Here is a 57,671-nt window from a genome sequence, read left to right on the forward strand (position 1 = left end):
CGAGCAGAAAGGAGTCGATCGGGCATTCTCCCAGATCGATGGGCTTGAGCCTGATTATTAAACATTCTATAATATCCCTTAAAGGGATATTTCATACTATTTTTTTACTTTTTTTGTAATTATTCCAGCTTATCCATAATCAACCTATTACAAGAATTAAGCACCTCAGCAGAAGGTATTTGCTCATGAGAGAGCACCATTCATTATAAATAAAGCCGAAAAGATAAAAGAAGTGTGCAAAGACCTAAAATAAAGCAGGCATAGCATGAACAGTGAACCCAACATAATCGAGATACGAGACCTTACCAAGATATATACCGATGGGCTTGGGGTCAAAGCACTTGACGGACTGAACATGACCGTTAAACGCGGAGAGTTCCTTTCAATAATCGGCCCTTCCGGGTCAGGAAAGAGCACTTTACTTCATATGATAGGCATACTGGATACCCCTACCAGCGGAACCATCCTGATAGACGGGGAAAATGTAACTACGATGTCTGACAAGGAACGTTCCAGTGCACGCAACGAGATGCTTGGCTTTATTTTCCAGTACCATCATCTGCTACCTGACTTTTCTGCACTTGAAAATGTCATGATGCCCCTTTTGATAGCAGGTAAAAGTAAGCGTGAAGCTGAAAAGATAGCAATCGATATTCTGAAAGAGGTCGGCCTTGAGGAAAGGATGGATCACCGGCCCAACCAACTCTCAGGAGGCCAGAACCAGAGGGTTGCGGTAGCTCGTGCACTGGCAAATGATCCAAAGATAGTAATAGGTGATGAGCCTACGGGCAATCTGGACAGCCATTCCAGTGATAAGATATATGAGCTTCTAAGAAAGCTTAACAAAGAACATAATCAGACCTTCATTCTTGTGACCCACGACGAGAACATGGCCGCAAAGACTGACCGTATCGTGCGGATAGTAGATGGAAAAATAGTCAATGAATGAACTAATGGTGAAAATATGCAATATAGTAAAGGAAATATAGGACGTGTCTTTACCGTAAGGATAGACACTGGAGAAGACCTGCTAAAGGAACTCGAAGGACTTGCTGAAAAAGAAAGTATCGGATCTGCATTTTTCATCCTGCTGGGTGCTGTGGCTAAAGGAAACCTTGTCATCGGTCCAAAAGAGAATGCAATTCCGCCTGAGCCTATGTGGGTTAATTACTCCGACCCGAATGAAGTAATAGGGGTTGGAAATATCTTTTCAGAGGAAGGAAGACCAAAGATACATCTTCACACTGCTGCCGGTCGTGGCGATAGTGTGAATGTTGGATGCATGCGTGGAGAAAGTGAAGCTTTCATGGTACTGGAAGTATTTATATTGGAAATCTCCGGCATAGATGCTAATCGCGTTTTTGATACTACAAAAGGATTTGCCCCAATTACATTTGGAGCAACAAAATAAGAAAAGATAAACCCCTGAGATTTTATATTAAGTGGTCATTTTCAGAAGATTCTGAATGACCAACATCTTTTCTTTATTCATTTTCAGTATATTTTCCTCATATACCTTGATTATATCTGCAAAATCCACTTTCAGAGAATAATATTTTGCAGGCCTACCCCTGCACTTTGTTCTTTTATCATCTCTTTCATCGATCCATCCACGTTCGTAAAGAACCCGCATGGCAACGCTTACCTCCGGTTGCCTCAGCCCGGTAGCCCTCTCGATTTCCTGTGAGCTCAATTCTTCTACATTGAAAAGACAGGCGATCGAAAGTGCTTCGATCCTCGGAACATCAATGCTTTGTAAAAGTGATGATACCTCATACCCTTCATCATCCATTAAAATAATATTCTCACTCCCTACTTACAATAATAATACTACAACAATATAAATTTATGCTGTGAGAATCTTGAGCATACAAGGAAATTATAATATTAAACCCCTGAAACAACAAATGCGGTAACGATATATACTGTAATGTACGATTGGTCAATAGAACGTTCTAATGGTGGAAAACATGAGCTATATTGGCGAAGAAGCAAAGTATACAATTGAAAAAGTACATGCCAGAGAAATCCTGGATTCCAGAGGAAATCCTACTGTTGAAGTCGATATCTACACTGGCCGCGGATTTGGAAGGGCAAGTGTGCCTTCAGGGGCATCGACCGGAAGTAATGAAGCACTCGAACTAAGGGATAAAGATGCTGACCGTTACAACGGGAAAGGCGTACTTGAAGCAGTTGAAAATGTGAACGCAACCTTTGCAAAGGAACTGCTTGGAATGGACGTTCGCAATCAGCGTGAGATCGACGAGCTGATGATCGCACTGGATGGAACCGACAACAAAATGACCTTCGGTGCCAATGCCATACTGGGCGTTTCCATGGCAGTTGCAAAAGCAGCAGCTGATTCACTTAACATGCCACTTTACCGCTACCTTGGCGGAACCAACGCATTCGCAATGCCTGTACCGACCATGAACGTGCTCAACGGTGGAAAGCACGCCGGCAATGAGCTCTCAATTCAGGAATTCATGATACAGCCAAAGGGAGCAGACACTTATTCCAATGCTTTGAGAATGGGAACCGAGACCTACCACGCACTTGGCAAGGTACTTGAAGATAAATACGGAGCATCCGCAACCAACGTCGGGTATGAGGGCGGATATGCACCACCGATCTCAATGACATCCGATGCACTGGATGCCCTTGTGTCTGCCATTGATGAGGCAGGATATACCGAATCCGAGATCACAATCGGTCTTGATGCTGCTGCATCAGAGTTCTTTGAAGATGGCAAATATTCCATCGATGGGAATATGCTCACACCTGCTGAACTTGTTGATTATTACCTTGAGCTTGTCGACACCTATCCGATCCTTTCCATTGAGGACCCGTTCCATGAAGAGTCATTCGAGGACTTTGCAACACTTACCAGTGAGGCATGGGACACAATCATCGTAGGCGATGACCTGTTCGTGACAAACGTGGAACGTCTTGCAAAGGGTGTTGAAATGGATGCTGCTAACGCACTCCTGCTCAAGATCAACCAGATAGGTACGATCTCCGAGTCATTTGATGCCGCAAACCTTGCACTGCGCAATGGATACAGCGTTGTGGTAAGCCATCGTTCCGCTGAGACCGAAGATCCAATGATCGCAGATATTTCCGTTGCAATCGGTGCTGACCTTATCAAGACAGGAGCACCTGCAAGAAGTGAGCGCACTGCAAAGTACAACCAGTTACTCAGAATAGAAGAAGATCTCGGAGATTCTGCACGTTACGTGCAGCTCTGATCTTTTTTATTTTACTTTTTTAAATTTTATTTTAAGCTTTAATTCAAATCCAAACTTATTTTAAACCTATTTTAAAGTTATTTTTAGCCCAATTTTCTAAATTTAAAAATCAAAGAGGGAACTCTGTGTTTTCTGATCCACCTGTTGAGCAGATGCTTCGGTTCCCCTACAGGTCCTTCTTACAGTTTCAACCTTTTCTTCAGGAGAGGTGTCAAAATCAAAGAGCCCTTTTTGTTTTGAATCATGATTCAGAGTAGCCATATCAACCCCAAAGACACCAAGAATGCGCTCTACAGGAGGTAGCATCTGCTTCTGTATGTAATAATCCACATCCAAGGTTATATTGTGCTCACGCACATATTCAGGATCCTCTGCCCGGTCTACGAAAAGACCTTTCCCTGCAGTGATAACAAATGGTATCCTCTCACCAATAGGCGGGCGAATGCCTGTACGCCTCTCTATGTTCTCCACCACGGTAAGATGAGGTTGTTTGTTCTTGTAGCTTGAAGGAGACTTGGAGAAACTCTTTGTAAGCACAAGGTCCTCAACAATATCAGCATCCTTTTGCACATCCAGATTGCGCACCCTGTCGACAAGTTCCCTTACATGGCTCACAGAACCGTCAATGTCACCTTCTTTTAGCACAAGTTCCAGCACCCTGTTAAGCATCTTGGATGTTAGCTCACACCAGTCCCTGCGCACAGTTTCAAGTCCCTTTACTTTTATCGAATCTTTCCAGCCATCATTGGTTGGCTCAAATATCCACTGTGCATATCTTTTCTTGGCTATCAGAAGAACACGCTTTGCAGCTGCCTCAAATTCGAGTTCCATGGGATCTGGCAATGATGCTGTGACAATGCTTGCAACCTTTCTACCCACCAATGCAGAATCTTCAAGAGAGAACTCGCCTTCTGAGAACTCTTCGTCACAATCGTTCTTACAATGAACAAAAACACTGTCCGTATCACCGTAAGCTACAGAGAGTTTTACAACCTTATCAGTCTCCCTGAGATCACCGGCCTCATCTGTCAGATAAGCCATATTATCCCTGAGAATTATCCTGCCAATCCTGTTGCAGACAATGTCCTCGGTCCTTGCAATGTTGCCTCTGCCTATACTCGTCACAGAATTAGCCATCTGGAGACTGTAAAGCCTTGCACGGGCATAACCTGAATAACCATAGAAACTGTTGAGAAGTATCTTCAGAGCAAGCTGTGTTGCATCAAGAACACGATATTCACCTTCATCGCTCGCCTTTTTCATTAATTGCTTTGTTTTGGTCCTCTGGTCAAGTAAATATTCCAGAACCGAGGGTACAATACCTTTGAATATTTCGGGCTTAACGAACTCTCCCTTTGAGGGGGACCTGATAATATCTTCATCAGCATATGTTCCCGGCTTCACAACGGTCGTATAGCAGAGGTTGTGAGCCATCATAATTGTAGGATAAAGGGATTTGTAGTCCATGACGATGACATTCTCATGCAGCCCTTTCTCCGGCTCAAGGACAGCGCCTCCTTTAAGGCTCTCATTCTGCTTACGCCTGAAAGCTGAAGTTTCATCATCCGGTTTTGTGGACATTACCCTACCCTGTTTACCAAACTCGGTCATCAGGATATGTTCCACCATATTGGTCTGTCCGCCACTGACAGTATCCTGAAGCAGAATACCACTGACCCTTGATAAAGCAATATATTTGTCCAGAAGCTTGAGCTCAAGCAAAAGCTCAAGGGCAAGCTCGGAGTCACGTCTGGAATAATCTATGAACTTCAGGAGTTTCTCACCGGAATCGTTCCAGTGCTCTTCCATATCAGCTGGTGCAACGTCCAGTTTTTCCCTGTCAAGCAGTTCCTTTGAAACATTACGCAGAGTATACCTTTTCAGGCTGAACTGTTGCCTGATAAGAGGAAGCGCATCCACGACCACCCTTCCGGGTATCGATACCATTGTGCGGCTTATGATCTTGCGATAGCTTAACTGCCTTGAATCCCTTCCGACAACCGGTTTTATACCGGCACCAGATTCGTTCAGGGTGTTCACCCTGTCAACGATATAAGGGACATCAAAATCATTGATGTTATAGCCAGTGATAACGTCAGGATCGTATTCCGTAATGATCTCAAAGAACCGGTTAAGAAGGTCAGCTTCTTCCGAGAACATCTCGACATCATCGTCAACACCCTCTACATCTTTCTTGACCAGTATAATGGTACTGTGGCCCTTGTAAGCCGGCTCAAAGGCAAAACTTACCATAATGATGGGAGAAACATCCGGCGTAGGCATACCACCGTCATGAGGCAGGCATTCAATATCAAAGGCCATATACTTCAATGGTGCGTTGGCGATCCTGTCAACTTCGGTCAACTCTGAAGACCTCATGACATGGTCGCAGAGCAGATCACCTTTTCCGGATACATCGGCACCATCTCCTGCGGACACCCATCCCATGCCTTTGAAGCCCTTGTCTATAAGGAACCTGTTCCTGAACAGGATATCCGTTTCATAGATCTCCCTCACACCCAGCATCCCTGCTACTTCATCCCTTATCTCAGGAACATTGCGCGGATCGAATGTGGTGACCTTTAGCATGGGTTGTTTTGTTTCCTGGTAGCCTATAGGCTCGAATCTCTCGACCACTTCAATATCCTTTACGACATCGAACCTGTCCTTTATTGTCTGACCCAGCTTCTGGAGATCCCCTGATGCACTAAGATAAAAGTAAGGCTCAAATCCCGGAACAAGACAGCAGACGCTCTTCCCATCGTCAGACCTGCCAAAAAGACGTACTACAGGTCGGTCATCTTCACGGAAATAATCTGCATCCAGGATCTGGAAATTCATGGAACTACTTAATGTGAAGGCATAATATATGCTTTGTTGTCAAGAACAGAACAAAAAACAATACTGACAGCAAAAACAAATAAAACAAGATCAATGAAAGGCAAAGTGCCCGGAGCGTGACTCGAACACGCGACCTCCAGATTTCTCAGGAGATTTGGACGCTCGGTTAAAAGTCCCTATGAGTCTGGCGCCCCAACCAACTAGGCTATCCGGGCATTGCAGCACCTAAATGGACATAGTGGTATTAAAGTGTATCGATTGATTGCGTTATCTCTTAAACTTTTTAAAAAATGACCGGATCAGAATCCGGTCGCTTTGGCAAGATCTAATACGGTCATGCTGTCATTGGTGTTACCTTTGACAAGGAACACGAAGTTCTCATTGGTCCATACGTAGTGATAGCGTGGGACCTGTTTGCCGTTTAGTGTAATGTGCTTTGTGATAAGTGTTGCATCATGTCCATTGAACGATTCTTCTACAAATCCCTCAATTACAAGATCCGGGAAACCAGCCTTGTAGGTAGTTGTAAACTGTTCTGCAGCATCATTACTTTCAAGCTCAATAGCTGTAATGAAATAGTCCACAAAATCAAGCTGATATATACCTTCAGAAGCCTGAACGATACCAGATACATCCGCATAGTCTGCTTTTATATCTTCGACTTCAAGGGAACGAGCACCAAGGTATTCGAAACCTTCAGGAATATTTTCCAGCACTACCCCATCAACACTAAGGTTAACAGTTGTTACGGGATCTTCCGGCTCAGCCGGTTCTGTACATCCTGACATTGCAACAAGCAACAGTGCAATGAGAGAAATCATCAATACCTTCATTTTCATCTTAAAGACCTCATTTTTGTAAATTTGAATGAGATACAATAAGCTTATAGGTATTTTAAATTATCGAAAAGTCTGACAAAAAAAAGAAAAGATAGAAGGGTTTGCACCCTTCTTAGATTTTAGTTATTTAGTTTCTTCTGACGAAGTATGCTACTGCAAGGAGACCTGCAATTGCGAAGACTGCTTCAAAGCCAGGTACTGGCTCTTCGTCGCCCTCATCTTCAACAGGTTCTTCAACAACAGGCTCTGTTACATTCTCGTCAACAACAGGCTCTGTTACATTCTCGTCAACAACAGGCTCTTCGACTACAGGCTCTTCGACTTCATCTTCAGGCTCTTCTACTACTGGAGCTTCACCATCGACGGTTGCTTCGGTGTAGATGTACCAAAGGGTTGTACCTTCGTTTGCCCTGATACCAAGGGTGTCAGTGATTGCAAGAGTGTCATCATCTGGCATGTCAAGCTCATTGTCATCATTGACCATTTCAATCATATCAGTTACACTCATTACAACAAGTTCTCCGAACTCATCGTCTACTTCAACGATTACTGGGTCATCAGAGATCTGGAAGATACCTTCGATAACACAGAGGCTGTCAACCTGACCCTGGAAGACTTCATCTACCTTGACAAGAATGACATTTACGTCTTCTTTGTCGCCAAGGTCCATCTGGAAGTACCAGGTCTTGTCACTGTCGTCAGTGTCATCAGATACTACAGTACTGATAATCTTATCTTCGACAAAATCGCCGTCCTTGGTGATCTCAAGCCAGACCTTGTTACCATCAACATCGATCTGCTTTGGTGTGAGTGCATAGCCCTCAGCAAGCTCAAGGGACTCGCCGGTTCTCATGGTGTAGCTCTCGTCATCATCCATAAGGATCTTAGAGAGTGTGTCTACGCTTGCGTCACTTTCTTCATCTTCTTTGACTACAACATACTCCTCAGCAAGGAAGCCGATCTTGGTGTAGTTGAAGGATGCCTCAGCATCATCTTCTTTCACAAATGCGAACTCAGTGGTCTGATCTCCCTGTGGTTCTGCCCTGTAAACGATAGCGCCATCAGCGATGGTTTCGTTCTCATCGCCAGTTACATTGAGGAACAATTTCTCAGAGGATACATCAGCATCAATATCATACCAGAAACCAGCAAAGCTTGAAGCATCCCACATCATGTTCACATTATCATTAAGGGAACTGCGAATCTCATAGGTTCCAGGCTCTGTGTACTCAGTGTAGAGATACCAGAGAGTTGGACCTTCCTCGTTTCCTCTGATACCAAGGGTGTCAGTGATTGCAAGAGTGTCGTCCTCTGGCATGTCAAGTTCGTTGTCCGCATCGTTATACATTTCAATCATATCAGTTACGGAAGTAACTTCAAGTTCTCCGAACTCGTCGTCAGTTTCGACAATTACTGGGTCATCAGAAATCTGGAAGATACCCTCGATAACAGCGAGGCTGTCGACCTGACCCTGGAAGACTTCATCGACCTTGATAAGAATGACATTTACGTCTTCCTTGTCGCCAAGATCCATCTGGAAGTACCAGGTCTTGTCATTGTCTGCAGATTCGGATGTGCTGATGATCTTGTCTTCGACAAAGTCGCCGTCCTTGGTAAGCTCGAGCCAGACCTTGTTACCATCAACATCGATCTGCTTTGGTGTGAGTGCATAGCCCTCAGCAAGCTCAAGGGACTCGCCGGTTCTCATGGTGTAGCTCTCGTCATCATCCATAAGGATCTTGGAGAGTGTGTCTACGCTTGCGTCACTTTCTTCATCTTCTTTGACTACAACATACTCCTCAGCAAGGAAGCCGATCTTGGTGTACATGAAGTCTTCAGAAGCATTATCTTCGGTCACAAATGCGAACTCAGTTGTCTGTTCTGGTATTGGCTCTGCGTAATAGTAGATACCTTCACCAGGAATCTCATTGTCAGACACAGTGAGAATAAAGTGTTCAGAGAAGTCACCGGTATCCAGATCGATCCAGAAACCAGCGAAGTTGGTAGCATTCCATTCGAAGTTATCAGCGCCGGTCACTTCACCGCGCACTTCGACAGAATCTGCTGCGCTTGCTACTGATACAAAGCTCAGTACCATAAGAGCAGCTAATGCGATTGCTGTAAATCTTTTCATTATTTTCCTCCATTATTTTAAATATATTAAAGAGTGAGAATCAAGATAAACGTATTAACGTGTATCAGTCCTCCAGACAAAGCACGAAGTTTCGTTCATTGCCGAAGGAGACATAATCACCCTCTTAATCCCGTCATATTGGATTACAACTGTCTAATAAGTTAATTGCCTATTAAATCTTTTGTGGTCTCATTTAAGACATTTATCGCAATGCAAAGGTAAATATCGATGCAAATAACGGTAAATGTCGATGATTATCCAGGGGATTTAATATAAAATGCTCAAAAATCACCTACTATAATTCGTAGATTGTCGATATTGTGAACATCATCTTTCTCGTTATTATGACAATGCTGTAATATGCAGCTATCCTCAATAAATTTATATGTACAGCGTGTTAATTATTATTATAATAACAGTGAAACCTGTTGTGTCATATAATTACTATAATAATTCAAATGTGCCCCATAGTTGGCAGATAATGGTCTCAAACTAAGTGCACACTAATATAATGAGGAGTGAAAATATAATGTTCGAAGGGTCAGCCTCTGAAGAGATATCAATGGAAGATGAAATGAACAGGGTCAAGACCGGCATTCCCGGATTTGATGAACTTTGTGGAGGAGGAATTATCCGCGATCGTACATACCTTATATCAGGTACATCAGGTGCGGGAAAAACAAACTTTTCCGTCCAGTACATATATAATGGTATTACAAAATACGGTGAGAACGGTATTATCGTCGCAACAGAAGAGAGACCGGAACAGATCAGGGAAAACGTACTCAAATTCGGATGGGACCTTCAGGCACTGGAAGATGAAGGTAAACTTATCATCATCGATGCATGTTCCACCAAGATCGGCATTCCATCACAAGAAAAATATGTCGATGTCAGGCCCTTTGACACTCGCTCGATGATGGACCAGATAATTGCCGCTCAGGAAGAGATCAATGCAAAAAGAGCTCTTATAGACTCTACAACTTCCATCAGTTTCTACCTGCACGATCCGGGAAAGATTCGTGTGGAACTTCTCAAGCTCAGTACGACCCTGGAAGTTATAGGACTTACCTCACTGATGACATGTGAGATAGTAAATGAAAAGGAGCCTTCGAGGTTTGGTGTAGAGACCTTCGTAACAGATGGTACCTTCGTGCTTCATTACGACATGCGTGAAACGGTCCGCACTCGCACTATTGAGGTCTTCAAGATGCGTGGTTCAGACCATAGCAAAAAGCTACATCCATATGACATTACTTCAGAAGGTTTTGTTATACACCCACACGAAGAAGTATATGCCCCATCCTCATTCTGATAAATATCAGGGCATTATAGTAATATAAAAGAAATACACGGGCATCTTGAAAGATAGTCTTAAAGATGCCTGTAAAATACCTACGGAAAGATCAGAGATCAGGATAGGTCTCTTCGTTACCACAGTCTATACACTTGTAGATCACAAGCTGGCGACCAAAATTATCGTGTCTTTTGATAGTAGGATATCTCCAGCGATTCATCCTTCCTTGACATACGGAACATCTGTAGTTCATTTTACTTCACCAATTAAAATTCTAAATGCCTTTTATAAGCACGTTTTACATTGATCAGCGATATATATTAGGTTTACTCTAATTCATATTCCACTACTTGCCAGTATTTTCTTTATTGCTTCAGCAATAAAGAGTGTTGCAAACGCTGCGGAGATAGGAACGACCCATTCAGCCGGACCAAGAGCTACGAGCTCAAATAGATTCCCAAGAAATGGAACATACATTACTGTCAATGTCAACAGGAATGTGCTGGCTACACCTAAAAGCATCAACTTGTTAGTGAAAAGACCAACACTAAAGGCTGATCTTGTCAGTGACCTGAACACGAATGGGATGAAAAGTATCATACTGACGATGGTCGCAAAGGTCATGGTACGTGCTCTTTCGATGTTATCCGCCGGATCGGAGAACAGGAATACAAGGAAGCATACCAGACCCATGACCAAAGCAATACTGACCACCAGCAACAGGTTTCTTTTCTTGAGTATCCTCTCACCTGGTTTGCGGGGTTTTTCGTACATCACTTCATCCCTTACCGGATCAAGACCGAGTGCAATTGCAGGCATGATCTCATCGAACATATTGATGAACAATATCTGCAACGCCAGAAGTGGGATCAGGTCAAATCCCAGAAGCGTTATTCCCAGTAAAATGAGAATTACCTCGGTAAAGTTCCTTGATACCAGATAGGTTGTGAACTTCTCAATGTTCTCATAAATACCACGACCGCGTTTTACAGCTTCCACTATTGTCTCGAAATTATCATCCTGCAAGACCATCAGGCTGGATTCTTTTGCAACATCAGTACCTTTAATTCCCATGGAGATACCGATATCAGCTTTCTTCAGTGCCGGTGCATCGTTGACACCATCCCCGGTCATTGCAACGACATGACCCCGGTTCTGCAGTGCCTCCACGATCCTGAGCTTTTGTTCAGGCATGACCCTTGCATAGACACTAACACCTTCAACCACAGAATCGAATTCCTCATCATTGAGGGACAGGAGTTCACTTCCTGTTATAGCACCATCATCTATAATGTGCCTTAGCTTACCGTTCATCTGATCCACAGTACCATCATAATCAGCAGACAGCCCGATCTTCTTCCCGATAGCCTTTGCAGTTTCCTCATTGTCCCCGGTTATCATCACGACCCTGATACCTGCCTGATTGCAAAGGACTATCGCATCCTTCGCCTCTTTCCGTTCAGGATCGATCATGGCCACAAGCCCAAGGAATATCAACTTGTTCTCGGAGTCCTCTACAGGCAAGCCTTCAGGAAGGTTCCTGTATGATATTCCAAGCACACGATATGCAGAACGTGCAAGCTCGGTGTTCTTATCTAATATCCTGACCAGATCATCATCGTTCAGGTCATGGATACCATCATCCCTTTCAATGGATATACATTTTTCAAGAACAAATTCTGGTGCACCTTTACAGAAAGCCATCCTTCCTTCATCGGTCTTATGGATGGTAGTCATGAGCTTCCTCTCGGAAGTGAACATGATCTCATGCAGTTTTTCATACTCAGAATCCAGGTCATCTTTCCAGATATCGGCTTTCGAAGCCGCAACGATCAATGAGATTTCAGTAGGGTCACCTACCACATCCCACCTGCCCTGCCGCTGGACCATGGAGGAATTGTTGCATAATGCTGCTGCCTTTAACAGCATACCAAGAGTGGGGTTCTTCTCAACCTCCACATCCCCATCATCCTTTGACAGGGAACCCTCCGGGTCGTATCCCACACCGGTAAGATCAAAGAACTCACCACCAGCGAATATCTTCTGGACGGTCATCTCGTTCTTTGTCAGAGTTCCGGTCTTATCAGTACATATCACCGTTGTGGACCCAAGGGTCTCAACACCAAGCATCTTCCTGATTATTGCATTATGTTTTGCCATTCGATGCATGCCATATGCCAGTGTGATGGTCATGGTCAGAGGCAGACCTTCGGGAACCGCTGCCACTGCCAGTGCAAGAGCTATTATCAGCATCTCTTCGGTGGGTGCACCAGTAAAGTAACCAAACATAAAAGTGAGACCTGATGCAACAAGGGCAATAATAGCAAGACTTTTGGCAAGGTCAGCTATCTTTTCCTGAAGAGGTGTACGGGCCTCGTTCTCCTGTATCATGCCTGCGATCATTCCAAGCCTGCTCTGCATACCCACAGCAGTGACAACAGCCCTGCATTTTCCACGGACTATCTGTGTGCCTGAAAAGAGAAGGTCACCGGGTCCTTTTTCTACAGACATGCTCTCCCCGGTAATGGCGGATTCATCCATCTTCAAACCCTGAACCTCAAACACAAAACCATCAGCTGCGATCTTGTCACCGGTTTCAAGGACCATTATGTCCCCCACAACAACATTCCTTGTGGGAATCTCGATCACAACCCCACCCCTTACAACATGGGTTACCGGCTGGACCATTTTCTTAAGAGCTTCCATGGCTTTCTCGGCCTTGAACTCCTGAACAAAGCCAAGAACTACAACAAAAGCAATTATGATTACAATTACCCAGAAGTTCACAACCTCATCTATTGTTAATGAGATAATGGCTGCTGCCAGAAGTACCCAGACAATGAAATTCGCGAACTGCCTCATCAAAACCTTAAGAGGAGTTACTTTTGTTTTTTCTTCCAGTTCATTAAAACCATATTCAAGCAGCCTGTTTGCTGCTTCTTCTTCTGAAAGGCCCTCTCTTGAAGTGTTCAGGTCTGCAAGAACAAAATCAATATCAGCATTTTCATAATCCATCAGTAAACCCACTCAGAATAAAATATGTTACAATAGTATTTCTTAATTTGCCACCAGAATTATCAGAAAGATCTGGACTTTTAACTTCGAAATTTCTTTAAGTGAAACTAAATAACTTAACATGCCATCTTTTTTTGCCATTAATGAAATTGATTGATCATTCTTGGTACGGTCAGTCCTGTTGTCTACATGGGAACAGACAAAGACACAAGAAAATACCAGAATATAGAAAAGAACCCTTCAGTTGCATTCACCGGGGATGGTGTCAACGATGTGTTCAACATAACAGGCGTACAAATGGAAGGAAAGGCATCCTTTGTCACTGACGAAGATGAAATACAAACCTATTTCCAATTAGTTATGGAAAATACCCATTTGCAAAAGATATGCCAAAGAACCCTGATAACAGGATAATAAAGGTCGAACCAACAAAAGCTTTCTTCCTTGACTACAGTGTAGAGTTCGAATTCAGGTACGAAGTCGATTACTGACTTCGCCCTTTTGCATTTTTAATATCTGCTATCTCTTTTTACCTTTGGATATTTTAAGTTAGCACCCTCTTTCCTTGCGTTCCGTAATATCCTGGATAACACCCTGATAGTCGGTCACAACTCCTTCATCGTTGCGCTGGACAAAGGTCTGCTCTTCCACCCATCGCTCTTCTCCCGACTTTGTTCTTATCCGATATTCCTTAACAAAGACCTTTCCACCTTCACTGCAGATGTCCGAAAGTTCCATCTGCACCGCAGGCAGGTCCTCAGGATTGATTATGTTACCATAAAGAAGCTCACCGGATAGGAAATCATCAACAGTATATCCGAACTGGGTTATGTTATCTGAAACAAATTCAACAGGCCAGAGCTCTTTTTCATCATCCGAACCTGCCTTCCAGAGGAAAGCGACCACAGGACTGTGGTTAACGATCGTCTCGAGTGCTTGCTTCCTGTCCAGCAGTTCAGCCTGCTTTTCCAGTGCAACTTTGAGTGCGATCTCACTTTCTTTCTGTTTTGTGATATCCTGAACAATTCCCTGGAAGTGAGTTGGATTTCCAGTTTTGTCCCTCATAATGAAGGTCTTCTCATCTACCCACAATAACTTCCCATCTTTTGTTACCACACGATATTCCTGGGTATAGTTATCGCTGCCATCCTCACACTTCTCCGCAAGTGTGTCCTTTACCATCTCATAATCATCCGGATGGACAAGGTCACCATAAACAATACGACCAAGCACGAAATCCTCAGCTGAATAACCAAGCTTTGAAACGTTCTCAGAAGCATAATCAGCAGGCCAGAATTCCTCAGCCCTCCACAGGAACACCATGGTAGAGCTATTGTTAATGATGTCTTCCAGAGACCTTTGTCTCCTCAGTACTTCCTCAAAGGCCAGGTCATTGTACTTCTGTTCTGTTATATCAAAAATAGTACCCTGGTAATTGGTCACGTTACCAGCCTCATCACGCTGGATATATGTCCTCTCATCGACCCAGCGCACATCCCCGGATTTCAAAATGATCCTGTATTCCTGGTCAAAGAAATCTGCACCCTGCCTGCAACGCTGTTTCAGAGCTTCTTCCACCATCTTCAGGTCATCAGGATGAACTATATCGCCATAAAGAAGACGACCGGAAACGAAGTCCTCTACTGTGTAACCAAGAAGACTTACGTTGCCTGAAACATATTCCACAGGCCATTTTTCCTCGGGAGCGTCGTTCGCCGTCCATAGAAAAGCAATGACCGGACTGTTATCTATTATTTTTTCAAGTGTTTCTTTTCTGTCAAGCACCTTACCCAATGCACTTTTAGAACCACTGATTTCATTTTTGCCTGATATATTAGATTCCATGTACTATCCCCATTAAGTTAACACTTTATAATTTATTATTAGTTTAGTGAGTTTAAGTATTGATCGATTTTGTTCTCTCCTTAGACTTAATCGCCATTTTCAAAAGTACAGGTGATACGAAAATAGATACTGCAACCATCAGGACAATGGCTGAAAAGATATCATCGCCTATGATACCCAGTTCCTTTCCGATAGATATCAAAACCAGCTCCACTCCCGCCCTTGGCATTACACCTACCCCGAATATCAGGCTGTCATAATTGTCAAATCCGATAAGTCGGCCCCCTGCAAACCCACCAACCAGCTTGCCGGCAAGAGCCAGAAAGACCACAGCTACAGAGAACAGACCAACCGTTTGTAAAGTGGCAATATTTACGGACAGTCCTATGAAGGCGAAAAAGATCGGTACAAAAATACCGTATGCAATCCCTGTAACCTTACTTTGCACATGCTCGATCTTCGCATGGGAGATATCAGATATCATTACCCCGCCAATGAAGGCACCTATCACAGCATGAAGACCAAAGACCTCCGCAAGATAGGCAGAAAAGAGAGCCACCATTATCACAAATGCAAAGATGGACTCCTTAATGTGCATTTTATGTACGTAGGCAAAAAGCACAGGGAAGACCTTTCCCCTAAAAATGAGCATTATTACCAAAAAAGCAACTATCTTTGACATTATGAACAATATTTGCACAACAGAGGGGAACTGGTCATATGTTGCCATGGTAACCACAATGGAGAGGAGAAATATGCCGATGATATCATCGAAGATAGATGAGGTCAGCATCATGGAACCGGGCTCGCTCGACAGGTAATCTATATCGATCAATGTCCTGACAACTACTCCGATGCTGGTAGGACTGAACGCCACTCCCATAAAGACACTCACCAGAGTACTGAACTGGAAGTACATACCCATCAGGAAGCCTGCAAAAAAGGCTACAAAGACCTGGCATACACTTGCTATTAATGCTTTTTTGGATGATGCTGTCAGGTCGCGAAGATGAACTTCCTTATATCCTGCCGTGAACAAAAGGAAAATTGCTCCCATTTCAGCAAGGAATGTGATTATCTCTGATTCCTGATGTATCAGAAATATCCCAAGCACCACACCGGAAAGCAATTCACCAAGGATGGAAGGAAAGCCAACTCTTTCGAACAGTTCACCAAAGACCTTTGCCAGAAGAAGGATCATCAGTATAGAGAAGAGGACTTCCATTACTCATACCCTCTTAACTTGTATACCTCTTTAAGGATATCGGGTTTGCATATGATACCTACAAGCTTCCCATCTTCAACAACACAGACACGGTCCATCTTGTGTTTGAGCATCATGTCAGCTGCCTCACAAAGAGGCTCATCTGAAGACATCGATACCGGATGAGGGATCATTATGTCCTTTGCTGTCCCACCCTGGGCTACCACTGCAGCATGATGTGTGTGATCCAGTCTTGGAGTTCTCTCCACAAGAAGGATACGAAGCATTACATCCTGATTGATTATGCCCACAAGTTCATAATTGTCATTCACCACAGGATATGTATGAAAATGATGTTTGCTAAAAATTTCCAGGATCTCATCTAACGGATAATCCTCATGGATCGTTACAACATCTTTTGTCATAACCCGTTCTATCAACTTCTCGTTACAACTTTCAGAAAAGGATCGGCCACATTGTACACAATCTTCATTTCCAGCATCTTTCACAGCTTTCCTCCCCTTGAAGCTATAATGCGTGGGAAATACCCATGTAAATTATTCATTTCATCCTACAAATATTAGTTGTATCATTAATTATATCCAGAAAGCTACAGCTAGAACCAAGCCAAAATGAAAAAAATAGAAAGTAAAAAAGAATGAAATAGAGAAAAGAAGGGACCTTAAAGGTCCAGTTCATCCCTTTCGGCATTTGCAAGAGACATTTGAATTGCTATTCCGCTGTTCTCGGCATATTCATCGATACGTTTCACAGCATGCTGTATCATTCCGCCTGAGGTCAGTATTAGAGATCTCTTACCACAAAGTGCCATCAGTATGGACTTATCAATTACACCGGAAGTTATCTGAAGATCAATAAGGTTATTTTCAGCAAGCGTCTTGCTCTTTTTACCCATTGCACCGATGCTGTCAATATCTTCTTCAGCGACAACTTTACGGAAAGATTCCTCGTCATACAGATCAGTATTATAGATGACAATCCCTCCGGATTTGATACCATGCCTTGTCATTTCTGCAATAGCATGTCCTTCGGGGTGGATATGCAGGACCTTTGCATTGACCGCTTCATAAGGACTGTAGAGAGCATATTCTCCGTGCATGACACCGAGATTGATGATATCGCCTTCCTTTACATCAGGTGATACTTCTATCCACATCAACTCAGGAGGCTTGAAGGAATTTACCAGTTCAGGAACACTTGTAGGGAACCTGTTACGAATTGCAAGGTTCCTTCTTTCAAGTTCACCATATATTTCCAGTGTGCGAGGCTGTCTCAGATATGCTTTCCTCAGAAGGTCAGCATCTCTAAAAACATCTTCAGGCAACCCTTCTCCTATTATGTTCCCCTCTGTCATGAAATAAACATAATCTGCCCAGCTATAGGCAAGTTCCACATCATGAGTTGAAATTATCATGGTGGTACCATTGTGATTAAGTTCATTCAGAAGATCGAGGATCTCATCTGCACCAACAGGATCGAGATTCGCTAACGGTTCGTCAAGGATCATAACCTCGGGGTCCATCGAGCAAACACCTGCAATTGCAACCCTTTTTTTCTGTCCTCCGCTCAAATGGTGAGGGGGTTTGTCCTTGAATTCGGTTATACCGATATATTCGAGGGTATGATTGACCTTCTCTTCAACTTCCTCTTTTGAATAACCAAGATTAGTGGGACCAAAACCTACATCCTGATAGACCGTAGGAGCAAATATCTGGTCATCCGAGTTCTGGAAGACGATACCCACACTTTTTCGCACCTCACGCAAGGACTTTGCATCATATTCCATGGGTTTGCCATGGAAATATACCGCGCCTTCTTTAGGTTTGAGAGTACCGTTCAACAGCATGAAAAGTGTTGATTTACCGGAACCGTTCTTTCCGACAAAGGCAATTTTTTTACCTTTTTTTATTTTTATATCAACGCCTTTCACAGCCTGGGTCCCATCATGGTAGGAATATTTCAAGCCTTTTGTTTCCAATATCATTATTTTTTCCTCAGAGACCTTTAGAATATAGAAATATCATTGGTCAGATACCATATCAGCAGAATTGCAGAAAAGTAGGTACCTGTGAGTAACAATTCAGTTGCCCTGACGGGTCTTTTTTCCTCAAAGAAGAGTATTCTCCCATCATAACAACGTGCACTCATAGAAATGAAGATCTTTTCTCCCTGTTCCCATGATCTTATGAAAAGAGTTGTTGCAAGCATGGCAAGTGAATTAAGACCGGTTCTCCAGTCCTTATAGCCAAGCCTTACGGACTGTGCATACCTGATACCCCATGCAACCTCAAGAAAAACAAAGATGTAACGATACATCATCATGGATAGCTCAATTAAAGAATCAGGCAACTTTGTAGCCTTTAGAACTGAGAACAATTCTACCATAGGCGTTGTAAGTGCAAGGAAAAACAGGCATGACATACCGCTAAGTGTCCTTGAAAATACCAGCAATGCCATATCAAGTCCACCTGTGTTTATACCAAATCTGTAACTAAAAACATTGAATCCAAAAAGTTCAGTTCCGGAACCAAAGAAAAATGCTATGATGATAACACTTAAGATAACAAACACAGCTGGAGCAGACAGGATCTTCAGATAAAACCTTACAGGTATCTTACCAAAATGAACCGTTGCAAAACTCATGCATAAAGCTACAGTAAAAGGAAGGATAAAGGACTGCGAAGAGACTCCCATTAAAAGTCCAAAAGTAATGATAGCGAGTTTAAGCCAGTTGTTTCGATACCTTAACGGACTTACCAGGGCATAGTCATCAAGAATGTTCGTCATATTGTGTTCACGCCGTTAATTTCGTTTTTATTACTTTGATTCAGTATCATTAGGAACAACAACATAAAAAAGAGTGATCCTTAATAAGGATCACTATAGGGATTGACGATCAAATAGACAATCTTATTCAGACTGTCCTTTGCCTTTGTAATATCCAAAGAAGTAACCCAGAACCAATGCTCCGATAGCAGCCTGAAGTGCAAAGAGTAAGCTCTCGGTTTCTCCTCCAGGAGGTTCGAACTTTACAGAGTTGACCCATGAATCACCTGTCCACTCTTCGTATTCACCGTCTGTTATCTCAGCGATGACATCTTCTGCCTGACCGTCAGCACCACCAAACTCTGAGTCCGGATTTGCTGCCATTCCATAGAAGAATGATGCTACGAACAAAATGGCTATTACTGCAAATATTGCTTCACCTTTCATTGGTTAGCCCCCTTTATCTTATTAAGGACTGATTCTGAAATAACATTGAGTTCTACAAGTGCATCGCTCTTTACTTGTATCACATACTTGAAGATAAGAGCTGTCAGTGCACCTTCCATGATAGCCAGAGGAACCTGGGTTGTTGCGAATACCAGCAGGAACGCTTTCAGTGATGTTGCAAATCCACCAACCTCCGCCGGGAAAGCTAAAGCAAGCTCAACAGATGTTACAACATAAGTGATCCAGTCTGCGAATGTGGCAGCGAGGAAAACGACCACATAGAAGTTGATGTTAGCTTTCATTCCTGCTTTATAGATGACATATGCTGCAACCGGGCCAATGATGCCCATTGATGCAACATTTGCACCAAGTGTTGTAAGCCCACCGTGTGCAAGGAAGATTGACTGGTAAAGCAGTACTATTGTACTCAGGACCGCTGCAATTGCAGGACCAAAAAGGATAGCTGCCATTCCTGTTCCTGTTGGATGTGAAGAACTACCCGTAACAGATGGCATTTTCAAAGATGAAAGTACAAAGACGAATGCTCCCGCTACTGCCAGTAAAGGCAATAGTTCGCGCTTTTCAGCTACAAGTTTGTTCAACCTGTAGATACCAAAGAAAATTACTGGTATAGAGAACACAAACCACAGTTGCCACCATGGTGATGGTAAAAATCCCTCAAATATATGCATTTTATTACTCCATTCCTGATTTATAATAAATTATATCCCTAAATGAATTATACATTTAAATCAATATTACTTGATTTAGCTACACCTACAATGAAAACTTTGTATAAATAGGTTAAGGTTAATTGTGTTACCTTCACAGATAATATTATTTAAAGGATTTTGCCATTGTTATCAAAAATAGAAAGAATTAGAAGATAAAACAATTGAAATTAATCAATTATTTCCTTACAACTACAACACAATGAAGAACTGATTCTGCCTGTGGTGGTTCATCCACTGTTCCGCCTGCAATACGCTCCTCAGGATAACCGAAGTTCTCGCAGACATAGAGTTTTGCATCAACACCCATTTCTTTCAGCACCTCAGCAACCTCTGCAACACCAAAAGTATCAGCAGGAAGCATGAAAATATCCTTCCCCAGTTCGATCTCCTGGATAAATGCCTTCTTTGCAGGTGCAGGGTCACGTCCATGTGCCGTTATTGCAGTTATGTTCGAGAGGCTGACACCCAATCGGGAACATGCGACCTGAATGGAAGAGATACCCGGGATGATCCGATCCCCTTCAGTGGCAAACTTGCCAAGCCCGGAGAACATAGGGTCGCCCGTGGAAAGCACTACTGCATCATCAGGCAGCTCGTGCAAGGCCTTGTAATTCTTGATTATCTTTGCCTCACACTCAATGTAAGGTTCAGCGATCTCAAGGGAGCGCTTCGAACCATAGACCACCGATGCGTTGCGTATAGCTTCGATGGCTTCCAATGTCAGCATGTTCGGTCCGACGCCGACCCCTGCGATTATCATTTTTTCTCACCGCTGTCCATAAGGACGGTGCCATCTCTGTCCACTACAACAATTCGAGCGCCTTTGCCTTTCTCAACCGTCTTGGCAAACGCACGTTTGATGTGTTCACCTTCAGGTTCCACCTCGATCATTTCAGAGACAGTTGCAAAGCCGCTGTCCTTGAGCATATCGGGATCTCCCCATTTAAGGACCAGGCCAGGCAGGCCACAAATAGCTACCTCACCGGTGGTAGAATCCAAGAATTCGGAGATGCGACTTCCTGCAAGAACCACCGTATAGTCAGGGAACAGCATTGTAGAATAACGAATACCTATTCGACCGGTAGTAAGAACGACCTTTGAAGCTTCACGTACAAGATCACTCTTCATTTCACCAAGGTGATCGTTCCAAGGTTCAACAAAACCTGTGGTCCCGAGAATTGATATACCACCCTCGACACCTATACGACTGTTCAGGGTCTGCTTTGCGATCTCAGCACCTCTTGGAAGGGATAGTTCCACATCAACGCCTTTGATACCGATCTCTTCCACAGCCTCTGCAACTGCATCCTTTATCTGCTGCATTGGTTTCGGGTTGATAGCAGGATAGCCTTTTTTGGACTGCAGGCCGCCTCTTGTGACGATACCTATGCCCTCACCAGCAGTGATATTGATCTTATCGGATTCAACTGCCCTTGCCTCGAACTCAAGGCCACGGGTGATGTCGGACTCATGGTCGTTTTTCAGTTTAACAGCAACAGCATAGCCATCTTTTGCCTTTACATCCATGACTGCACGAAGTCCTACAGGTGTGGGAACTGAGACCTTGTCCACATCCTTCCTGAGTGACAGGACAGCTGCTTTGACCGCAACGGTAGCAGTGGTTCCTGTGGTATAACCCCTCTGGAGCACTGAACCATCACTAAGCACCACCAGCATCCCGCTCTTTATACCCTCTTCAAGCTCAGCGCGGGGCATTGTTGATTTATTGATCCACTCTTCCGGGATCTTTGATTTGTTAACAGGATCGATAATTGACATTGTCAGTTATTCAATATCTTATAGTTATAAAAGTTACCGACAACCCAGCAAACTTATCCTGTCCTTTTGAACAGTTTATCAAGTTCTACCCGGCTAAAAGATATCATGGTCGGTCGACCATGCGGACAGGTGTATGGATTCTCTGCCATATCCAGCTGCTTCAGAAGGCTCTCCATTTGCCCCATGCTGCAACCGGCCCCCGCTTTTATCGCTGCACGGCATGCCATGGTCTTGCAGAGGTTATCGAACATCCCGGTATCATTTTTTACCCTGCCTGTGGAAAGCAGGTCTATTATAATATCATGGATCAGCTCAGCGCTCTCCATCTTTCCAAGAAGTGCCGGAACAGTAGTGACCACGTAGCTGTTAGGACCAAATTCGGATATTGCAAAGCCCATTTCCTCAAGATAGGGTATGTACTCCTCAAGCAGCACCTTTTCCTTGGATGTGAGGTCAAGCGTAACAGGTGTTATAAGCTCCTGCCAGCCGGAACTGCTGATATCACAGATCTGCTCATACATTACCCGCTCATGCGCAGCATGCTGGTCAACTATGACAAGACCATCCTCCAGCTCCACTATAATATATAGCTCATTGACCTGACCTACTATTCTTGCCTTATCAAGGCCTGTAGGTGCTCTTTCAGGTTTCTTTGGGGTCTTTGACAACACCCTTTCAGAATGTTTCAGGCGCTTTTCCGTATCCCTGGCAGTGAAATGATAGGTTTCTTCCTCTTCCTTTATCAACGGTGAGATCTTTTTCTCAGGAATAGGAACCTCCAGTTCAACCTTCTCTTGAGGAACTTGAACTTCAGCTTTAGATGTATCTACCAGTTTTTCTTCCGGTATCTCTCTGGCATTTTCCACAAAAACGGCTTGTACCGGCTTTTTCTCCGGCAGGCTTATCTCAGGCACCAACTGCTCGACCTTCAATGCATTTTCCACAGCAAGAGTGACTGCATCGCAGACCTCGCGCTCATGGCTCATCCTCACATACCTTTTTGCAGGATGAACATTGACATCCACCTCACTGAGGTCCAGTTCAAGATCAAGGACAGCTGCAGGGAAACGACCCTTTGGTATAAGATTGTAATAACCAAGCCTCACCGCATTGCTGATACTCTTTGAGGATATGCCTCTGCCGTTTATGAAAAAGTATTGCAGGTCTGTCCCGCTGCGGCTAAGCTCAGGTTTTGAGATGTAACCGGATATTTTCACTATATCCGACTTGAATTCAACAGGAATCAGCTTCTTTGCGGATTCACTTCCAAGCAGGTAGACGATGCTGTCGAAAATGTCACCCGATGTAGGGGAGCGTACCAGCACCTTGCCATCACTTATAAGAGTAAACGAGATCTCAGGATGACCAAAAGCATGTCTTGTAACAACATCAGTGATGTGTGCAAGCTCGGTACGCATGCTTTTCAGGTACTTCTTTCTGGCCGGTGTATTATAGAACAATGACTCTACCGCAATCGTGGTGCCAGGTGCAGCACCAACTTCCAACACGTTCTCTATTGACCCGCCGCTGACCACCACCTTTGTTCCGGAAATGCTGTCTTTTTCACGAGTTGTCAGGTACACTTTTGCAACCGCTGCAATGGAAGAGAGAGCCTCACCCCTGAAACCCAGGGTGAGCACTTTTTCGAGATCGTCGATGTGTAGTATCTTGCTGGTGGCATGCTTCGTGAACGCAAGGGTAGAGTCCTCCCGGGACATGCCTTTCCCATTGTCGGTAACCGTGATGAGTTCCGTTCCAGCCCCCTTCACTTCCACTCGAATTTCGGTAGCACCAGAGTCAATGGAATTATCCAGAAGCTCTTTCACCACAGATGCTGGACGCTCCACGACCTCACCTGCAGCTATCTTGTTAATGGTAGCATCATCCAGCACATGGATCCTGCTGCTTGATTTTGAGCCCTCTTCTGTCATTTTATTCCTCCGCGTTCTTTCCCGCTCGCTTCTGAAGTTCACAGAGCTTGTTCAAAGCATCCATAGGTGTCATGTTGTTGACGTCAAGTCTTTCAAGTTCCTCGACCACAGGATCCTTTTCAACAGGTGATGAACCCTCCGGATCGAAGAGCATGAGCTGAGTGTATTGTGCCGACCTTCTTTTTTTGCCACCCTTTGAACTGCTCTCCTTGCTGATGGAACTTTCATCCTCAATATCCTGCAGTATTTCCCTTGCCCTCTGGGTCACCTTGTGCGGTACACCCGCAAGCCGGGCAACATGTATTCCGTAACTTTTATCCGTGGCCCCGGGAACGATCTTGCGCAAAAATACGAGGTCATCGCCATCTTCTTTCACTGCAATATGATAGTTCTTCACCCTTTTCAGGTCGGATGAGATATTGGTAAGCTGGTGGTAATGTGTGGCAAAAAGTGAGCGTACACCGACTCGTCCTTTGTTATGAATATACTCGACCACAGCTTTTGCAATGCTGTAACCGTCGTAGGTGCTGGTACCCCTGCCGATCTCATCGAGCAGTACAAGGCTTTTCGGGGTTGCGTTGTTCAGGATATTGGCAAGCTCCACCATCTCCACCATGAAAGTACTCTGCCCGCTTGCAAGGTCATCAAAGGCCCCGACCCTTGTGAACACCCTGTCCACGATACCAATGGATGCATGGGAAGCAGGCACAAATGAACCTGCCTGTGCCATTATTACTATTAGTGAGACCTGACGCATGAAAGTGGATTTCCCTGCCATGTTGGGTCCTGTTATCAGAAGGAACTGGTTCTCCACGCAATCCATTTCCGCATCATTGGGAACGAATCCACCGGGCACCGACCTCTCCACCACCGGGTGCCTGCCCTCGCGTATCAGTAACTTGCAATCAGAACTGATGTTGGGCCTGACGAAATTATTGTTCACCGAGACCTCTGCAAGGCTTGTAACACAATCAAGCTGCCCTATCAGGCCTGCAATGGTCTGCAACTGTGATGAATAGGAGGCAACGTTGGAAGTGATATCTGAGAATATCTCGTACTCCAGCGCCGTGATCTTCTCATCTGCAGAAAGGATAACATTCTCCCACTCCTTGAGTTCCGGGGTGTAGAACCTTTCCGCATTCGTCATGGTCTGCTTGCGTATGTAATCGTCAGGGACCTGTGAGATGTTCGCCTTTGTGACCTCGATGTAGTATCCGAATACCTTGTTATAACCAACTTTGAGCGATTTGATACCGGTTTTGTCACGCTCTTTCTGCTGGAATGAGGCTATCCATGACTTACCGCCTTTGGACATCTCCTTGAGCTCGTCCAGGACCTCGTCGTAGCCTGCTTTTATCATGCCGCCTTCCCTGACACTTACCGGTGGCTCCTCCACTATGGAACTGTCTATCAGCTCCACGAGGCTGTCAAGCTGATCAAATCCCAGAAGGCCACCCCTGATGCTTTGAAGCATCTCGCAGAGGTCATCTTCCCCAAGGCTTTCCACTAGCAAAGGCACTGACTCAAGGGACCGTTTTAGTGCAATAAGGTCACGTGCATTGGAGTTGCCATACATGATCCTTCCAATAAGGCGCTCAATATCCTTTACAAAAGAAAGATGGGACCTGACATCGAACCGGATCATGGTACCGTTTGCCAGCGCCTCCACAGCATCGAGACGATAATTGATGGCATCCACATTGATAAGCGGTTTTAACAGCCATTTCTGGAGCAACCTACCTCCCATTGGTGTTTTGGTATCATCCAGCACTTTCAGTATGGAAGTATCGCTTCCTTCCCCGCGCACGTTCTTTACGATCTCAAGGTTTCTCAGGGTGATGGAGTCCAGTACCATGAACTCAGAATCTGAATAAGTCTTCAGCTCACTAACATGCCCGAGTTCCCTCATCTGAGTTATCAATGCATACTCAAGGGCAGCCCCTGCAGATGATATTGCGTATGGCAGACCATCACATCCCATACCCTCAAGAGTTGAGACCTTGAAGTGCTCCTTGAGCCTCTTTTCAGCGGTCGCAATATCAAATGCCTCTTCCTCGAACTCATGCACCACGATCTTGAGCTCGCTGAGCCTGTCAGCGATATGTCTGTCAGAATACATTTCAGGAGGCAGGATGCATTCCGATGGCCGCATCCTTGCAGCCTCGCTGGCTATCCTGTCATACGGAGGTGCATCAGCGAACTGGGTTGTCAGAAACTCTCCTGTGGATACATCAAGGAATGAGACCCCATAGTTCCCGTCCCCGCCTGAGACGGACATGAGATAATTGTTGGACGAATCTGTGAACATTGAACTATCAATGGCAGTGCCCGGTGTTACGACCCTGACGACCCCGCGTTTGACAACACCCTTTGCCTTCTTCGGGTCCTCAAGCTGCTCACAGATGGCTACCTTGTAGCCTTTTTTTATCAGACGCGGGAGGTAGTTGTCAATGGCATGATAGGGGATACCTGCAAGGGGCATCTTCTCGCCATCCCTGTCCTTACCCCGCGTGGTCAGCGTTATTTCAAGTTCCTGCGCAATCGTCTTTGCATCCTCCCCGAAGGACTCATAGAAATCCCCCATCCTGAAGAAGATCAGTGCATCGCTATGTTGCTGCTTGGCATCATAGTACTGTTTCATTGCAGGTGTTAATTTATTCATTCTTGCTCCACGCTGAATTGGTCTGGTGAATTTATCAGTTTGTTGGTATTTTTGTTTTTGCATTGCAGATGTATCTCTCCGGGCAAGAGTAAAGTGAGAAGATAAAAGAGAGATCATCGACAGCTTCCTTGAAAAATATATTAGGAACAGATCAAATGTTGATGTTCATACCTTCTAACTTTGAGATTTACTTATCGAATTGTTCTTCTATGTCCTTTGTAGTACCCTTGTGTACGCCTTTGGCAAAACCGGAAGGAAGTTTCCTACTGATAGCGAAATCAAAACATTTATCTACAATTATGCACTCTTGGCAAGTGCGGTTATTCATAAAACACACAAATCCGCACAAAACCAAAACTATACACAGAGCATCACTGATGCTTTCAAGAAGGTGAATAAAAATGGCAGATGATCCAAAGGAACTATTATTTGGCTTTACAGAAGGACTTGGAGCTTTCGCAGCAGAGAACGAGGTACAGGCATCCCAGGCCGGTGCATTCATGAACCTGCTTGGAAGTGTTTATGAAGAATCCATAATCGACTTCAAGACAAAGGAGCTCATCAGTATCGGTATCGCTCTCTACCACCGCTGCCCTTATTGTATTGCACTCCACTCCTTCAATTCCCTCGAAGCAGGAGCTACAAAAGAGGAGATCCTTCAGGCCAGCATGGTCGCAGTTGCATTTGGTGGCGGACCATCCATAGCCTACTCTGTAACCCTGCTGAAGAACTGTATCGAGACATTCCAGGGCGATTCATTCACAGAAGAGGACAGGATGGAGATCCTCAGAAGGCTTGGAAGGGCCTGAACAGACCATATTCCTCTCCCTCTTTCTTTTTTTGATCTCTATCTTCATCGCCTTTCTGACAAAAGGCTCAATACCTGATCACTGTTTTCACTGTTCTTCTTTCAATAAACTCAAAAAAGTGAGATGAAATACAATCATCCCATCACTCCGAGAACGCCAGATATCCCGGAAGTGCAAGGTTTGCTATAGGTACTATCATCAGGACACCTAGCCATTTCGACCTGCCAAGGTTGCCTGCAATTTCACCCCAGATGTACATCAATACAAGAATATTGACATATGGGATCAGCATACCAATAAAATACCACAGGGACTTTCTTGCAATCCTGCACATGAGTACAACGTTAAGGATGGGTATCCATGCCATCCAGCCATTCTCCGTGCTGGTTTTTACTGCGATCCTTTGCAGCGAATAGGAATAGTATACATATAGTCCGAGAGCCACCACAATAAAAATTAACATCAAACTTTCATCAAACATTTATTATCAGTCCATTACTTATTTTGTAAATATCTCAAATATGCTCACAAGAACATCCAGGATCGATCTCAAAAATCAGCAGTCTCAGTACTAATTCCCTTCATTCGATCTCCTCGGGTCCTTATGTGTCATAGATGGCATTCATAATATCGACATACTTGTCTATTTTTCGACATTTTGAATACATGCTTACTGTATATAAATTTTGGCTCCAAAATATAATGCCTTCAATGTGTCCTCAATAAAAGAAGTAGCAATTGTAATGTTCAAAAAAAAAGAAAAGGAAAAAGAAAACAGCAGGAAATCAGCAAAGCCTGCTGCTTTGAAAGAAAATGAGGAAAGGATCATGTCACATTGATGTCCATTCCCTTTGCCTCTGCCTTCACATCCGGATTGTAGTACGAGTAAGCACTGCTCTCCTGCACCATTGCCTTGACAGGGAACATGGCTCTCATCTGCAGTGAGAAGTTCATCTCCTCCCCGACCATCATCTCATCGATATAGAGGACGACCTTGCGGCCTGCGATCTCATAGCGCGTGATGGTGCCATCTTCCTTGAGCTCCTCAAGGCTTGCAGAAACCGGTGTGAAACCTGTTGGCACCGCAATATCCACTATCATCATGCCACTTGACTCGACAACACCCCGGATTCCCGGCATTCCGTTGTACTTCAGACGGACATCGACGTTCACGATGTCATCCACAGCTACATCGGTGGAATCGTATTTCACATCCAGCTCGATCTCCTCATGCTCGATGACTTCCGGAAGGATCACATTGAACTTCCTCACAAGCTGGTAGTTGAGCTCACCGCTTCCCTCGAGGGTCATGTTGACGCTTTCGGTACCTTCCGGAACCTCGATGATGTTAACCACATCGTAGTTCTCGGATGTGACCCTGAGGCTCTTGAGTTCCTCACCATCTCCTGTGACCGTAATGGTAGCATTCACATCCCTTCCTGCGACTGCTGCAGCTGTCATCAGTGCCCTGAATGCCATGACGGTATCCTGGGTGCTTGAGAAGCCACCATTGGAATTACGCTGGGCTGCGATCCATTTAAGGGATGAGCTTGCTGCAGGGTCATTTACCTCTATCAGGGCAAGTGTTGCATAGGCTGTGGTCTCAACGTTCTTGCTTGAGACAGGATAGATGCCATAGCCACCATACTCGTAGGGTTCCGGAACCACGTCATCATAGCCCCAGTACATGCCGTTCTCATCTTCTTTTGCCATTGCAAGCAGCTTAGCCCTTGCCTCGTCTGCTCTCTCGCTCTCAAGCTTTTCAAGTGCAAGAGTTCCGACCGCAAGAGTGTACGGGTCGTCCTGAGCATCGAGATTATCCTCAAGGTATCCCAGAGCACCGTTCATGACCTCCGGAGTGGAATACCCGTACTCATCAAGTGCGAGAGTGATGTATGCCGTCAGAGCATAGGTACCGCTGACACCGCCCATCATGTCCTGATGGATGACAAAACCCACGGACTCCCATGAGCCGTCCACCTTCTGGTGTGAGCCGATCCAATCTGCTGCATCCCTCAGGACGTTCTCGTCTATGGTCGTGATATCCCTGGCACCGCTGAACTGTGAGAGCACAAATGCTGACAACCACAGACTGCCTTCAGGATCGCTTTCCCCGAATGCGGAGAAAGATCCATCGGAACGCTGGAAGGTCAGTTCCCTCTGGTAACCGGTAATTATGTATGTCTGTGCCTTGGCCTCTATCTCCGGGTTCTGCTGTCCTGTGGCCTTAAGATATCTCAGCACTTCCACATCGGTTGAGAACAGCATCATGTTCTGCTCACCACAGCCGTATGGCATGCCCAGAAGGTCGTCGACACCACTGATGGTCTGTGCCACAATGCTTGGTGTAAAGCTTACCAGCACCTTTTCGGAATCCGGCACGATGTCCTCAGGCAACGTGGTATCCAGTTCAACGGAACCCTCCTTGAGGATGCCATTGTCCACGATCTCTCTGGTGACACCTTCTGCCTCAACGATCACTGTCTTCCTGACAGCATCGGCCTTCTCTGTTGTCTGTCCGGTCAGTTCGACCTCCTGAACACCTACCTCAGTAGGCCTGATGGTAAAGCTTGCATGGGTCACACTGTTGGCGTCCACAGTGACCTTAACAACATCCTCTCCCACCAGATCGAACCAGTCCGCACCGGAAAGTGTCAGCTGGACTTCCTGAGGTTTGTCAAGATAGTTGTAGACCTGCACCTGCACAGGGAACTCTTCCCCGCGAATTACGGCGTAAGGAAGGTCAGGATCAATAAAGAAATCTTGGAATACTGTCAGGCCTGCTTCGGAAATTCCAATGCCTTCCGGACTGGAGGACACTGCATGCAGCCTCCAGGTGGTGATGGAATCCGGTGCGTTCAGGTCAAGGGATGCCAGTCCGTTCTCATCCGTCATGATATCAGGCATCCAGATCCATGTTTCAGGGAAGAACTGGCGTACCCTTTCCGGCTCTGCAAGTGGAGTTCCTGCACCTGAATCAGTTGGTTCCATAGGTGCTGCTGCAGGAGCTTCCATCATAACTTCTTCCTCGACCATCTCCATGTCGTCCATTGCGAACATGCGGTCGACAAAACCACCCTCAGCAACTTCTGCCTGACCTTTAGGAACATCAAGACCACCGGAAGCCAGAACTATCAGGCCTGCATCATCGATTACATCGCTTGCAGTCTCCTGATACCAGTAATACCTCGGGTGTGCCTCGACCTGCGGTTCCATGAACCTGATCTCAAGCTCATCGAAGACCTGCTTCAGGTTGAGCCTGCCCTCGCTCAGTGCATAGACCGATTCATCGACTATGGAAAGGCCGATCATTGACCGAGTGCCTGCATCCAGTTCCACTGACACATTCTCACCGGGTTCCACAATTTCCTTATCGAATCCTGAGGACAGGTCCACCTGGGTGCTGAACTGCACATCGAATGGCAGGCTGTCGGCTGAAACCTCATTGTTCGGATTGATCATGTATGCGACAACCTTTGCAGTGGGACTCATCTGCGGCGTTACCGGAATGCTAATCTGTGCCTCATCGCTGGTAGCTGAATAGACAGTCCTGCCGTTTGCGAACACATCATAGAACACCGTTCCCTTGTTGGTGGAATATACCTTGAAGACGATGCTTTCTCCAACCTCAGGCGTGCCTTCGCTTACCTGGCTCAAATGCAGGAAGCTTGCACTGGGGGAGTAGACGGAATTCAGATGATCGGATACCTTGACCTCTTCAGAGACAGCAGAGATCTCCATCTCAAGGGCATCTTCAGGTACTTCAAGTGTGACAAGAGCAACACCGTTCTCAGTACTGACGATCTGCTTCTGCTCGTCCCAGTCATAGTTATCGTCAAGGAAGCTCACAACAAGACTTACGTCCTTCTCCAGCGGTTCCCCTCCGGGATCCTTTGTGACTATTAGGACCTGAAGCGGCATTCCTGGCTTGATGGAATCAGACTCAGGTATCATCTGGAGAACAAGCTCGTTCTGTGCGATGGTCAGCAGTTCGGTGGTCTCCTCACTGTGCCCTCCGGTGTCTGTTACGGTGACGTTGAGCATTACACTGCCCTGTCCGCCGGCACCAAAGGTACCTGCAACATACTCCGTGGGTGGAAGCTCGAACTCGACCGAACCTTCCTCAAGTGAGCCGCTAAAAGTTGCATATTCCTCCCAGACACCCACATATCTCATAGCCTTTATCTCAACGTCACCTTCGACGTCCTTTCCAAAGAAATACTGTGCAGAGACCGTTCCTGTAATAGGATCATCTACAAGGAACCAGCTCTTCTCGGTGGAAGCTTCCAGATCGAACTTCGGGAGCACATATTTCTCCACCCTGATGTCAACCTCTGACATTGATGTGCCGGATGTTGCCTTTATTTTCCAGGTACCAAGGTTAAGCTCGGAGGCCAATGGGAGATCAAAATATGCAACACCGTATTCGTTGGTGGTGAGATCATCCTTGAAAATCTTCACGCCTTTGGCATCCGATATCTCCACGGTGGTGTTCTGGACAACAGGAACAAGGTTGTTGTTCAGGGAAAGAAGACGCACATGGATGGTCTGCCCGGGCTTGTAGATCGGCTTATCTGTCTCTATGAAGATCGGATTGTTCTGAACGACCTGTATGGTCGTTTCGAAGCTGGATTCAGCACCCACCGGAGTTGCAGTAAGTGTGTAACTGCCCTCCTCTACCTCCGGGACATCGAACTTAGCAACCGAGTTGCCAGAATCTGATGTAGCAGCCTTTACAAGTGGAATTACCTCACCTGAAGCACTCGTAAGGGTGTACTCAAAACACCTGCTTACAGGAGCAGCATCAAGGAAAGCCGACATGGTCACAGAACTTTCCCCGCCTGAGAAAAATGCCTTCGGGACAAGTATAAGGTACTCATCCTCTGAGGAATAAGTACCTCCTTCTTCACAGGACAAAGCCTCGTTGGCTGGTGGATAATCCACATCCTCATCCTGGCCTATACAGCCTGCTATCAACATAAACGACAGCAGGAACAATACAATGAATGACTTTTGTACAATACCGATGGACCTCATTTTAGCACTCCCATAAATTAGATCATTATTATCTAAAGAGAAAATTGGAGCCTATACGGTATATACTTAGCTTAAACTTCGAAACTGTTCGAAGTTATAAATTCAAAGCTCAAATAGATCTAATGCAGGATCCAGGTCTGGAAGGACAAGAAAAAGAAAAGAAAGAAATTGAAATAAAAAAGAAAGCTCAGTCCATAAGATGAAGACCAGCCTGCTTTGCATTTTCCAGAAGTTCAGTGTCTTTCATGACGTCGCGGGGAAGATCAAATCCTGCAACGACCAGCCCGTCCTTGATCTCCATTCCGAAGTAGGTCTTCAGGACATCGGCGAACTCATCGGAAACGCTCTCATAGGATGACTTATCCGAATCACCCTGGGACCTCACGATCATAGCCTTCTTTCCTTTTGGTATCCTCGGGTTCAGGTCAGCGTCCACAAGTGCATAACAGCGGTCGAGGAAAAGCCTCATCTGGCCTGAAAATTGCAGGAAATAGATCGGGGCACCGAATACAAAACCGTCTGCTTCCTCTATCTTGGTGTAGACCCCTGTCATCTCATCCTTGAGCTTGCATTCAGGCATCACATTACAGAAACCGCATCCCTGACATCCCTTGAAGTTCAGATCATTGATGTAGATCGTTTCCGTCTCAGCACCGTTCTCTGCAACTCCTTCAAGCACTTTCTGCACTACCGTGTCCGTGGTCCCGTTCTTACGGGGACTTCCTACAATACCCAATACTTTCATGATTCCACATCCTTAGATAACAATACATATGTAGATTTTTTATGCTTAAAGTTATCTAAAGATATTCAGCGTCTATTTTACAAAACGTAAAAGTGAGAATAAATGACCGACGAAAAGGACAGGGACCAAAAACAGAAAGAGAAGCAGGAGCAAAAGCAAGAGCAAGAACTGCCTGACGATGAAGATCTCGATGAGCTTATGGTAAAGACAGCACGGTCACAGATCCGGTCGGACTACAGGCGCAGCCTCGGATGCGAGAATTCCCGAAGATGCATGGACATGAAAAAAAGCAAAAAAGATGAATGAACCTGCTCATTCTCTTCAAAAAAAGACAAAAACCGGTTTTTCAGACAACCAGCCTTTTCTTCATCATATTAACCGATACCACAAAACCAATTGCACAGACGACCACTATCCACAGGAGATGAATCAGCAGGAACAATCCCGGTGTTCCAAAGGTCAGTGCCCTTATTATAATTACAACATGGGTCAGTGGCAATATTGCAAGTGCAATGTACTGAATGAGCTCAGGCAGTACGTTAAGTGGGAAGAACGTTCCGCTGAAAAGAAACATCGGTGTAATGAAAAGCAGCACCGGATAGTTGATTGACATTATGTTCGGGGTGACCGCTGCAATGCACATTCCGATGCATGCGAAGAGCAAACCCGCAAGGAAAGCGAACGGTATCACCAGCAGTGAATGGGGAAAACTGATAAGCCCGAACAATGCAATCACAGGAAGCATCAATGTTGCACTTATCGTACTTCGGGTAGCACCCCACAACAGTTCCCCGATTATGACGTCCTCGATGCTCAAAGGTGTTGCAATGATGGAATCGAAGGTCTTCTGGTAATACATTCTCACATAGGACCCGTAGCTGCATTCGAAGAACGCACCATACATCACAGAAACAGAGATCAGAGCCGGAGCAATGAACTTCGCATAGGGCACACCGTCTATCTCCTCGATGAACAGTCCAAGCCCGAAACCCATTGCAAACAGGTAGAGCAGAGGCTCAATGAACGGCGGCAAAAAATTGAGCTTGACGTTCTTCATGAAAACGTCCTTGTTCCGTCGCCAGACCTTAATGGCCCCCGGCGTCAACTCCGGGATCTTGAAATACATCCCTATGTTCATTCGATCTCACTCCCTCAGTTTCCTGCCCGTAAGCTTCAGGAACACATCCTCAAGCGTCGATGCCCTTGCAGTGACACTGGTAAGCTCACACTCCGATAACAGATGATCTGTCACTTCCTGCGGGTTATCCGTATATATCTGCACTTCCTCCCCGAGGATCTCATAGTTAGCCTGATGATTATCAAGACATGAGATCACACCGGGAACAGCCTCAGTTTCCACTATGGCAGGACCTATGTTCTCACTGATCATTTCCTCAGGACTGCCTTCAACCAGTATCTTACCATTATCCATGATCACGAGCCGGTCACACAACTGGGAAGCCTCCTCAAGGTAATGCGTGGTAAGCACAATGGTCACCCCTTCCTTCTTGAGCCCCTTGAGCTTATCCCACATTAAATGCCTGGACTGCGGGTCCAGCCCCACCGTAGGCTCATCCAGTATCAGCATTCTGGGTCTGTTTATCAATGCCCGTGCAAGCACCAGCCGCCTCTTCATACCACCCGACAGGGATTCGGTCATGGTATCGCGCTTCTCCTCCAGATGCACGAACTCAAGAAGCTCTTCCACTCTCCTTCTGGCCTCAGCTTCAGGAATATCAAAATATCGTGAAAAAACAAGGAGGTTCTCATAGACAGTAAAATCAGGGTCCAGATTATTCTCCTGAGGAACAACACCCATATTGAATTTGATCTCACGCTGCTTCCTGTTAACATCCATTCCGAAGACCTCCAGCTTACCCGAGGTCATGGGAGAGATGCACTGTATCATCCGCATGGTAGTGGTCTTACCCGCACCATTGGGTCCCAGGAAACCGAAGACCTCCCCCTCTTCCACGGAAAAAGCCACCGAGTCAACGGCCAGAAATTCCCCGAATACCTTCTTCAGATCCTCAGCTACGATAACAGCAGTAATGATACATCACCAATCCTTATTCTTAATAAATAATTGTGATGAGACTTGATATAGATTTCTCATTTTTCTTATTATGTCTATAAAAATGAAGGATTTAATGGCTCTGTAGAAATCCTCAGCCAAACAAAACATGCAATGTTCTCTTAAAAGACATTTTCCTGTTTGAAATGTACCTTACCTTTCTCCAAAAAAATTCGAATCAGATGCAGATGCATATCATCGCTACCCACATTTTCATAATACAAGAACATGTTATCATCGTTGGAATGATTGCTAGAGGACAAACTGCCACACATAAAATGGGTAAAGGAATGCCCTTGATATAGATCATTAGTTCGCATAATTTCCAGTTCGTGGGTATGACCGCAAAAAACGTATTCAATTTTATGTTTTTGTACAAAATCGATCAGTGCTGCGGAATTTTTCAGGGGGCACTCGTCAGTACCCAAAATAGAATAATGTGTGATCAACAAAGGCAGGTCATATTCAATCTGTTCAATTTCTTTTGAAACAGCATTCAGGATCTCTTTTTCAACATACCCATCATCACTGTATAGTTCATTGGTATCGATACTGATAATCAATACTGTTTTTCCATTTATCGAAATGGACTTGATGAAATTTATATCGGTAAAATAATCCTCAACTTTGGTAATTTCCCGGTCTAAAAAAATGTTTTTCTTGCGTGTTTTTATCGTTTCAGAGATAGAGATGATCTCAGAATTGTCAATATATTTCCGGAAGAATTCATGAGATCGCATATTTCGTTTGTCATGATTACCCCAGGTGGAGATGACATTTTTACACTTAATGGCTTTTAGAAAGCGACCCGCTTCATCGAACTCATCTTCCAGGCCATCTGTCGTATTGTCTCCGGTATTGATGACGATATCGGCATCAAATGAATTGATTTTCTCCAGCATGATCTGATCGTCTCCATCCCAATGGCGAGGACCGAAATGCAGATCAGAGATATGTAAAATATTCATGTAGTCCTCCTTGTTATAATTGCTTTAAATATAGAATAATAAAAAGACAATCTATTCCTTTATGTTAATCATGTTCGCATAGAGTAAAACATGATTGCTTAATCAGCAATCAGATAAATATAATAATTGAGCCGATTTCAAAACTCCATTTTCATTCTATTCCGGCACAACATGAAACATGCAGTATCTAATAGGTCTTTAAACACTACATTGAGGATCTCTACAGAGCCGATTTAATCTCAATATAGAAAATCAATAGAAATGTAAAACGAAAAAGGACGCGGACTGCCGAGTCGGAATTTGGATTTGATGGGGCCGCTGAGATTTGAACTCAAGTCGCAAGACCCCCAGCCTTGCAGGATGGACCAGGCTACCCTACGGCCCCACGGGGTCGAACTATAATAAGACTTTTCAGTATATCATTCTTTCTGAAAAAAAAGGTAAAAAAGAGGGTGAAAGTAAAGCTTTAAGCTTTCTCCCACTGCTCATATGCATCCACAATCTCCTGTCCTTCAAGGAAGACAAGATCATGCAGGCGTGCATATTCCATTGCATCTTCTCTGGAGAGGGCCTTGCCGCTAGCATCGTCAAGCATCTCGCAGACCACCATTGCAGGTGTGACTCCTGCCATCTTTGCGATCGCAATGGAGAGTTCGGTCTGTCCCCTGCGCTCATGTACCAGTCTGTCGGCTGCACGCAGAAGTGCAACGTGGCCAGGTGTACGGAACTCAGAGCCGAAATCGACATTTTCGCCATCGAGGACCTTCTCGGTTATATTTGAGAGCTCGTTTATTGTCAGTGCCCTGTCATTGTCAGGGATTCCTGTTCGTGTTCTCCTGTGGTTCACCCAGATGGAAAATGAAGAGCGGCTGTCGTAGGCAAGATCTCCGCCCCTTTCAACGGTAGTGCCAAGGGCAGGGTAGTTCTCTATCTCATCACGCAGGATATCGGAAATGAAAGGGAGACCAAGCTTTTCAGAAGATTCGCCATCCAGAGCTACACAGATCAGTCCGCCGCCGTCCCTGCGCATCCAGCGCACGTCATCAGGAGTAACAGCTCCTGCAGCGATCACAAAATCGGTCTCTCCTTCACGACTGTCGGAATCGAAGATGAAGAACATCTCGCCGTTTTGCGCGGCCTTCAATGCTTTATTGATGTTATCAGTGTAATTTTCATTGGAACTCATAGGATCACTCACATGCACTTCGGTCTTCTATTGTAATCTTTACTTCATCCCCGTCCTTGAGATTAAGTGTCTCCCTGAGATGCACAGGGGATATGATCTCCAGCAGGTCATGGGGATAATGTGAACGTTCAGGTGTCACCACTGCACCGGGGATGCCTTCAACCTCCACAAAATAGCAATTGCAGCTTCCAAAAGTACGCTGACCGTTCGTAAAACCGGAAATTTGTATCATATCCTTCCGGCCGGTGTTCTTCTGTACGTCTGCACTATGATCGGTAAGTCTCACATTCAGGGTGCCCGGATAAGGTACGAAATCCAGCTTTTCCTCGAACTGGGAGCGGTAACCTTCCTGAGCAATATAGTACTGGCCTTCGCCAAGCCCTGTTATCACATTTCCGTACAGCTCCACCTTCTTTTCATCTCCACAGAAGATGTGCCTGTAATCACTGTATTCCCTCTCAAGCCATGTACGACCTTCATCGGTTATGGAGATCATCTGGCCTTCAGGGATGATACTGCGTTTGATCAGGCCTTCCTCCTCAAGCTGTTTTAACGTTCTTGCAGCTGTCTTGGAACTGGTGGAAGTGTATTTAGTAAACTCACTGGAAGAGATCTTGACAGATCTCTTGAGTGCGCCCAGAAGGGCAAGATGTTTCAGAGAATTTATGCGATGCATTTTCAGGACCTTTGTTGGCTCAAATATGAGATGCATCTCAAATATGAGATGAAAGGAAATAAATGTTTTGTTTAATTGTAGCTGTAATTCAGAATGCTTTATAATACAATAAAGATATATTTGGTTTCAGATTCCGAATGCTATACGCATAGCGGAATACAAAGTAATCGCCTTGTTCCTGAGGAGAAGGATAATGGTATACAGATTGTGCAAAGAGGGGGAGAACAGACCGGATTCCAATGGCTGGCGTTTGAAGCTCTACAAACTGATCTTTGAATCCTATTCACCTTATGGAAAATATTTTGATGTTGCCTTGATCGCAGCGATCGTTCTGAGTGTTATCGTGGTAATGCTCGACAGTGTCCATTCGATCAGCAGTGTTCACCATGAGAAGCTCTACATGGCAGAACTGATATTCACCGCCCTTTTTACCATTGAGTATTTCCTGAGGATCATTAGTGTCAAAAGCAAAGTACGTTATGCAACCAGTTTTTTTGGGATCATCGATCTTCTTGCTATAATTCCAACTTATTTTAGCATGCTTCTGCCAGGAAGCCAGTATCTGCTAATAATAAGAGTATTGCGATTGCTAAGGATATTCAGGGTGCTAAAACTTGTCCAGTACCTCTCAGAGGCCGAAATACTGGTACAGGCCCTTAAAGACAGCAGTAAAAAAATAACTGTTTTCACATTTACTGTCATGAACCTTGTAATAATATTAGGTTCCATTATGTATGTCATTGAAGGAGAACAAAACGGATTTACAAGCATCCCACGAAGCATCTTCTGGGCTGTAACAACACTGACAACTGTGGGATATGGGGATCTGGTACCTGTTACTCCACTTGGGCAAGCAATGGCATCCGTTGTAATGTTACTTGGTTATTCGATCATCGCAGTTCCCACAGGCATCATTACCCATTCTATCATTAACAGGAGCATGGATGCCATGCCTGTAGAGATAGCAGAAGAGATGAAGGATGTTGCAGTGAACATAGTTTGTCACAACTGTGGCTTGCAGGGTCACGATACTGATGCTTATTACTGTAAATACTGCGGAGCCAAACTTTGAAAAATACCTTAAGATAAAGGATAGTGTTAATATGGAGATCCTACTCACCACAATTATCGATACCGCCATGGTAATAGGTCTGACAGCAGCTTTCCTTTTCGCTGACATGATGATACGCCACAATCTGAAAATGGACCTGTCAGGTATTGGTTCAGATCTTGCGATAGGAGCTTTTTCAGTTCAGATATCAGTAATAGCAGCATTGCTGACAGCTGAGGTTACGCCAGAGATCGCCACCGACGGTATGCTTTTAGCTCTCTTTGGATCCCTGTGGGCAACTACCCTCTGGCAAAGTTCGAAAAGAAAAAAGGTCAATTACACTTTTTCATTCATAACAGGCACCACCATATTTTCTATTTCTGTGGCCCATCTGCTGGAGCTTCATGACCCGTCATTATTGGGACTTGTAGTTGCAGTTGCTGTGATCCTGAGTTACATCGGATCCTCCATAACAAAGAGTCTCTATAAAGAATCCATCGTGAAAGAGTTTGATGATATTCTGGGGAAAGTTACCTCTTACGACCTGATAGAGATCTCAGCAAAACAAACAGCAAGAGATGTAGATGATCCATTGTCTCCGGTTGTTGATAGCATCCGATGCGCTATCAGGAACAATGATGAAGATAAGTTTAGAACAGGATTGCAAAAGATCACCACCGTTACAAAGAATCTCATGACAGGTGTAAAGGAAACCACGGAAATTACCAGACACGTGAATTCACATTTGCTTGAAATGGGACTCATTGCATTAGAAAAGGACAGCGAGGCAACAAAAGATATTGTCAATTCCATAGGTACTATCGGAGCTTCAGCCTCAAAACACGGAAGTCAGGCAGGTGCTATCGAATCCCTGGTAGCAATGCTATCTCTTTTCGGAGCGGCAAAAAGAAAACACAAACAAGGTATACAACACCAGTTTGCAGAATCTGCAGGAGACATCGTGAGGACAGCTGCAAAAATGAAACATGAAAGTGCAGTGGAAAAAGGTCTGCTAATGTTCAGGGAGATAGGGGACAACGCTGTGTTTTCAGGGGACACATCCACAATGACAGCAGTAAATGAAGAAATGCTGGAAATTGCAAGGATAGCAGCAAGCAAAGAATATACGACCTATCCCAGATCGATCGTAATCACAATGCGCGATATCGGTACTAAGGTCCTGAGACTGGAAAGCAACGAAAGACAGGATGCTTTCAAAAAACTGATGGACTCCTTCAGGAAAATGGGTAAAATCATGTCTCACAGGGATGTACTGGAAGTGGTCTGGGCAATGCGTGATCTTGGAATTGCAGCCTCACGCGAGCATCTTGGAGATGAAACTTCGAGGACCATAACAGAACTCGAAGAGGTTGGAACTACAGCTCTTAAGGACGAATCGTATGAAAAGGCTGATGAAATGGTCCAGCAGGTCATTATTTCACTTCAGGAGATATGCATATCTTCAATGCGTTCAGAACTCACAGTACCTGTCGGCGCAGTTGGAACTGCCTTTTCAAAAATGGAAAAATACGATGAAGCTGCAAGCATGATACAGGATTCTGTAATGGATATTGCAGAATACAAAACAGGCGATGATAAGTTTTATCAGATCTTTTTAGAGAAATATGGCGGGGAAGTTTACTAAATCCTGCCTTACTTTTTTTAAGGCCAATGGAATGTCTGGACGTCGAAGAGTATAATTTTGTACAAATATTCTACGATCAACTACAATTAGTAATCACTTTTTCAAATTCATCCGGTTTATCGGGATAAAATACAAAACTTCGATCCTTTGTATTCACTTTGAGTAAAGTGGAATGTTTGAGCCTTCTCTCCAGATTAAAAAATAGTGCGATGAATAAAGAAATTAACATCGATTGTGAGTGGATTAAGCGAATTAATGCATCCAGTGGAGCATGCTGTATCTGATACATTTGGATATCAGAAAATACACCATAGAAAAGATAGACCGACATAACTACCATAATCAGGTACCATATATATCGAAGCGTAAAATTATAGTTACGTTTGATCAAGGTTTCTGTTATGTCTTTCTTATTCAGGATTGTGGAACCAAAAAAGGGACGGTGAATTTTTACCATATCGTTTGTCAACTCCACAGTAGTGCGATCCCATAGAATTAAGGCCACAACTCCCAGATACCATGTAACATAGGCTAAGATCTCAAAACCATCGATGAAGATACCCAGAACAAAAAAGAAAAATGCTATCATTAGAAGACTTATCATCTTCACAAGACTGTGATCTCTGGCTATATCCACGCGAATTATATTCCCCAAACCAGGTTGCATATCCATTTTGAATCTCCGCATTTTATTAACAATGCCTCTTTGTTCTTCAAAGCTGCTTTATTATTATACAAAAAATACCAGAACTTCATATAATTATTTTAGCTTATTCTATTAAAATCAAGAAACTATATAAATTTTAGGATGGAGAACAAAACTAGAGATTTATGATTTTTTTATTTTGCCTTAAATACGCTATTCTCAGCCATGGAAACTATATGTATAGTTTGAAAAATAAAATAATATAATATCATGAAAACCCTGAATGATCTTTCACTTATAGCCCCATGCGGGATGAACTGTGGCATCTGCACGGCTTACCTGAGAGATAAAAATAAGTGCCCCGGCTGTAGAAAATTAGATGTCACTAGCTCCAAATGCAAACAGATCAAGCACTGTCCTACTTTTAAAAATAGCAGGGCACAATTCTGTTTTGAGTGTGAAAAGTTCCCCTGCAGCAGATTGAAACAGTTAGATGAGAGGTATCGAACCAAATACAATATGAGCATGATCGAAAATCTCGAATATATCAAAAGATTTGGTTTAGAAGAATTTGTGGCAAATGAAAAGAAAAGATGGACCTGTCCTGAATGTGGAGGCACCATTTGTGTACACAAAAGATACTGCCATAGTTGTGGTAAAAAGAGAGACACTTGATATGTAAAAAAGTCCTGTCATTGCAGCCAATCAGAATTCTTTTTCACCAGTTAATGTGTGGTGTTTATCAATGTCCGAGTTGAATATATTATCGAAATCGATGAAAGAGGATTCATTGACTATATCCAAAGTAGGTGCTTCCCTGCTTGTTTTAGCAGGAGGCATCGCAGCTGTCTACGTAGTAGTAGTCATTCTTTCCAATTTCGCCGGAATTTTTCCTGAATGGTACGATTACCAGCCCTGGTACCCACATTACCCAGGAGGTCTTGAAGGAAGATCCATGAATATAGCCCTGTTACTCTGGGCGTCCTTTTCCATAATCACGTTGGTGGGTGGATTGAAGGCGTTTTTCAGCAGGGACCCCGTATTCCCGACAATCGGAACCATAATTGCCATATTTTTGATTATTTTTGCAATAATAGTAGCAGGATCCATTACAGCAGTTCTTTGGGGATTTCTCTCATTTATTTTAGCCTTGTTTGGTGCAATTCTTGTGGGATTGGGAAGCAGGGAATTCGACACGTATCTCTCTTTCAAAATAGAATACTTGTTGCGTGGATCCCTCATCTCCATAGGTATTGCAGCTTTCTTTTTACTGTTTTATGCAGTATTGGGATTTACGGCTGCTCCCGAAGGATATCTCGCCCCGCTATCAAGGCGCCTGGCTTCCGGGTTTATGGCACTCCTGGCTTTTGGGCTCTGCCTAACAGCCGTACACTTCATCCGGAAAAGGACCCACTTAAAGCTGGTGATTTCGACCCTATTATTAGTTATACCCCTAAGTTTCATGACCGTCTTCCTGGTCTTGCTGGGGGAATGGCTGACCACGCTTTTTCTTCTGGTCTGGTTGCCTGTCATCACATCCGCAATTCTGATCGCTACATGTAAGAAAAAGTTCACCAATCATGGCTCTTAAGAATTTGGATTGATGAAGAAAAGATGGAATTTACGGATTCGGTCTGGGCGTATAAAATGAGACCATCAAATTAGAATGGAGGAAATTATGACCTGATCTGACGGGCTCATGTTGTCTATCGCTATGGACATAACATATATGTATTGTAATAGTCTTCTAATCCATACTAAATAATCAATTATATAGGTGTTTTTAATGGAACTTAACGGAGTAGAGATCGAAGATACATTTGCAGAGGCCTTTCCAATCAAAATGGCCCGTGTACTGATCACAGCCGCAACAATGCGCTGGGCAACAGTTGCAGCTCAGGAAGCAACCGGGTTTGGAACATCCGTCATTGGATGCCCTGCTGAAGCCGGCATCGAGATGTTCGTAGACGGTAGTGAGACACCAGACGGCAGACCAGGTGTTTATATCCAGATCTACACCTTCGGATACAAGTCACTTGAAGGTCAGCTCCTTGAGCGCATTGGCCAGTGTGTCCTCACAGCACCAACAACCGCAGTGTTCAACGGTTTCCCTGATGCAGAGAAACAGTTCGACACCGGAAACAAGCTCAGGTACTTCGCAGACGGAACAGAGTCCCAGACAGAGGTCGGCGACCGCAAGATGCACGTAATCCCAATGATGGAGGGTGACTTCCTTGTAGAAGATTCCATTGGTGGAATAGAAGCTATTGCAGGTGGAAACTTCTTCATCTTCGCAGACTCACAGATGAACGCTCTTACCGCAGCAGAGAATGCAGTTGATTCTATCCAGGCTGTCGAGGGTGTAGTCACACCATTCCCAGGCGGAATAGTTGCAAGCGGTTCCAAGGCAGGAGCAAACAAGTACAAGTTCCTCAAGGCAACAGCTAATGAGAAGTTCTGCCCAAGCATCAAGGACAAGGTAGAAGGTTCAGAGATCCCTGCAGATGTCAACTGTGTCTATGAGATCGTCATCAACGGTGTGGATGCAGACGCAATCAACGAGGCAATGGCAGCAGGTATCGAAGCAGCTGTAACAGTTCCAGGTGTCAAGAAGATCACCGCAGGTAACTACGGCGGAAACCTCGGACCACACAAGTTCAACCTCCACGACCTCTTATAAGGTCGTCCTTTTTTCTCTTTTCTTTTTTGGTTTCTATTAAGTTTTTTAAGATTTTTTTTACTAAACCATTACATTTAAGTCTTAGAATTTCAGAGGTGAAACCATGCAGGAATACCTACGTTCTACTGAAATAATCGACTGGGACCATCCGAAAGTCGAAAAGCTGGCAAAGGAACTTGCTTTCGGGCTGGATGATGTCGTCGAAATAACAAGGAACTGTTTTGAGTGGGTAAGGGATGAGATATATCACAGTCATGACCACTGCATGAACCCCATCACACTGAAAGCTTCGGAAGTGCTGGAAGCAGGTACTGGTTACTGTTATGCAAAAAGCCATCTTCTTGCAGCTTTACTAAGAGCAAGTTCCATTCCAACCGGGCTTTGCTACCAGCGTCTGAGCAGGGATGAAAATGGTGAACCTTTTTGTCTTCACGGATTAAATGCTGTCTACCTGCCTGAGACAGGCTGGTATCGCATCGATGCAAGAGGTAATAAGAAAAGTATTGATGCACAGTTCAACCCTCCGGAAGAGATTCTTGCATATGAAATAAAGGTTACAGGCGAAGCTGACCTCCCGGAGATATGGGCTGATCCGTTGCCTGTCATCGTTGATGTGCTGACAAAATACGATAATTATGAAGATGTCTGGGAAAATCTTCCTGACATCCCATTGATACAAAAAACATCATTCAAAAAATAATGAGCAATAGGTCACTTCAAAGACCTATCGCCGTAAGACCTGCACTGATCAAGTCTATTGGATTATGTCCTGTTACCTGGACCATAACATAAACACCAAGGAACGTACCTATGGTACTTCCAATATTGGCAAATGCAGCTACCATGATCACACGGAAGAAATTGTTTTGCTGAAGCTCTTTGAAACTTTCAAGCTTGACAACTTCCTTAAGGTCTTCAGTAGTAGGTTTCCTCTGTTTAGCTTCCATAAGTCCTGCGAACCATCCTGCAGCCATCATCGGGTTCAGGGATGTGAGCCATGCCACAAGAAAAGCAGTGATGATCGAATACGGATGTCCTTTTGCAAGGGCAGCTCCGATGGAACTTAAGATACCGTTTATGATGAACCACCAGCCAAAGGCCAGAAGCAAGAGCTCAATTGGTGTACCTGACATGATCAGCAACGCAAAGGTTGCAATTGCCAAAGCTACGATTCCAATTCCGAGAACCTTCATGAAACTGAAGCGCTTCTGGGGAAGCTCGGTAAGTGATGACATTGGAGGTATGGATTTTGGGTCCTTGAGATATTTCTCGACCCCTGTCTTATGTCCGGCACCAAGAACTGTAACTATCTTCTTGTTGCCGCCTTTGGCGATCTTGACGAGATTGCCTGCAATGTAAGCATCTCTCTCATCTATCAGAACAGCAGCAGCATTCGGAGATGCAGAACGCAGCTCATCTGTGAGCATGGTAACCATGTCCTGATTGGTGATGTTATCAATATCAATGTTTTTTGATGAACCGATCCCTAAAGCAGAAGCAACAAGGGTCACAACAATATTCAGTTTTTCAAAGAAACCCATCTTGCTCCAGAAACGCTGGAGGGTCAGCTGGATATCACGATCAACAAGCGCTATTTTTGCTCCGCTGGCTTCTGCGGCATCGATAGCAGTGATCATCTCAGCACCCGGCTGGACACCCATTTCATCTCCGATCTTTTTCTGCACATAGGCAAGCAACAGATGTACAAGGAAATAGTAGATCTTCCCACCGCTTAGAATATCCTTGATGGGTATCTCTGAGTCCTTGACTTCACCTTTCAGTGAATCATATCTGCTTTTACAAAGCTCTACAGCCACTATATCAGGTTTCTCGCGTTCAATAGTGTCTTTTACCTCATTGACACTCTTCTCCGAAACATGTGCGGTTCCCACGATGATGATCTGGGAAGGCTGGGGAGCAGCCTGAAGACCATCCGGTTGCTTTACCATGGGAGCAAGAGAAGGCGTCTGTGAAAAAGTTGCATCGCCATGGCCTGAATAGGTCGAACCCGATACCGTATCGTAATTATAATTAGAAGCAGCTTTCTGAGAATCCGTGATGATCTGATCATCTGATTTCTCTTCTGCTGTTTTGTAGGTCATACTGTCCATTTTCTACATCACTCGTTCAATAACATCATTGTATGCATCAGGTCGGTCCTGGAAAGAATACCAGACACAGAACCATTTTCATCGACCACCAATACCCTGCCGATGTTGTTAGAGACCATCAGCTTAAAAGCATCTGCGGCAGTCGCCTCTTTTGGTATCGTTACAATATCTTTTGTCATAACATCGGACACCAATACACTGTAACGGTCCAGAGGCATTACCTTGCGTACATCTGTAAATGTAATGATACCTTTTAAAGTGTTGTGTTCTATCACAGGATATCCCATGTGCTTTTTTTCGAACATGAACTGGGTCAGCTCATCGATCGTCAATGACGGCTCTACCGAAACAATGTCCTTTGTCATAACTTCACTGACAGGTACTTTCTCAAGGGTCACTGTAACAGCTGTGGAACGGTCCTCACCTGATGCTCCCATGTAAACAAAGACAGCAATGAGAATAAGCCAGGGATTCCAGGGATTTGATAAAAGACCCAGCATTCCCAGCAGGAATGCAAACATCTTACCGACACCTGCTGCTGCATGAGTTGCCTGTATGTAGGGCATCTTCCTTGCAAACCATGCACGAAGTATGCGTCCACCGTCCATAGGAAAAGCAGGGAGCAGGTTGAACATACCAAGGACAATGTTGATGGAACCTAACATCTGTACCAGCCTGAATATGACCGAATCCGCAAACGAAGCAACAGCACCGGCTGCCGCAAAATTGAGCAGTAGCAACGAACCTCCGATAATAAAACTGACCAAAGGTCCTGCAAAAGCCATCTTTGCCTCCTGGCCCGGGTCCCTCGGAATCTCTTCCATGGAAGAAACACCACCTATCAGGAACAAAGTTATATCTGTGATCTTAACACCGTACTTCTTCGCAAGGTAAGAATGTCCCAGTTCATGAAGCAGAACACAACCAAAGAGAAGTATAGTTGTCAAAAAAGATAAAGCGTATCCCAATGCTGCCGGCACTACATCATTGAAGCCATAGGGTGCCGGATTCATGGCAAAAATAATTGCAAAGAATGGAAGAACTAAAAGAAATGTTATGTGTATCTTAATAGGGATACCGATAATTGTTCCAATTTTGAAAGAATTTGCCATAGATATAAATTTTAGCTTTATTGTATTTAGCATTATCTGGTAAACACTTTTAGTGGTTTCATTTAAGCTAATCTAGTCACAATTTAGCATGATTTTAAAAAATAATACTTTCACCCCGCTTGGCTTAAGAGTATATATACTCACGTCATAGGTAGTATTAGTCACGGATTCGATGGACACACGCCTTTACAAGTTTCAAGGCTAGGTGCCATCGAACCATCCCCTCAATCCGTGCATTTTTAAAACTTAGATCGAAGTTAGAACAAAAATCAATAGAATGAACTGAAAAACTGATCAAAAATAAAAAGATCTGTTCATCAGATCAGTTTTTCAAGATCATTCAGGAAAAGTTCGATCGCACTATTATTAATATGAGGCATGATCACCAGACGCAGAGCTCGGGGGTTTCGTGTTATTGAAACATGCCAGCCGAATTCATCAAGTAATCTCTTTCTTATATTATCAGCATCTGGAACCTGTAGAGCTACAACATTCATGACAGGATCAATGACAGGTTCGATTCCAAGTGCTTTACCACCTTCAACAATTTTCTCTGTTTGTTCCATGCATTGATCTATCACCTTCCTGTAACCTTCTCTTCCAAGATGCTTCATAACAGCATATGTTGAAGCTACTGCTGCACCACTTCTGGTACCTGTGAGAGAATATTGTTTATTGATGCTCAAATAAGGAGTGTGTATCTCAAGATCATTCAAATATTCAGTTTCACGGAACAGCAATCCGCCTGAAGGAATGGTGCTCAATCCCATCTTATGAGGATCAATTGTCATTGAAGTTACACCTTCAACTTCAAAATCATAATGATAATCCAGATCCATAAATGGAAGCACAAAACCACCAAATGCAGCATCAACATGCAAAAAAAGACTTTTCTCAAGAGCGATCTCTGAGAGATGTTCAATAGGATCTATCTGACCAAATTCTGTTGTTCCGGCTATACCAACAAGACCTATTGTATTCTCATCGACAAGTGACTTCACTGATCCGAGATCAACTTTCAGAAAATGATCAAGTGAAGCTTTCCTTATTTCTATTCCTGAAAGGTCTGCAACCTTGTCAAAAGAAAAATGTGCAGATTCCGGCATTACAACATTTGGTTTTTTAATATCACGACGGGAATTAACCATGGATCTTATTGCCTGTATATTAGATTCGGTTCCACCAGTTGTCAAATAACCACATTCTTCAGGATTATTGTTATGGTGTAAAAGAGAACCGAACATTTTGAGCACTTCTTTTTCCAGATTATAAGTTCCAGGGAAAAGACCAGGATCTCCCATATTAGCTTCAATGAATTGTGTATGTGCTAAAACTGCAATTTCATGTGGATAAGTACACATAGAACTTAGAACACGATCATAACTAGTATCTGCTGATTTCGCGTTTTTTAAAATCGAGAGTATCTCATCTCTGCCTATTCCGGTTTCTTCCATGAATTCTCGTCTAATACAACATGTAACCTGCTTAAAACTATTTTGTTCAAAATGAGACATTATTGATGATGCATTCTTTTACACTTCTTTGGTAAGATGTAAAAATTAAAAATATTATTTCAAAAAAGGAAGTTTCAAATTTGAAATGAATTCCATTTTGAGAAAACTCAACATTTTTAAAGGTTTTAATTTTTGAATATTTGTAATTCTAAATTTGTTTAAATGCAAACTTCATTTTACTTGCCTTTTTACTATATTATATCTCTATACTTTTTTATTTTTAACTTTTTTTGTTTTTTTTTGTAGCAAGGGGGTCACCCCATCATTTCGACTGGAATATTTTAGTTAATTTTCGTAATTTTATCTTTTTCTTGAGAAACCTTTATTACCTATTACTCTTATATTTGGAGCACCCTGTTTTTTTAACATAATAAAAAATATGTTCTCTTATTTTTTTTCTGCACTCCAGTCGAAATCATAGGGTCACCCCTCTTTATATAATTTCCAAACGAAATAGAGGGGTCTATTTCCAAATGAAAGCTTCTAAAATAGAATCTATATAAACTGAAATTTAATTTTAAATATAAGTTTAGTCATTAGAACCTGTTTCTTTTATTATTAACCTTAATTTATTTAAAGCTGGAATGGAAATAGAGGGGTTATAACCATAAGGGTTAATAAGGTACACTTCCATTGGATCGTGTGGAAAATTGAAGGTTTCATATGTTGAATATTCATGTAGCATTCTCTTTGCTTATGAATCATTCAAATGTGAATTTGTAGCATTTCATAAATTATCATAATTAATCAGTAAAGGTTTTAGATCAATTAGCATGACGTTTCTCATTCCAGAGCAGCATTTTGTATTTGATCTATTTCCTATCCAATCTTATCACACTAATATATGGAAGGTTAAAAATGGAGAACAAATCATTAGATGGATTATTTGAGGACTTATTACAAAATGAATCTCTTTTTAAGAACAAAGAAGTTTTAAGACCTTCATATACACCAGCATCCCTTCCTCACAGAACTGAACAGGTCAACACTCTTGCTACCATTCTTGTTTCAGCGCTTAGGGGAGATACACCATCAAATATTCTTATCTATGGAAAAACCGGTACTGGTAAAACAGCTGTTGCTCGTTATGTTGGTATTGAGCTTGAAAGAAAAAGTGACGATATCAGTATTGATTGTTCAGTCCTGTATCTAAACTGTGAGGTCATTGATACCCAGTACAGGCTCCTTGCAAATCTTGCCAAGCATTTTGGTGAAGACATCCCTATGACCGGCTGGCCTACTGATCAGGTGTTCACAAAGTTCAAAGAAGCTATTGATTCAAAAAAGCAGGTTATCATAATTATTCTTGATGAGATCGATAAACTTGTCAAGAAAGGTGATGATGTTTTGTACAATCTTTCTCGTATCAATACTGACCTTAAAAATGCAAAGGTCAGTATGATCGGTATTTCAAATGACCTGAAATTTACGGAATTCCTTGATCCAAGGGTAAAAAGTTCCCTTGGAGAAGAAGAGATCATCTTCCCTCCTTATGATGCTGAACAGATCAGTGATATCCTGAGGCAAAGAGCATCCATTGCATACAAAGAAGAGGTGCTTGATGAAATGGTAATTCCTCTGTGTTCTGCCTTTGCAGCCCAGGAACATGGTGATGCAAGGCGTGCACTTGACCTTCTGAGAGTTGCCGGCGAACTTGCTGAGCGTGAGAACGAAACAAATGTTGGTGAAGTTCACGTTAGAATGGCTCAGGAAAAGATCGAGATCGATCGTATCGTTGAAGTTGTCAGGACTTTACCCACACAGTCAAAGTTAGCTCTCTATAGTGTCATGCTTTTGAGGAATAACGGACACAGGAACGTCACTACAGGTGAAGTGTACAACGTTTATCGTCAGTTATGCGTGAGTGTTGATATGGATATCCTGACACAGCGAAGGGTCACTGACCTTATCTCAGAATTAGATATGCTGGGTATTCTTAATGCAGTGGTTGTAAGCAAGGGACGCTATGGAAGAACAAAAGAGATCGTTCTGAGCGTACCTATCGAAAGCACACGCCGTGTCCTGCTTGAGGATTACAGACTGGGAATGCTTGCAGGTTTCAAACCGGTGATAACAGCACAGATGCATCTTTGATGCATCAAACAGTTTTTGTTAAAAAGAGAAAAAAAAGGAAAATGAGATCACATTTGTCAAAGGTATTAACAATATATCAACAACAGGAAGATCATGAAAGCAAAAGCCTGAGATGGCCTGCATATGGTATCCTGTATCTCGCAATTCCAATGACCCATTCTTCCTTTACAGGTTGAAGATAACTTATCTGACCTTGCTGGTCATAGTACATGTTTGTCCTTTCGTTATCACCTTTAGTGATGTAACCACTATGTGGTGCAATTGGACCGCCTTCCCACATACTGTCCCCGGCTTCAACAAAGTACATGGCCCTGTGTATGATCGGGGTGACACCTTCCTGTCCGTAAGGGCGGTAAAGTATAACGTCACCTTCTTTTTCGAAGGATATGTAATTTGGAGCAGCATCCTGATTGGTTATTATCTGTGTCCTCTCTATGTTTTCAATGAAAATTATATCCCCGATCTTCATATGAGGTTCCATACTTCCGGATTCAACAGCAACCATAGGTGTCCACATCCCAAATAACGCCTGGGAAATGACTGCAAATGCCAGAACGGCCAAAATAACAGAAACAATGTCCCTTGAGAGGGATATCCAGAATTTATCACTCGTTCTGAATGTATGGAATGAGGCTTTTATGTCCATATTATCTTTGAAACAATAGAAGCTGATTAGTTAAAAAATTTGGTATTGAAGCATCCAGTACGTAGCTTATTTATTTTATAGGAATGCTTTTGTTTGATACAAGAGTTTGACACATTAATTAGCAACTTAGTTCCTAAAGATTAAATTGTCAAAGACTAAGATCTATTCAAAAACAAATCAGAAGTCAAATTGTTTGTCATTATAAGAATTGAATGTAATTTTTGCAGTAAACTGCTAAATTCCACTGGTAATTTCAGGTCCAACAATGAAAGAGATCAATGTTCAAGAAGCTTTTTTAGAAGCCGGGTATCAGATCAGCCCTGAAGCTGTAAAGCTGATAGTATCTCACAGTTTACCAAAGGACCTGGTTTGCTACATTCTTGAACATATCGATGAGTCGGTTTTTGTTATTGAGACCGAACACATTGACCTTTCATCCTTTGAATCTGAATATCCGAGCAGCGTGAAAGATGACTCAGGAACGATTTCAGATGTTGCTTCAAAGGTTGGTTCAGATGTTAGTTCACAGGTCTCACAGAATTCGTAGGTCATTTCGGGAGAAACACCTTCCCATCCGGAGATATCACCTTCATTTGCTACATCTGAAACTGTATCTAAAGTTACATGTGAAGTATCTTCATCCAATGCTTCTCCCTCAAAAAAATATTCTTCTTCATTTCCATCCGGTTATGGAAGTAAGGGATTACCAGATGCCGGTCTTAATTTAAATTCTAATGCTAATGGCAGTAACATCAATATCATGTCTGATATCACGGACATGTCGACCTGTGTTGGCGAATATATGGAATTCGTCCAGTATTTCAGGAACAGGTATAGTAAGCTTAGTGATATGATCCGTGGAAGGATAACTGCCAGACCAATTGAGAGCCTTAATAAGAACCGCAAGCAGGGAAGTGGCTTAAAGCGGAGTGGAGGCGGTGATTACAGTGAAGTTTCTATTATTGGAATGGTATCCGAGGTAAGGAGTACTGCAAATGGGCATAAGATGTTGCAGCTGGAAGATCCCACAGGTTCTTTTCTGGTGCTTGTGCATCAGGCGGAGAAAGATCTTTTTGAAGAGGCCAGTAAGATAATTCTGGATGAGGTTATCGGTATCACAGGTTCCCTGACCAATGATGGCAGTCTGATCGTAGCAAAGAAGATAATCCTCCCGGACCTTCCGAACATTTCACACAGGAGGGAAGGTACCTGGGGTAAAGCGGTGTTCACATCTGATGTCCATATCGGAAGCTCGACCTTCCTTGAAGAAGAATGGTGTGGCTTCCTTGATTTTCTTAACGGGAAGTGTGATAATGACCAAATGAAAGAGCTTTCCAAAGATATCCGATACCTTGTGATAGCAGGCGATCTGGTTGATGGGATCGGAATTTTCCCTGGGCAGGAACATGAGCTGGATATTCTTGACATCTATGATCAGTATGCAAAGGCTGCTGAATACTTCAGTCAGGTACCGGAACACATCCAGATAATAATATCACCCGGAAACCACGATGCGGTCCGTCAGGCAGAACCCCAGCCCCGTTTTCCGGAGCGTATAACCTCCCTTTTTGAGGACAGGATAACTTTTGTGGGAAATCCTGCATTGGTTGATCTTGATGGTGTCCGGGTACTGATGTATCATGGACGCTCCATTGACGATCTTGTTGCATCGGTCCCGGGAGTTTCATATCAGGAGCCTGAAAAGGCCATGATAGAGATGTTAAAGCGCAGGCATCTTTCCCCTATATATGGAAGCAGGGTTTCCATTGCACCGGAGAAACAGGACCATTTTGTAATTGACCAGATACCCGATATTCTCCATTGTGGTCATGTGCATACCATAGGTATTGGAAGATACAAGAATGTCCTTGCGATAAATTCCGGTACATGGCAGTCACAAACAGAGTTCCAGAAGAGAGTAAATTTAATGCCAACACCTGCACAGGTTCCTATCGTGGATCTTTCCACTCTCAGGACAACCCTTCTGCACTTCTGAAACCTGTAGACCTATGGTATTGATAGAATTTATGAAAGTTTATCTTTTTCCTGTTCCATGTTAAAAGGTGACACTTCTTTTCCAATTCCGATCACTATATATAGTGCAACAGGAAAGTATGCACCAGATGTCCTCGAAAGATAAGGAAGAACTTATAACAATTCCTGAAATACCTGACTTTGAGGCCTTGCTGAAAAAGCAGGGATATAGCCTTGCAGGTACTCATTCTGCTGTAAAGACATGCCTCTGGCTTGGTCGTTCTATGAAAGGAGAAGGTGAGTGTTATAAGTCCAGGTTCTATGGTATTACTTCACATTGTTGTCTGCAGATGACACCTACTTTGAGGTGCAATCAACGCTGTCTCTTTTGCTGGAGGCCTACAGAAGCGGAGGTATCCTTCCCGAAAGATTGGGATTCTCCAGTGGAAATTGTGGGGTCATCAATCAAAGCACAGCGAAAATTGATATCCGGATTTGGTGGTTCAGCACCAAGGGAACGGTGGGAGGAAGCAAACCAGCCCAAACACGTTGCTATATCACTTTCAGGGGAGCCAACCTTGTATCCGCATCTGCCTGAACTTGTGGAAGAGTACGAGAAACAGGGCTTTACCACTTTTATTGTAAGTAACGGTACTGTCCCTGATATGATGGAGAGGATCGAACCTTCCCAGTTATACATGAGCCTTGATGCTCCTGACAGGGAAACATATGAAAAGGTCTGCAATCCGAAATCTCCTGAACTATGGGACAATATCAACAGGTCCCTGGAAATACTTGGAAAGAAGAATAACCGCAAAGCAATACGCATAACCCTTGTAAAGGGTATGAATATGATCGATCCGGCAGGTTATGCACGTCTTATTGAGATAGCGGATCCGGATTTCGTTGAGGTCAAGGCATATATGCACCTTGGTTTTTCCAGAAGCCGTCTTCCTCGTGAAGCGATGCCTTCACATGAGGAGGTTGTCAGCTTTGCAAAAGAACTTGCCGAGCATCTTGGATATGCCATTGCAGATGAAGTGGAAGTAAGCCGCATAGCTCTGCTTTCGAAGGATGGTAAAGTCACCTATCTTGACTGAGGCCGGGTATCAGATTCCTTGGCATTTATCATCTCAGTCACAATCTATATTTATATCCTTGTTTACATAGGATACATCCATTTAGCTAATAGCATCCATGTTCTGTATGCAGAACATGATCATCAAGGTGTTCAACGCATCTACAATCCCAATTGATCCTTATTATGGAGTATTCCAACAATGGTTGACCAATCTTCACATCAAAAATACGAGTTTAAAAAGAAACTTGAATCGTTAAGGGGCAAGCGAGGTCGTGGTACTGAGCTTATCTCATTGTACATTCCACCTGACAAGCAGCTCTCAGATGTAGTTGCACAGCTCAAGACAGAGCACGGTCAGGCCTCCAACATCAAGTCCAAACTTACCAAGACGAATGTGCAGGGTGCTATCGAATCCATCATGTCCAGACTCAGGTATGTGACCGTTCCTGAGAATGGGATCGTCTATTTCACAGGTGCTGTTGATGTCGGAGCTAACAAGACTAACATGGAGTCAACCATCATTGAGCCTCCACAGCCAATTATAACATACAGGTATCACTGTGATTCATCATTCTACCTTGATCCTCTAGAGGAGATGTTAAGAGAAGCAAAGACCTATGGTCTGCTCGTTCTTGACAGGCGTGAAGCCTCAATTGGTCTTCTTGTGGGCAAGCACATAGAACCATATCGGAACCTGACCTCAACTGTACCGGGAAAACAGAGGAAAGGAGGACAGAGTGCCCACAGGTTCCAGCAACTTAGACTCATTGCCATACATGATTTCTACAAGCGTATCGGTGATGCAGCAAGTGAGGTCTTCCTCACAGTTGACCAGAAGGACTTTGAAGGTGTGCTTGTTGGTGGTCCTTCACCAACAAAAGAAGAGTTCGAATCCGGTCATTTCCTCCACCACGAGATAGAGAAGAAAATGCTCGGGCTTTTCGATGTGGCATATACAGATGAGTCTGGTCTTCCAGAACTTGTGAACGCAGCAAGTGAAAGGCTTGAGGACCTTGATCTCATGGTAGAGAAGAAACTGATGCAGCAGTTCTTCAGGGAACTGGTGTCTGATTCAGGCAAAGCGACCTATGGTGAGGACAATGTACGAGAGAACCTCATTATCGGTGCTGTCGATATAATGCTCGTATCAGAAGACCTGAGGGCTGAAAGGATGACCGTCAGGTGTACTTCTTGCGATTATGAGAAAAAGACAACCAGTGATTTCAAGCCTGGTGATTCGAAGACAAGTCTTGGTAACTGCCCGAAATGTGGTTCCTATCTTGAGGTAGTGGAAAAGGTCGATGTTGTTGATGAACTATCCGAAATGTGTGACCAGATGAGTACCACGGTAGAGTTCATTTCCACTGACTTTGAAGAGGGTGCACAGCTTCTGAACGCTTTTGGTGGTATCGTCGCTATCCTGCGTTTCAACACAGGCATCTGAGGTTAATTAACAGGTGATCATTTTGTTTTTAGATTTTATAGAACAGGTTACATCCGTACTGAACGATGCTGTCAGCTCCGCAGGTTTTGAAGCAAACGATCTGGAGCTTGGACCGTCCCAGCATGCAGACCTTTCGTCAAGGGTCGCATTCAGGCTGGCATCTGTTGCAAAACAGAGTCCAAAGGACGTTGCTGACAGGATCGCTTCTGAGATAGTAATACCAGAGGGTTCCTATATTGGTAAGATAGAGGCATTGGGCCCATATCTGAATATCAGTGCCAGTCGCGATTTCATTGATGATGTCGTGTCAGGTATCAGGGAGAAGAAGGAGTCTTTCGGAGGTAATTTCTGTGAAGGCAGGATACTGCTTGAGCACACTTCTGCTAACCCTAATGGTCCTCTTCATGTGGGACACATAAGAAATTCCATTATCGGAGATACCCTCGGTCGCATCCTAAAACGTGCAGGATATGATGTCGAGCTGCACTATTATGTAAATGACATGGGTCGCCAGATAGCTATAGTTTCCTGGGCTCTTGAACACTTCGAATTCGATGAAAGTTCCAAGCCGGATCATGCTATTGCAGATGTTTACATAAAGGCGAATGCAGAGCTTGAAGCACACCCGGAAAAAGTTGCTGAGATAGACAAGCTCATGCAGCTTGTTGAGAGTGGTGATGAGGAGACAATTGAGCGTTTCGATAAGGCTGTAGGCCTTGCAGTTGAAGGTATCAAGGAAACCCTTGGAAAGATGAATGTCTCCCACGATGAGTTCCCTAAGGAATCAAGTTTCATCAGGTCCGGTGATGTCTCAAGGATAGTGGATGAGATCAAGGCTACAGGACGTACTGAGATAGACAATGGCGCGCTTGTTGTTGACCTTAAGGATTACGGATTTGAAAAGACGCTCGTTATCCAGCGTTCTGATGGTACTTCACTTTATACAACACGTGATCTTGCATACCATGAATGGAAGGGCGAGCGTGCTGACAGGATCATCGATATCTTCGGAGCAGATCATAAACTGATCTCCGGTCAGCTCAAGGCAACGTTGAATGCCATAGGCAAAAAAGAACCGGAGTTTGTTATCTTTGAGTTCGTTTCATTGCCTGAAGGTTCAATGAGCACAAGACGTGGCAAGTTCATCAGTGCTGACGAACTATTCGACCAGGTCAAGGTCCGGGCACTGGAAGAGGTGGACAAACGCCGCCCTGAGATGCCTGATGATTTCAAGAAAGAGGTTGCTGACATGGTCGGTATTGGTGCTGTCAGGTACGATATCGTGAAGGTCACACCTGAGAAATCCACGGTCTTCGACTGGAAAGAGGCTCTTGATTTCGAGAAACAGGGCGGTCCTTTCATACAGTACTCACATGCACGTTCCTGCAGTATCCTGCGAAAGGCAAAGGATGAAG

Annotated in this window: 50 protein-coding genes, 2 tRNA genes and 1 pseudogene (2 of these 53 running past the window's edge); 21 read left to right on the forward strand and 32 right to left on the reverse strand. The window is 43.9% G+C overall.

Annotated features, from left to right (window positions below):
- The 3 genes from J7W08_RS09795 to J7W08_RS09805 all read left to right on the forward strand — a co-directional run.
- On the forward strand, positions 1-61 hold the 3' end of the coding sequence (locus tag J7W08_RS09795) for an FtsZ/tubulin family protein (protein WP_233084291.1). The gene continues 1,046 nt to the left of window position 1, outside the view; only the last 61 of its 1,107 coding nucleotides appear in the window; its start codon lies beyond the left edge, outside the window; its stop codon occupies positions 59-61.
- A 204-nt stretch (positions 62-265) separates the two neighbouring features.
- Positions 266-949, forward strand: coding sequence for an ABC transporter ATP-binding protein (locus J7W08_RS09800; RefSeq protein WP_233084292.1), 684 nt, complete (start codon positions 266-268; stop codon positions 947-949).
- A gap of 15 nt (positions 950-964) precedes the next feature.
- A complete protein-coding gene (locus J7W08_RS09805) occupies positions 965-1,411 on the forward strand; it encodes a PPC domain-containing DNA-binding protein (RefSeq protein ID WP_233084293.1) in 447 nt (148 codons plus the stop codon).
- A 27-nt stretch (positions 1,412-1,438) separates the two neighbouring features.
- On the opposite strand, the gene mreA is transcribed toward J7W08_RS09805, so the two are convergent.
- Positions 1,439-1,792: an MreA family transcriptional regulator gene (mreA, locus tag J7W08_RS09810; protein ID WP_233084294.1), complete on the reverse strand. Its 354-nt coding sequence runs from the start codon at positions 1,790-1,792 to the stop codon at positions 1,439-1,441.
- A gap of 178 nt (positions 1,793-1,970) precedes the next feature.
- On the opposite strand from mreA, the gene eno reads away from it, so the two are divergent.
- On the forward strand, positions 1,971-3,248 hold the full coding sequence (gene eno, locus J7W08_RS09815) for a phosphopyruvate hydratase (protein ID WP_233084295.1): 1,278 nt from the start codon (positions 1,971-1,973) through the stop codon (positions 3,246-3,248).
- A 102-nt stretch (positions 3,249-3,350) separates the two neighbouring features.
- Here the strand turns inward: eno and J7W08_RS09820 are convergent, their stop codons facing one another.
- The 4 genes from J7W08_RS09820 to J7W08_RS09835 all read right to left on the reverse strand — a co-directional run bounded on the left by J7W08_RS09820 (position 3,351) and on the right by J7W08_RS09835 (position 9,062).
- On the reverse strand, positions 3,351-6,089 hold the full coding sequence (locus tag J7W08_RS09820) for a DNA polymerase I (protein WP_233084296.1): 2,739 nt from the start codon (positions 6,087-6,089) through the stop codon (positions 3,351-3,353).
- Positions 6,090-6,195: 106 nt separating this feature from the next.
- Positions 6,196-6,304, reverse strand: a tRNA-Met gene (locus J7W08_RS09825).
- Positions 6,305-6,388: 84 nt separating this feature from the next.
- The gene (locus J7W08_RS09830; RefSeq protein ID WP_233084297.1) at positions 6,389-6,928 is read right to left on the reverse strand and encodes a hypothetical protein; all 540 of its coding nucleotides are present in this window, start codon (positions 6,926-6,928) and stop codon (positions 6,389-6,391) included.
- A 127-nt stretch (positions 6,929-7,055) separates the two neighbouring features.
- On the reverse strand, positions 7,056-9,062 hold the full coding sequence (locus J7W08_RS09835) for an MA0829/MM1976 family S-layer protein (RefSeq protein ID WP_233084298.1): 2,007 nt from the start codon (positions 9,060-9,062) through the stop codon (positions 7,056-7,058).
- 529 nt (positions 9,063-9,591) lie between these two features.
- Between J7W08_RS09835 and J7W08_RS09840 the strand changes: the two genes are divergently transcribed.
- A complete protein-coding gene (locus J7W08_RS09840) occupies positions 9,592-10,377 on the forward strand; it encodes an ATPase domain-containing protein (protein ID WP_233084299.1) in 786 nt (261 codons plus the stop codon).
- Between the two features lie 91 nt (positions 10,378-10,468).
- Here J7W08_RS09840 and J7W08_RS09845 read toward each other — a convergent pair whose 3' ends face one another.
- Together J7W08_RS09845 and J7W08_RS09850 are read right to left on the reverse strand one after the other, a co-directional pair.
- Positions 10,469-10,612: a hypothetical protein gene (locus tag J7W08_RS09845; RefSeq protein ID WP_233084300.1), complete on the reverse strand. Its 144-nt coding sequence runs from the start codon at positions 10,610-10,612 to the stop codon at positions 10,469-10,471.
- Between the two features lie 83 nt (positions 10,613-10,695).
- The gene (locus J7W08_RS09850; RefSeq protein ID WP_233084301.1) at positions 10,696-13,374 is read right to left on the reverse strand and encodes a cation-translocating P-type ATPase; all 2,679 of its coding nucleotides are present in this window, start codon (positions 13,372-13,374) and stop codon (positions 10,696-10,698) included.
- Between the two features lie 153 nt (positions 13,375-13,527).
- Here J7W08_RS09850 and J7W08_RS09855 point away from each other — a divergent pair, with 153 nt between their 5' ends.
- The gene (locus J7W08_RS09855) at positions 13,528-13,788 is read left to right on the forward strand and encodes a pyridoxamine 5'-phosphate oxidase family protein (RefSeq protein ID WP_233084302.1); all 261 of its coding nucleotides are present in this window, start codon (positions 13,528-13,530) and stop codon (positions 13,786-13,788) included.
- Between the two features lie 135 nt (positions 13,789-13,923).
- Here the strand turns inward: J7W08_RS09855 and J7W08_RS09860 are convergent, their stop codons facing one another.
- The 11 genes from J7W08_RS09860 to mutS all read right to left on the reverse strand — a co-directional run bounded on the left by J7W08_RS09860 (position 13,924) and on the right by mutS (position 26,763).
- Positions 13,924-15,219, reverse strand: coding sequence for a PAS domain-containing protein (locus tag J7W08_RS09860; protein WP_233084303.1), 1,296 nt, complete (start codon positions 15,217-15,219; stop codon positions 13,924-13,926).
- Positions 15,220-15,271: 52 nt separating this feature from the next.
- On the reverse strand, positions 15,272-16,444 hold the full coding sequence (locus J7W08_RS09865) for a cation:proton antiporter (RefSeq protein WP_233084304.1): 1,173 nt from the start codon (positions 16,442-16,444) through the stop codon (positions 15,272-15,274).
- Complete coding sequence (locus J7W08_RS09870) at positions 16,444-16,932, reverse strand: CBS domain-containing protein (protein ID WP_233084305.1); 489 nt, start codon at positions 16,930-16,932, stop codon at positions 16,444-16,446. Before J7W08_RS09870 ends, J7W08_RS09865 begins: the two co-directional genes overlap by 1 nt.
- A gap of 173 nt (positions 16,933-17,105) precedes the next feature.
- The gene (locus tag J7W08_RS09875) at positions 17,106-18,431 is read right to left on the reverse strand and encodes an energy-coupling factor ABC transporter ATP-binding protein (RefSeq protein WP_233085759.1); all 1,326 of its coding nucleotides are present in this window, start codon (positions 18,429-18,431) and stop codon (positions 17,106-17,108) included.
- A gap of 17 nt (positions 18,432-18,448) precedes the next feature.
- On the reverse strand, positions 18,449-19,231 hold the full coding sequence (cbiQ, locus tag J7W08_RS09880; RefSeq protein WP_233084306.1) for a cobalt ECF transporter T component CbiQ: 783 nt from the start codon (positions 19,229-19,231) through the stop codon (positions 18,449-18,451).
- A gap of 123 nt (positions 19,232-19,354) precedes the next feature.
- Positions 19,355-19,657: an energy-coupling factor ABC transporter substrate-binding protein gene (locus J7W08_RS09885; RefSeq protein ID WP_233084307.1), complete on the reverse strand. Its 303-nt coding sequence runs from the start codon at positions 19,655-19,657 to the stop codon at positions 19,355-19,357.
- A complete protein-coding gene (locus J7W08_RS09890) occupies positions 19,654-20,349 on the reverse strand; it encodes an energy-coupling factor ABC transporter permease (protein ID WP_233084308.1) in 696 nt (231 codons plus the stop codon). Before J7W08_RS09890 ends, J7W08_RS09885 begins: the two co-directional genes overlap by 4 nt.
- Positions 20,350-20,566: 217 nt before the next feature.
- Positions 20,567-21,151 carry a cobalt-precorrin-7 (C(5))-methyltransferase gene (locus J7W08_RS09895; RefSeq protein ID WP_233084309.1) on the reverse strand — a complete coding sequence of 195 codons (585 nt, stop codon included), beginning with the start codon at positions 21,149-21,151 and terminating at the stop codon, positions 20,567-20,569.
- On the reverse strand, positions 21,148-22,164 hold the full coding sequence (locus J7W08_RS09900) for a cobalt-precorrin-5B (C(1))-methyltransferase (protein WP_233085760.1): 1,017 nt from the start codon (positions 22,162-22,164) through the stop codon (positions 21,148-21,150). The genes J7W08_RS09895 and J7W08_RS09900 overlap by 4 nt, the downstream gene beginning before the upstream one ends.
- Before the next feature lie 59 nt (positions 22,165-22,223).
- Positions 22,224-24,101 carry a DNA mismatch repair endonuclease MutL gene (gene mutL / locus J7W08_RS09905; protein ID WP_233084310.1) on the reverse strand — a complete coding sequence of 626 codons (1,878 nt, stop codon included), beginning with the start codon at positions 24,099-24,101 and terminating at the stop codon, positions 22,224-22,226.
- Between the two features lies 1 nt (position 24,102).
- Positions 24,103-26,763, reverse strand: coding sequence for a DNA mismatch repair protein MutS (gene mutS, locus J7W08_RS09910; RefSeq protein ID WP_233084311.1), 2,661 nt, complete (start codon positions 26,761-26,763; stop codon positions 24,103-24,105).
- Between the two features lie 401 nt (positions 26,764-27,164).
- Here mutS and J7W08_RS09915 point away from each other — a divergent pair, with 401 nt between their 5' ends.
- A complete protein-coding gene (locus J7W08_RS09915; RefSeq protein WP_233084312.1) occupies positions 27,165-27,572 on the forward strand; it encodes a carboxymuconolactone decarboxylase family protein in 408 nt (135 codons plus the stop codon).
- 142 nt (positions 27,573-27,714) lie between these two features.
- On the opposite strand, the gene J7W08_RS09920 is transcribed toward J7W08_RS09915, so the two are convergent.
- On the reverse strand, positions 27,715-27,939 hold the full coding sequence (locus J7W08_RS09920) for a DUF5684 domain-containing protein (protein WP_233084313.1): 225 nt from the start codon (positions 27,937-27,939) through the stop codon (positions 27,715-27,717).
- 319 nt (positions 27,940-28,258) lie between these two features.
- Between J7W08_RS09920 and J7W08_RS09925 the strand changes: the two genes are divergently transcribed.
- The gene (locus tag J7W08_RS09925; protein WP_233084314.1) at positions 28,259-28,411 is read left to right on the forward strand and encodes a hypothetical protein; all 153 of its coding nucleotides are present in this window, start codon (positions 28,259-28,261) and stop codon (positions 28,409-28,411) included.
- Here J7W08_RS09925 and J7W08_RS09930 read toward each other — a convergent pair.
- On the reverse strand, positions 28,398-32,609 hold the full coding sequence (locus tag J7W08_RS09930; protein WP_233084315.1) for an alpha-2-macroglobulin family protein: 4,212 nt from the start codon (positions 32,607-32,609) through the stop codon (positions 28,398-28,400). The genes J7W08_RS09925 and J7W08_RS09930 overlap by 14 nt on opposite strands.
- A gap of 187 nt (positions 32,610-32,796) precedes the next feature.
- Positions 32,797-33,354: a flavodoxin family protein gene (locus J7W08_RS09935; RefSeq protein ID WP_233084316.1), complete on the reverse strand. Its 558-nt coding sequence runs from the start codon at positions 33,352-33,354 to the stop codon at positions 32,797-32,799.
- A gap of 102 nt (positions 33,355-33,456) precedes the next feature.
- Here J7W08_RS09935 and J7W08_RS09940 point away from each other — a divergent pair, with 102 nt between their 5' ends.
- Positions 33,457-33,660, forward strand: coding sequence for a hypothetical protein (locus tag J7W08_RS09940; protein WP_233084317.1), 204 nt, complete (start codon positions 33,457-33,459; stop codon positions 33,658-33,660).
- A gap of 40 nt (positions 33,661-33,700) precedes the next feature.
- Here J7W08_RS09940 and J7W08_RS09945 read toward each other — a convergent pair whose 3' ends face one another.
- The 6 genes from J7W08_RS09945 to J7W08_RS09970 form a co-directional block, all read right to left on the reverse strand.
- Positions 33,701-34,492 carry an ABC transporter permease gene (locus J7W08_RS09945; RefSeq protein WP_233084318.1) on the reverse strand — a complete coding sequence of 264 codons (792 nt, stop codon included), beginning with the start codon at positions 34,490-34,492 and terminating at the stop codon, positions 33,701-33,703.
- Positions 34,493-34,498: 6 nt separating this feature from the next.
- Entirely contained in the window at positions 34,499-35,341 is an 843-nt protein-coding gene (locus tag J7W08_RS09950) for an ABC transporter ATP-binding protein (protein ID WP_259370105.1), read from the reverse strand.
- A 209-nt stretch (positions 35,342-35,550) separates the two neighbouring features.
- Positions 35,551-36,396 carry a metallophosphoesterase family protein gene (locus J7W08_RS09955; protein WP_233084320.1) on the reverse strand — a complete coding sequence of 282 codons (846 nt, stop codon included), beginning with the start codon at positions 36,394-36,396 and terminating at the stop codon, positions 35,551-35,553.
- A gap of 310 nt (positions 36,397-36,706) precedes the next feature.
- Positions 36,707-36,781, reverse strand: a tRNA-Pro gene (locus J7W08_RS09960).
- An 81-nt stretch (positions 36,782-36,862) separates the two neighbouring features.
- Entirely contained in the window at positions 36,863-37,582 is a 720-nt protein-coding gene (ribB, locus tag J7W08_RS09965) for a 3,4-dihydroxy-2-butanone-4-phosphate synthase (RefSeq protein ID WP_233084321.1), read from the reverse strand.
- Positions 37,583-37,586: 4 nt separating this feature from the next.
- Complete coding sequence (locus J7W08_RS09970; RefSeq protein ID WP_233085761.1) at positions 37,587-38,258, reverse strand: winged helix-turn-helix domain-containing protein/riboflavin kinase; 672 nt, start codon at positions 38,256-38,258, stop codon at positions 37,587-37,589.
- Positions 38,259-38,451: 193 nt separating this feature from the next.
- Between J7W08_RS09970 and J7W08_RS09975 the strand changes: the two genes are divergently transcribed.
- Entirely contained in the window at positions 38,452-39,330 is an 879-nt protein-coding gene (locus J7W08_RS09975) for an ion transporter (protein ID WP_233084322.1), read from the forward strand.
- Positions 39,293-40,954, forward strand: coding sequence for a hypothetical protein (locus tag J7W08_RS09980; RefSeq protein ID WP_233084323.1), 1,662 nt, complete (start codon positions 39,293-39,295; stop codon positions 40,952-40,954). The genes J7W08_RS09975 and J7W08_RS09980 overlap by 38 nt, the downstream gene beginning before the upstream one ends.
- 76 nt (positions 40,955-41,030) lie before the next feature.
- On the opposite strand, the gene J7W08_RS09985 is transcribed toward J7W08_RS09980, so the two are convergent.
- The gene (locus tag J7W08_RS09985; RefSeq protein ID WP_233084324.1) at positions 41,031-41,627 is read right to left on the reverse strand and encodes a hypothetical protein; all 597 of its coding nucleotides are present in this window, start codon (positions 41,625-41,627) and stop codon (positions 41,031-41,033) included.
- A 243-nt stretch (positions 41,628-41,870) separates the two neighbouring features.
- Between J7W08_RS09985 and J7W08_RS12250 the strand changes: the two are divergent.
- From J7W08_RS12250 to J7W08_RS10005, 4 genes and pseudogenes are all read left to right on the forward strand, one after another.
- A pseudogene (locus tag J7W08_RS12250) lies at positions 41,871-42,074 on the forward strand (DUF3795 domain-containing protein); the annotation flags it as partial.
- 271 nt (positions 42,075-42,345) lie between these two features.
- On the forward strand, positions 42,346-43,191 hold the full coding sequence (locus J7W08_RS09995; RefSeq protein ID WP_233084325.1) for a hypothetical protein: 846 nt from the start codon (positions 42,346-42,348) through the stop codon (positions 43,189-43,191).
- A 195-nt stretch (positions 43,192-43,386) separates the two neighbouring features.
- Positions 43,387-44,280 carry a formylmethanofuran--tetrahydromethanopterin N-formyltransferase gene (gene fhcD / locus J7W08_RS10000; RefSeq protein WP_048196020.1) on the forward strand — a complete coding sequence of 298 codons (894 nt, stop codon included), beginning with the start codon at positions 43,387-43,389 and terminating at the stop codon, positions 44,278-44,280.
- 103 nt (positions 44,281-44,383) lie between these two features.
- Positions 44,384-44,980, forward strand: coding sequence for a transglutaminase-like domain-containing protein (locus tag J7W08_RS10005; protein ID WP_233084326.1), 597 nt, complete (start codon positions 44,384-44,386; stop codon positions 44,978-44,980).
- A 16-nt stretch (positions 44,981-44,996) separates the two neighbouring features.
- Here J7W08_RS10005 and J7W08_RS10010 read toward each other — a convergent pair whose 3' ends face one another.
- The 3 genes from J7W08_RS10010 to mfnA all read right to left on the reverse strand — a co-directional run bounded on the left by J7W08_RS10010 (position 44,997) and on the right by mfnA (position 48,957).
- Positions 44,997-46,391, reverse strand: coding sequence for a TraB/GumN family protein (locus J7W08_RS10010; RefSeq protein WP_233084327.1), 1,395 nt, complete (start codon positions 46,389-46,391; stop codon positions 44,997-44,999).
- Between the two features lie 8 nt (positions 46,392-46,399).
- Positions 46,400-47,503, reverse strand: coding sequence for a CBS domain-containing protein (locus J7W08_RS10015; RefSeq protein ID WP_233084328.1), 1,104 nt, complete (start codon positions 47,501-47,503; stop codon positions 46,400-46,402).
- A 317-nt stretch (positions 47,504-47,820) separates the two neighbouring features.
- Positions 47,821-48,957, reverse strand: coding sequence for a tyrosine decarboxylase MfnA (gene mfnA / locus J7W08_RS10020; RefSeq protein WP_233084329.1), 1,137 nt, complete (start codon positions 48,955-48,957; stop codon positions 47,821-47,823).
- Between the two features lie 918 nt (positions 48,958-49,875).
- Between mfnA and J7W08_RS10025 the strand changes: the two genes are divergently transcribed.
- Entirely contained in the window at positions 49,876-51,111 is a 1,236-nt protein-coding gene (locus J7W08_RS10025; protein ID WP_233084330.1) for an ORC1-type DNA replication protein, read from the forward strand.
- Between the two features lie 91 nt (positions 51,112-51,202).
- Here the strand turns inward: J7W08_RS10025 and J7W08_RS10030 are convergent, their stop codons facing one another.
- Positions 51,203-51,757: a signal peptidase I gene (locus J7W08_RS10030; RefSeq protein WP_233084331.1), complete on the reverse strand. Its 555-nt coding sequence runs from the start codon at positions 51,755-51,757 to the stop codon at positions 51,203-51,205.
- Positions 51,758-52,022: 265 nt separating this feature from the next.
- On the opposite strand from J7W08_RS10030, the gene J7W08_RS12280 reads away from it, so the two are divergent.
- The 5 genes from J7W08_RS12280 to argS form a co-directional block, all read left to right on the forward strand.
- Entirely contained in the window at positions 52,023-52,304 is a 282-nt protein-coding gene (locus J7W08_RS12280; protein ID WP_310742490.1) for a hypothetical protein, read from the forward strand.
- A gap of 33 nt (positions 52,305-52,337) precedes the next feature.
- On the forward strand, positions 52,338-53,753 hold the full coding sequence (locus J7W08_RS10035; RefSeq protein ID WP_310742523.1) for a DNA-directed DNA polymerase II small subunit: 1,416 nt from the start codon (positions 52,338-52,340) through the stop codon (positions 53,751-53,753).
- A gap of 127 nt (positions 53,754-53,880) precedes the next feature.
- Positions 53,881-54,831, forward strand: a complete 951-nt coding sequence (gene twy1 / locus J7W08_RS10040) for a 4-demethylwyosine synthase TYW1 (protein ID WP_233084332.1) — start codon at positions 53,881-53,883, stop codon at positions 54,829-54,831.
- A gap of 180 nt (positions 54,832-55,011) precedes the next feature.
- Entirely contained in the window at positions 55,012-56,256 is a 1,245-nt protein-coding gene (gene prf1 / locus J7W08_RS10045; protein ID WP_233084333.1) for a peptide chain release factor aRF-1, read from the forward strand.
- A gap of 22 nt (positions 56,257-56,278) precedes the next feature.
- On the forward strand, positions 56,279-57,671 hold the 5' portion of the coding sequence (gene argS / locus J7W08_RS10050; protein WP_233084334.1) for an arginine--tRNA ligase. Its footprint extends 311 nt past the window's final position; 1,393 of the gene's 1,704 nt are visible here — the first part of the coding sequence; the start codon lies at positions 56,279-56,281; its stop codon lies beyond the right edge, outside the window.

The organism is Methanococcoides orientis (assembly GCF_021184045.1).
GTDB lineage: Archaea > Halobacteriota > Methanosarcinia > Methanosarcinales > Methanosarcinaceae > Methanococcoides > Methanococcoides orientis.

Excerpts from the sequence above, each read along its gene's own strand:
- J7W08_RS09800 (WP_233084292.1), top strand. The coding sequence starts at position 266 with ATGAACAGTGAACCCAACATAATCGAGATACGAGACCTTACCAAGATA.
- J7W08_RS09805 (WP_233084293.1), top strand. The coding sequence starts at position 965 with ATGCAATATAGTAAAGGAAATATAGGACGTGTCTTTACCGTAAGGATA.
- mreA (WP_233084294.1), bottom strand. The coding sequence starts at position 1,792 with ATGGATGATGAAGGGTATGAGGTATCATCACTTTTACAAAGCATTGAT.
- eno (WP_233084295.1), top strand. The coding sequence starts at position 1,971 with ATGAGCTATATTGGCGAAGAAGCAAAGTATACAATTGAAAAAGTACAT.
- J7W08_RS09820 (WP_233084296.1), bottom strand. The coding sequence starts at position 6,089 with ATGAATTTCCAGATCCTGGATGCAGATTATTTCCGTGAAGATGACCGA.
- J7W08_RS09830 (WP_233084297.1), bottom strand. The coding sequence starts at position 6,928 with ATGAAAATGAAGGTATTGATGATTTCTCTCATTGCACTGTTGCTTGTT.
- J7W08_RS09835 (WP_233084298.1), bottom strand. The coding sequence starts at position 9,062 with ATGAAAAGATTTACAGCAATCGCATTAGCTGCTCTTATGGTACTGAGC.
- J7W08_RS09840 (WP_233084299.1), top strand. The coding sequence starts at position 9,592 with ATGTTCGAAGGGTCAGCCTCTGAAGAGATATCAATGGAAGATGAAATG.
- J7W08_RS09845 (WP_233084300.1), bottom strand. The coding sequence starts at position 10,612 with ATGAACTACAGATGTTCCGTATGTCAAGGAAGGATGAATCGCTGGAGA.
- J7W08_RS09850 (WP_233084301.1), bottom strand. The coding sequence starts at position 13,374 with ATGGATTATGAAAATGCTGATATTGATTTTGTTCTTGCAGACCTGAAC.
- J7W08_RS09860 (WP_233084303.1), bottom strand. The coding sequence starts at position 15,219 with ATGGAATCTAATATATCAGGCAAAAATGAAATCAGTGGTTCTAAAAGT.
- J7W08_RS09865 (WP_233084304.1), bottom strand. The coding sequence starts at position 16,444 with ATGGAAGTCCTCTTCTCTATACTGATGATCCTTCTTCTGGCAAAGGTC.
- cbiQ (WP_233084306.1), bottom strand. The coding sequence starts at position 19,231 with ATGACGAACATTCTTGATGACTATGCCCTGGTAAGTCCGTTAAGGTAT.
- J7W08_RS09885 (WP_233084307.1), bottom strand. The coding sequence starts at position 19,657 with ATGAAAGGTGAAGCAATATTTGCAGTAATAGCCATTTTGTTCGTAGCA.
- J7W08_RS09890 (WP_233084308.1), bottom strand. The coding sequence starts at position 20,349 with ATGCATATATTTGAGGGATTTTTACCATCACCATGGTGGCAACTGTGG.
- J7W08_RS09895 (WP_233084309.1), bottom strand. The coding sequence starts at position 21,151 with ATGATAATCGCAGGGGTCGGCGTCGGACCGAACATGCTGACATTGGAA.
- mutL (WP_233084310.1), bottom strand. The coding sequence starts at position 24,101 with ATGACAGAAGAGGGCTCAAAATCAAGCAGCAGGATCCATGTGCTGGAT.
- mutS (WP_233084311.1), bottom strand. The coding sequence starts at position 26,763 with ATGAATAAATTAACACCTGCAATGAAACAGTACTATGATGCCAAGCAG.
- J7W08_RS09915 (WP_233084312.1), top strand. The coding sequence starts at position 27,165 with ATGGCAGATGATCCAAAGGAACTATTATTTGGCTTTACAGAAGGACTT.
- J7W08_RS09920 (WP_233084313.1), bottom strand. The coding sequence starts at position 27,939 with ATGGCATGGATACCCATCCTTAACGTTGTACTCATGTGCAGGATTGCA.
- J7W08_RS09930 (WP_233084315.1), bottom strand. The coding sequence starts at position 32,609 with ATGAGGTCCATCGGTATTGTACAAAAGTCATTCATTGTATTGTTCCTG.
- J7W08_RS09935 (WP_233084316.1), bottom strand. The coding sequence starts at position 33,354 with ATGAAAGTATTGGGTATTGTAGGAAGTCCCCGTAAGAACGGGACCACG.
- J7W08_RS09940 (WP_233084317.1), top strand. The coding sequence starts at position 33,457 with ATGACCGACGAAAAGGACAGGGACCAAAAACAGAAAGAGAAGCAGGAG.
- J7W08_RS09945 (WP_233084318.1), bottom strand. The coding sequence starts at position 34,492 with ATGAACATAGGGATGTATTTCAAGATCCCGGAGTTGACGCCGGGGGCC.
- J7W08_RS09955 (WP_233084320.1), bottom strand. The coding sequence starts at position 36,396 with ATGAATATTTTACATATCTCTGATCTGCATTTCGGTCCTCGCCATTGG.
- ribB (WP_233084321.1), bottom strand. The coding sequence starts at position 37,582 with ATGAGTTCCAATGAAAATTACACTGATAACATCAATAAAGCATTGAAG.
- J7W08_RS09970 (WP_233085761.1), bottom strand. The coding sequence starts at position 38,258 with ATGCATCGCATAAATTCTCTGAAACATCTTGCCCTTCTGGGCGCACTC.
- J7W08_RS09975 (WP_233084322.1), top strand. The coding sequence starts at position 38,452 with ATGGTATACAGATTGTGCAAAGAGGGGGAGAACAGACCGGATTCCAAT.
- J7W08_RS09980 (WP_233084323.1), top strand. The coding sequence starts at position 39,293 with ATGCTTATTACTGTAAATACTGCGGAGCCAAACTTTGAAAAATACCTT.
- J7W08_RS09985 (WP_233084324.1), bottom strand. The coding sequence starts at position 41,627 with ATGGATATGCAACCTGGTTTGGGGAATATAATTCGCGTGGATATAGCC.
- J7W08_RS09995 (WP_233084325.1), top strand. The coding sequence starts at position 42,346 with ATGTCCGAGTTGAATATATTATCGAAATCGATGAAAGAGGATTCATTG.
- fhcD (WP_048196020.1), top strand. The coding sequence starts at position 43,387 with ATGGAACTTAACGGAGTAGAGATCGAAGATACATTTGCAGAGGCCTTT.
- J7W08_RS10005 (WP_233084326.1), top strand. The coding sequence starts at position 44,384 with ATGCAGGAATACCTACGTTCTACTGAAATAATCGACTGGGACCATCCG.
- J7W08_RS10010 (WP_233084327.1), bottom strand. The coding sequence starts at position 46,391 with ATGGACAGTATGACCTACAAAACAGCAGAAGAGAAATCAGATGATCAG.
- J7W08_RS10015 (WP_233084328.1), bottom strand. The coding sequence starts at position 47,503 with ATGGCAAATTCTTTCAAAATTGGAACAATTATCGGTATCCCTATTAAG.
- mfnA (WP_233084329.1), bottom strand. The coding sequence starts at position 48,957 with ATGGAAGAAACCGGAATAGGCAGAGATGAGATACTCTCGATTTTAAAA.
- J7W08_RS10025 (WP_233084330.1), top strand. The coding sequence starts at position 49,876 with ATGGAGAACAAATCATTAGATGGATTATTTGAGGACTTATTACAAAAT.
- J7W08_RS10030 (WP_233084331.1), bottom strand. The coding sequence starts at position 51,757 with ATGGACATAAAAGCCTCATTCCATACATTCAGAACGAGTGATAAATTC.
- J7W08_RS12280 (WP_310742490.1), top strand. The coding sequence starts at position 52,023 with ATGAAAGAGATCAATGTTCAAGAAGCTTTTTTAGAAGCCGGGTATCAG.
- twy1 (WP_233084332.1), top strand. The coding sequence starts at position 53,881 with ATGTCCTCGAAAGATAAGGAAGAACTTATAACAATTCCTGAAATACCT.
- prf1 (WP_233084333.1), top strand. The coding sequence starts at position 55,012 with ATGGTTGACCAATCTTCACATCAAAAATACGAGTTTAAAAAGAAACTT.